The organism is Microbacterium sp. MYb64 (assembly GCF_002979495.1).
In the GTDB taxonomy this organism is placed as follows: Bacteria; Actinomycetota; Actinomycetes; order Actinomycetales; family Microbacteriaceae; genus Microbacterium; species Microbacterium azadirachtae_A.
Genome location: NZ_PCOW01000002.1, coordinates 113,930 through 169,938, shown reverse-complemented (window position 1 = coordinate 169,938; position 56,009 = coordinate 113,930). Strand labels below are relative to the sequence as shown.

At 70.6% G+C, this 56,009-nt stretch carries 54 protein-coding genes (2 of these 54 running past the window's edge); 14 read left to right on the top strand and 40 right to left on the bottom strand.

Features of this window, described 5'->3' with window-relative positions; translation table 11 throughout:
* From infB to nusA, 3 genes are all read right to left on the bottom strand, one after another.
* Window positions 1–1,259: the 5' end (the start) of a translation initiation factor IF-2 gene (infB, locus tag CQ044_RS02950; protein WP_235281839.1), read on the bottom strand. It extends 1,516 nt beyond the left edge of the window; only the first 1,259 of its 2,775 coding nucleotides appear in the window; its start codon is at window positions 1,257–1,259; its stop codon lies off the left edge, out of view.
* A 59-nt stretch (window positions 1,260–1,318) separates the two neighbouring features.
* Window positions 1,319–1,609, bottom strand: coding sequence for a YlxR family protein (locus CQ044_RS02945; RefSeq protein ID WP_082076906.1), 291 nt, complete (start codon window positions 1,607–1,609; stop codon window positions 1,319–1,321).
* A gap of 120 nt (window positions 1,610–1,729) precedes the next feature.
* On the bottom strand, window positions 1,730–2,716 hold the full coding sequence (nusA, locus tag CQ044_RS02940) for a transcription termination factor NusA (RefSeq protein ID WP_045273841.1): 987 nt from the start codon (window positions 2,714–2,716) through the stop codon (window positions 1,730–1,732).
* 144 nt (window positions 2,717–2,860) lie between these two features.
* Between nusA and CQ044_RS02935 the strand changes: the two genes are divergently transcribed.
* Together CQ044_RS02935 and CQ044_RS02930 are read left to right on the top strand one after the other, a co-directional pair.
* The gene (locus CQ044_RS02935; protein WP_105686727.1) at window positions 2,861–4,219 is read left to right on the top strand and encodes an FAD-dependent oxidoreductase; all 1,359 of its coding nucleotides are present in this window, start codon (window positions 2,861–2,863) and stop codon (window positions 4,217–4,219) included.
* 118 nt (window positions 4,220–4,337) lie between these two features.
* Complete coding sequence (locus tag CQ044_RS02930) at window positions 4,338–4,598, top strand: helix-turn-helix transcriptional regulator (RefSeq protein ID WP_258133140.1); 261 nt, start codon at window positions 4,338–4,340, stop codon at window positions 4,596–4,598.
* 100 nt (window positions 4,599–4,698) lie between these two features.
* Here CQ044_RS02930 and CQ044_RS02925 read toward each other — a convergent pair whose 3' ends face one another.
* From CQ044_RS02925 to CQ044_RS02910, 4 genes are all read right to left on the bottom strand, one after another.
* On the bottom strand, window positions 4,699–5,748 hold the full coding sequence (locus CQ044_RS02925; RefSeq protein WP_105686725.1) for a TIGR00730 family Rossman fold protein: 1,050 nt from the start codon (window positions 5,746–5,748) through the stop codon (window positions 4,699–4,701).
* Between the two features lie 68 nt (window positions 5,749–5,816).
* On the bottom strand, window positions 5,817–6,257 hold the full coding sequence (locus CQ044_RS02920) for a cupin domain-containing protein (protein ID WP_105686724.1): 441 nt from the start codon (window positions 6,255–6,257) through the stop codon (window positions 5,817–5,819).
* The gene (locus CQ044_RS02915; RefSeq protein WP_105686722.1) at window positions 6,254–6,850 is read right to left on the bottom strand and encodes a pyridoxal 5'-phosphate synthase; all 597 of its coding nucleotides are present in this window, start codon (window positions 6,848–6,850) and stop codon (window positions 6,254–6,256) included. Before CQ044_RS02915 ends, CQ044_RS02920 begins: the two co-directional genes overlap by 4 nt.
* Window positions 6,851–6,886: 36 nt before the next feature.
* Window positions 6,887–8,047, bottom strand: coding sequence for a P1 family peptidase (locus CQ044_RS02910; protein WP_105686721.1), 1,161 nt, complete (start codon window positions 8,045–8,047; stop codon window positions 6,887–6,889).
* Window positions 8,048–8,195: 148 nt separating this feature from the next.
* Between CQ044_RS02910 and CQ044_RS02905 the strand changes: the two genes are divergently transcribed.
* On the top strand, window positions 8,196–9,686 hold the full coding sequence (locus CQ044_RS02905; protein WP_105686719.1) for an APC family permease: 1,491 nt from the start codon (window positions 8,196–8,198) through the stop codon (window positions 9,684–9,686).
* 51 nt (window positions 9,687–9,737) lie between these two features.
* Entirely contained in the window at window positions 9,738–10,340 is a 603-nt protein-coding gene (locus CQ044_RS02900) for a TetR family transcriptional regulator (RefSeq protein ID WP_181158162.1), read from the top strand.
* Between the two features lie 69 nt (window positions 10,341–10,409).
* Here the strand turns inward: CQ044_RS02900 and CQ044_RS02895 are convergent, their stop codons facing one another.
* Window positions 10,410–12,167 (bottom strand): proline--tRNA ligase, encoded by a 1,758-nt coding sequence (locus CQ044_RS02895; RefSeq protein WP_105686716.1) that lies wholly within the window; start codon window positions 12,165–12,167, stop codon window positions 10,410–10,412.
* Window positions 12,168–12,237: 70 nt separating this feature from the next.
* Window positions 12,238–13,011 carry an isocitrate lyase/phosphoenolpyruvate mutase family protein gene (locus tag CQ044_RS02890; RefSeq protein WP_045273848.1) on the bottom strand — a complete coding sequence of 258 codons (774 nt, stop codon included), beginning with the start codon at window positions 13,009–13,011 and terminating at the stop codon, window positions 12,238–12,240.
* 53 nt (window positions 13,012–13,064) lie between these two features.
* Between CQ044_RS02890 and CQ044_RS02885 the strand changes: the two genes are divergently transcribed.
* The 3 genes from CQ044_RS02885 (at window position 13,065) to CQ044_RS02870 (ending at window position 17,743) form a co-directional block, all read left to right on the top strand.
* Window positions 13,065–14,483: an RNB domain-containing ribonuclease gene (locus tag CQ044_RS02885; protein WP_105686714.1), complete on the top strand. Its 1,419-nt coding sequence runs from the start codon at window positions 13,065–13,067 to the stop codon at window positions 14,481–14,483.
* Window positions 14,470–15,822, top strand: coding sequence for an erythromycin esterase family protein (locus CQ044_RS02880; RefSeq protein WP_105686713.1), 1,353 nt, complete (start codon window positions 14,470–14,472; stop codon window positions 15,820–15,822). Before CQ044_RS02885 ends, CQ044_RS02880 begins: the two co-directional genes overlap by 14 nt.
* Before the next feature lie 391 nt (window positions 15,823–16,213).
* On the top strand, window positions 16,214–17,743 hold the full coding sequence (locus tag CQ044_RS02870; RefSeq protein ID WP_105686709.1) for an HNH endonuclease signature motif containing protein: 1,530 nt from the start codon (window positions 16,214–16,216) through the stop codon (window positions 17,741–17,743).
* A gap of 18 nt (window positions 17,744–17,761) precedes the next feature.
* Here CQ044_RS02870 and CQ044_RS02865 read toward each other — a convergent pair whose 3' ends face one another.
* The 4 genes from CQ044_RS02865 to ispG all read right to left on the bottom strand — a co-directional run bounded on the left by CQ044_RS02865 (window position 17,762) and on the right by ispG (window position 20,800).
* A complete protein-coding gene (locus CQ044_RS02865; protein WP_105686708.1) occupies window positions 17,762–18,334 on the bottom strand; it encodes a nitroreductase family protein in 573 nt (190 codons plus the stop codon).
* Between the two features lie 19 nt (window positions 18,335–18,353).
* A complete protein-coding gene (locus CQ044_RS02860; protein ID WP_105686706.1) occupies window positions 18,354–19,214 on the bottom strand; it encodes a hypothetical protein in 861 nt (286 codons plus the stop codon).
* A 37-nt stretch (window positions 19,215–19,251) separates the two neighbouring features.
* Window positions 19,252–19,578 carry a nuclear transport factor 2 family protein gene (locus CQ044_RS02855; RefSeq protein ID WP_105686705.1) on the bottom strand — a complete coding sequence of 109 codons (327 nt, stop codon included), beginning with the start codon at window positions 19,576–19,578 and terminating at the stop codon, window positions 19,252–19,254.
* 70 nt (window positions 19,579–19,648) lie between these two features.
* Window positions 19,649–20,800: a flavodoxin-dependent (E)-4-hydroxy-3-methylbut-2-enyl-diphosphate synthase gene (ispG, locus tag CQ044_RS02850; protein ID WP_181158161.1), complete on the bottom strand. Its 1,152-nt coding sequence runs from the start codon at window positions 20,798–20,800 to the stop codon at window positions 19,649–19,651.
* Between the two features lie 182 nt (window positions 20,801–20,982).
* On the opposite strand from ispG, the gene CQ044_RS02845 reads away from it, so the two are divergent.
* Entirely contained in the window at window positions 20,983–22,881 is a 1,899-nt protein-coding gene (locus CQ044_RS02845) for a chorismate-binding protein (RefSeq protein WP_105686703.1), read from the top strand.
* A 4-nt stretch (window positions 22,882–22,885) separates the two neighbouring features.
* Here the strand turns inward: CQ044_RS02845 and CQ044_RS02840 are convergent, their stop codons facing one another.
* The 3 genes from CQ044_RS02840 to CQ044_RS02830 form a co-directional block, all read right to left on the bottom strand.
* Window positions 22,886–24,217 (bottom strand): RIP metalloprotease, encoded by a 1,332-nt coding sequence (locus CQ044_RS02840; RefSeq protein WP_105686702.1) that lies wholly within the window; start codon window positions 24,215–24,217, stop codon window positions 22,886–22,888.
* An 85-nt stretch (window positions 24,218–24,302) separates the two neighbouring features.
* Window positions 24,303–25,388, bottom strand: coding sequence for a 1-deoxy-D-xylulose-5-phosphate reductoisomerase (gene dxr / locus CQ044_RS02835; RefSeq protein ID WP_105686700.1), 1,086 nt, complete (start codon window positions 25,386–25,388; stop codon window positions 24,303–24,305).
* 87 nt (window positions 25,389–25,475) lie between these two features.
* The gene (locus tag CQ044_RS02830) at window positions 25,476–26,444 is read right to left on the bottom strand and encodes an FKBP-type peptidyl-prolyl cis-trans isomerase (protein WP_258133139.1); all 969 of its coding nucleotides are present in this window, start codon (window positions 26,442–26,444) and stop codon (window positions 25,476–25,478) included.
* 261 nt (window positions 26,445–26,705) lie between these two features.
* Here CQ044_RS02830 and CQ044_RS02825 point away from each other — a divergent pair, with 261 nt between their 5' ends.
* On the top strand, window positions 26,706–27,395 hold the full coding sequence (locus CQ044_RS02825; RefSeq protein ID WP_105686986.1) for a 1-acyl-sn-glycerol-3-phosphate acyltransferase: 690 nt from the start codon (window positions 26,706–26,708) through the stop codon (window positions 27,393–27,395).
* Between the two features lie 9 nt (window positions 27,396–27,404).
* Here the strand turns inward: CQ044_RS02825 and CQ044_RS02820 are convergent, their stop codons facing one another.
* Entirely contained in the window at window positions 27,405–27,899 is a 495-nt protein-coding gene (locus CQ044_RS02820) for an OsmC family protein (protein ID WP_105686697.1), read from the bottom strand.
* A gap of 38 nt (window positions 27,900–27,937) precedes the next feature.
* Between CQ044_RS02820 and CQ044_RS02815 the strand changes: the two genes are divergently transcribed.
* Entirely contained in the window at window positions 27,938–28,975 is a 1,038-nt protein-coding gene (locus CQ044_RS02815) for an asparaginase (RefSeq protein WP_105686696.1), read from the top strand.
* A gap of 49 nt (window positions 28,976–29,024) precedes the next feature.
* Complete coding sequence (ald, locus tag CQ044_RS02810) at window positions 29,025–30,140, top strand: alanine dehydrogenase (protein WP_105686695.1); 1,116 nt, start codon at window positions 29,025–29,027, stop codon at window positions 30,138–30,140.
* Here the strand turns inward: ald and CQ044_RS02805 are convergent.
* From CQ044_RS02805 to prmC, 17 genes are all read right to left on the bottom strand, one after another.
* Window positions 30,112–33,015 carry an FtsK/SpoIIIE domain-containing protein gene (locus tag CQ044_RS02805; RefSeq protein ID WP_105686693.1) on the bottom strand — a complete coding sequence of 968 codons (2,904 nt, stop codon included), beginning with the start codon at window positions 33,013–33,015 and terminating at the stop codon, window positions 30,112–30,114. The genes ald and CQ044_RS02805 overlap by 29 nt on opposite strands.
* Before the next feature lie 57 nt (window positions 33,016–33,072).
* The gene (locus CQ044_RS02800) at window positions 33,073–33,891 is read right to left on the bottom strand and encodes a PP2C family serine/threonine-protein phosphatase (protein ID WP_105686691.1); all 819 of its coding nucleotides are present in this window, start codon (window positions 33,889–33,891) and stop codon (window positions 33,073–33,075) included.
* 82 nt (window positions 33,892–33,973) lie between these two features.
* The gene (locus CQ044_RS02795; RefSeq protein WP_105686690.1) at window positions 33,974–34,945 is read right to left on the bottom strand and encodes an aldo/keto reductase; all 972 of its coding nucleotides are present in this window, start codon (window positions 34,943–34,945) and stop codon (window positions 33,974–33,976) included.
* Window positions 34,946–35,029: 84 nt separating this feature from the next.
* On the bottom strand, window positions 35,030–35,866 hold the full coding sequence (locus CQ044_RS02785; protein ID WP_181158160.1) for a DUF5684 domain-containing protein: 837 nt from the start codon (window positions 35,864–35,866) through the stop codon (window positions 35,030–35,032).
* Window positions 35,867–35,981: 115 nt separating this feature from the next.
* A complete protein-coding gene (locus CQ044_RS02780) occupies window positions 35,982–36,746 on the bottom strand; it encodes a YaaA family protein (RefSeq protein ID WP_105686689.1) in 765 nt (254 codons plus the stop codon).
* 79 nt (window positions 36,747–36,825) lie between these two features.
* The gene (locus CQ044_RS02775; protein WP_105686688.1) at window positions 36,826–37,101 is read right to left on the bottom strand and encodes a F0F1 ATP synthase subunit epsilon; all 276 of its coding nucleotides are present in this window, start codon (window positions 37,099–37,101) and stop codon (window positions 36,826–36,828) included.
* Window positions 37,102–37,103: 2 nt separating this feature from the next.
* Window positions 37,104–38,540 carry a F0F1 ATP synthase subunit beta gene (atpD, locus tag CQ044_RS02770; protein ID WP_045273866.1) on the bottom strand — a complete coding sequence of 479 codons (1,437 nt, stop codon included), beginning with the start codon at window positions 38,538–38,540 and terminating at the stop codon, window positions 37,104–37,106.
* Between the two features lie 23 nt (window positions 38,541–38,563).
* Window positions 38,564–39,463: a F0F1 ATP synthase subunit gamma gene (locus CQ044_RS02765; RefSeq protein WP_105686687.1), complete on the bottom strand. Its 900-nt coding sequence runs from the start codon at window positions 39,461–39,463 to the stop codon at window positions 38,564–38,566.
* Between the two features lie 21 nt (window positions 39,464–39,484).
* Window positions 39,485–41,125 (bottom strand): F0F1 ATP synthase subunit alpha, encoded by a 1,641-nt coding sequence (gene atpA / locus CQ044_RS02760; RefSeq protein WP_105686686.1) that lies wholly within the window; start codon window positions 41,123–41,125, stop codon window positions 39,485–39,487.
* Window positions 41,126–41,174: 49 nt separating this feature from the next.
* Window positions 41,175–41,963: a F0F1 ATP synthase subunit delta gene (locus CQ044_RS02755; protein ID WP_105686685.1), complete on the bottom strand. Its 789-nt coding sequence runs from the start codon at window positions 41,961–41,963 to the stop codon at window positions 41,175–41,177.
* Window positions 41,963–42,511, bottom strand: coding sequence for a F0F1 ATP synthase subunit B (locus tag CQ044_RS02750; RefSeq protein ID WP_105686684.1), 549 nt, complete (start codon window positions 42,509–42,511; stop codon window positions 41,963–41,965). The genes CQ044_RS02755 and CQ044_RS02750 overlap by 1 nt, the downstream gene beginning before the upstream one ends.
* 28 nt (window positions 42,512–42,539) lie before the next feature.
* Complete coding sequence (atpE, locus tag CQ044_RS02745; RefSeq protein ID WP_045251710.1) at window positions 42,540–42,776, bottom strand: ATP synthase F0 subunit C; 237 nt, start codon at window positions 42,774–42,776, stop codon at window positions 42,540–42,542.
* A 49-nt stretch (window positions 42,777–42,825) separates the two neighbouring features.
* Window positions 42,826–43,611, bottom strand: coding sequence for a F0F1 ATP synthase subunit A (atpB, locus tag CQ044_RS02740; RefSeq protein WP_105686683.1), 786 nt, complete (start codon window positions 43,609–43,611; stop codon window positions 42,826–42,828).
* Window positions 43,612–43,732: 121 nt separating this feature from the next.
* On the bottom strand, window positions 43,733–44,284 hold the full coding sequence (locus tag CQ044_RS02735) for a hypothetical protein (RefSeq protein ID WP_105686682.1): 552 nt from the start codon (window positions 44,282–44,284) through the stop codon (window positions 43,733–43,735).
* The gene (locus CQ044_RS02730) at window positions 44,281–45,426 is read right to left on the bottom strand and encodes an MraY family glycosyltransferase (RefSeq protein WP_105686681.1); all 1,146 of its coding nucleotides are present in this window, start codon (window positions 45,424–45,426) and stop codon (window positions 44,281–44,283) included. Before CQ044_RS02730 ends, CQ044_RS02735 begins: the two co-directional genes overlap by 4 nt.
* A 24-nt stretch (window positions 45,427–45,450) precedes the next feature.
* Entirely contained in the window at window positions 45,451–46,125 is a 675-nt protein-coding gene (locus tag CQ044_RS02725; protein WP_105686679.1) for an L-threonylcarbamoyladenylate synthase, read from the bottom strand.
* A gap of 101 nt (window positions 46,126–46,226) precedes the next feature.
* Window positions 46,227–47,084: a peptide chain release factor N(5)-glutamine methyltransferase gene (gene prmC / locus CQ044_RS02720; protein WP_105686678.1), complete on the bottom strand. Its 858-nt coding sequence runs from the start codon at window positions 47,082–47,084 to the stop codon at window positions 46,227–46,229.
* A gap of 138 nt (window positions 47,085–47,222) precedes the next feature.
* Between prmC and cysK the strand changes: the two genes are divergently transcribed.
* Window positions 47,223–48,161: a cysteine synthase A gene (cysK, locus tag CQ044_RS02715; RefSeq protein ID WP_105686676.1), complete on the top strand. Its 939-nt coding sequence runs from the start codon at window positions 47,223–47,225 to the stop codon at window positions 48,159–48,161.
* A complete protein-coding gene (epsC, locus tag CQ044_RS02710) occupies window positions 48,161–48,745 on the top strand; it encodes a serine O-acetyltransferase EpsC (RefSeq protein WP_258133137.1) in 585 nt (194 codons plus the stop codon). The genes cysK and epsC overlap by 1 nt, the downstream gene beginning before the upstream one ends.
* A gap of 7 nt (window positions 48,746–48,752) precedes the next feature.
* Here the strand turns inward: epsC and CQ044_RS02705 are convergent, their stop codons facing one another.
* Window positions 48,753–49,175, bottom strand: a complete 423-nt coding sequence (locus CQ044_RS02705; RefSeq protein ID WP_105686673.1) for a phage holin family protein — start codon at window positions 49,173–49,175, stop codon at window positions 48,753–48,755.
* A 59-nt stretch (window positions 49,176–49,234) separates the two neighbouring features.
* Here CQ044_RS02705 and CQ044_RS02700 point away from each other — a divergent pair, with 59 nt between their 5' ends.
* Window positions 49,235–50,299, top strand: a complete 1,065-nt coding sequence (locus CQ044_RS02700; RefSeq protein WP_181158159.1) for a DNA polymerase IV — start codon at window positions 49,235–49,237, stop codon at window positions 50,297–50,299.
* A gap of 27 nt (window positions 50,300–50,326) precedes the next feature.
* On the opposite strand, the gene prfA is transcribed toward CQ044_RS02700, so the two are convergent.
* The 5 genes from prfA to lysA form a co-directional block, all read right to left on the bottom strand.
* Window positions 50,327–51,406 carry a peptide chain release factor 1 gene (gene prfA, locus CQ044_RS02695; protein WP_045273879.1) on the bottom strand — a complete coding sequence of 360 codons (1,080 nt, stop codon included), beginning with the start codon at window positions 51,404–51,406 and terminating at the stop codon, window positions 50,327–50,329.
* Between the two features lie 32 nt (window positions 51,407–51,438).
* Window positions 51,439–53,376 carry a transcription termination factor Rho gene (rho, locus tag CQ044_RS02690; protein WP_219844905.1) on the bottom strand — a complete coding sequence of 646 codons (1,938 nt, stop codon included), beginning with the start codon at window positions 53,374–53,376 and terminating at the stop codon, window positions 51,439–51,441.
* Window positions 53,377–53,573: 197 nt separating this feature from the next.
* Entirely contained in the window at window positions 53,574–54,509 is a 936-nt protein-coding gene (gene thrB / locus CQ044_RS02685) for a homoserine kinase (RefSeq protein ID WP_105686672.1), read from the bottom strand.
* 46 nt (window positions 54,510–54,555) lie between these two features.
* Entirely contained in the window at window positions 54,556–55,875 is a 1,320-nt protein-coding gene (locus CQ044_RS02680) for a homoserine dehydrogenase (RefSeq protein ID WP_105686671.1), read from the bottom strand.
* Window positions 55,872–56,009, bottom strand: partial view of a diaminopimelate decarboxylase gene (lysA, locus tag CQ044_RS02675; RefSeq protein WP_105686669.1) — the end only. Its footprint extends 1,341 nt past the window's final position; the window shows 138 of its 1,479 coding nt (coding positions 1,342–1,479); its start codon lies off the right edge, out of view; the stop codon is at window positions 55,872–55,874. The genes CQ044_RS02680 and lysA overlap by 4 nt, the downstream gene beginning before the upstream one ends.

Below are 56,009 nucleotides of genomic sequence, written 5' to 3'. Positions count from 1 at the left end.
GGGGGACGGATCTCGAGGTCGTCCTCGCTCTCCGCCTCCAGCTCGGCCTCGAGGTCGAGACCGAAGCCCTCGAGGAGCTCCTTGTCCTCGTCCTCGGGCGAGACCATCTGGATGGTGTAGCCGAGCTCGGCGCCGAGAACCTCGAACGTCGCCTCGTCCAGCGACTCGGTGGCCGTGGCCATCTCGCCGAGGTTGAACAGGATCGTCACGAGCGTGCCGGGCTGCACGGTGTAGCCGCGCAGGGCCTCGAGCTTGTCCGCGAAGTCCGCGATCGATGCGCCACGGCGCAGGCGGATGATCTCGCCGTTGCCCTTGGAGACGTTGACCCCGCCGACGACCGGCGCCGACCGCATCTCGAACTCTTGCCGCTTCGCCCGCCGCGACTTGCGCTGCTTGCTCTTGCCGCCGCCCTTGCCGAATGCGCCGGCGGTGCCACCACCGGGGCCGCGGCCTCGGCCGCCACCACCGCCGGGACGACCGGCGAAGCCGCCGGCCGGAGCGCCACCGGGGCGCTGGAAGCCGCCGCCCGCGCCGGCACCGGCGCCGCCGGGACGACCGGGACCGCCGGTGCGCTGCTGGAACGGAGCGCCGGGACGACCGCCGCCGCCGGGACGACCGGGACCGCCGGCACGACCGCCGGGACCCGGGCGGGGTGCGCCGATACGCGGGGAACCGGGGCGCGGAGCCTGCGGACGCGGGATGTTGCCCGGCGTCGGGCGCGAGCCCATGCCCTGCTGCGAGGAGAAGGGGTTGTTGCCCGGGCGGGGACCCGCCGGACGCGATCCCATGCCCTGCTGCGAGGAGAACGGGTTGTTCCCCGGACGCGGCGCGCCGGGGCGCGGAGCGCCGGAGCCACCGGGCTTGGGTGCGGACGACTTCTCCGCGGAGGGCTCAGCCGGAGCGGCAGGCGCGGCCGGGGCAGCGGGCTGCTCCGCAACCGGCGCCGGAGCCGGCTCGGCAGGCTTGGCCGGACCCGGCTTGGGGCCGGGGGTCGGCGCCTTGGGGCCGGGCTTGGGCGCGCCGGAGGACGCCGCGGCAGGCGTGGCGCCGCCGGGCTTCGCGGCCGGGGCGCCCGCAGGCGCAGCACCGGTCGGCTTGCCGGCCTCGATGGCGGCGCGCAGTTTGCGCGCGACCGGAGGCTCGATCGTAGATGAGGGGGACTTCACGAACTCGCCGAGCTCCTTGAGCTTCGCGAGTGCGAACTTGCTGTCGACGCCGAGTTCAGCGGCGATCTCGTGCACGCGTGGTTTACCAGCCACAATTCTCCTGTCAGGGTCGGTCCGCCCTGGCAGGGCAGACCACTAGTCGCGGACGGGTCTCATTTCGAGCCGTTCACTTTGTTTCCATAGCCGTTCAGCCGTTTCTCGAGGGTCTGCGTGTTCTCTGCTTCCGGGAATTCCATTGCAGCGGACACACGGAGCGCACGGGCGAAGGCGCGTCTCCGCAGGGCGGTGACCACGCACTCCAGCGCCGGATGCACCCACGCACCCCGCCCCGGCAGCACGGCCTGCTCGTCGAAGACGAGCTCACCGTTCCGGATTGCCACCCTGAGCAGGGCGGTGCGAGATGCACGAGCGCGGCAACCGACACACGTTCGTACGGGTTCCATCTTACACCTCGGATCTCAGGCGCTTGTTCGCGAGCGAAGGGAGGCTTCTTCTCAGTCGCTTCACTTCCTCGCTCAGCCTTGACCCGTGACGCATCAACGCGACTGCGTCGCATCGCTCCGTCACGCGTCGAGAATCGAGTCCGGCTGGATGTCGATCTTGGCGCCGGTGAGCTTGGCGGCGAGGCGGGCGTTCTGGCCCTCCTTGCCGATCGCGAGCGACAGCTGGTAGTCGGGGACCAGGGCGCGGACGGCCTTGGTGCCGGAGTCGAGCACGAACGCGCTGGTCACCTTCGCGGGCGAAAGAGCGTGCGCGACGAACGTCGCGAGGTCCTGGTGGTAGTCGACGATGTCGATCTTCTCCCCCGCCAGCTCCTCGGTGACCGCGCGGACCCGTCGGCCCATCTCGCCGATGCATGCGCCCTTGGCGTTGATGGCCGGGTCGTTCGCCTTCACCGCGATCTTGCTGCGGTGCCCCGCCTCACGGGCCAGCGCGACGATCTCGACCAGGCCCGCGGCGATCTCCGGCACCTCGAGCGCGAACAGCTTGCGCACGAGTCCGGGGTGCGTGCGGGACACGGTGATCGCCGGACCCTTCATCCCCTTGGCGACGGAGGTCACGTACACGCGGATGCGCGTGCCGTGCGCGTACTCCTCGCCGGGGACCTGCTCCTCGGGCGGGAGGATGGCCTCGACGGATCCGAGATCGACGTGGATCATGCGCGGGTTCGGACCCTGCTGGATCACGCCGGCGACGATGTCGCCCTCCTTGCCGCGGAACTCTCCGAGCACGGCGTCGTCGGCGATGTCGCGCAGACGCTGGCCGATGACCTGCTTGGCGGCGAAGGCGGCGATGCGGCCGAAGTCGTCGGGCGTCGAGTCCTCCTCGCCGATGATCGCGCCCTCGTCGTCGCGCACGGGGACCATGACGGTCACATGACCGGTCTTGCGGTCGAGGTCGACGCGGGTGCCCTCGGTCAGCACGCCCTCTTGGGAGTCGTGCTTGGCGTAGGCGGTCAGGACGGCCTGCTCGATGATCGCGATCAGCTCGTCGAAGGGAATCTCCTTCTCCCGCTCGATCGTGCGCAGCAACCCGAGATCGATATCCATGACGGCCTCCCTGTTCAGCTCTCGTCGGCGCGCACCCGCACGCACGGCATCCGTACAACGATACCCTGGCCGGACCCCCCTCGGCGAAGTCCCCCGGTCGCCGGGTCGGGGACGACGACGGCGAGGACGCCCCGAGGAGGACATGTGCCCGAGTTCGACACGATCGTGATCGGTGCCGGCATGTCCGGCGCGACCGCAGCACGGCTGCTCGCCGACGCGGGACAGCGCGTGCTGGTGCTGGAGGCGCGGAACCGGATCGGCGGACGCATGCACACGGACCGCCAGGCGGGCTTCTCCGTGGACCTCGGCGCGTCCTGGATCCACGGGATCGAGGATTCCCGCCTGTGGGAGCTCGCACAGGCGCTCGACCTGCCGACGATCGAGTTCACCGTCGGCAGCTTCCAGGCGGGCGGGCGCCCCATCGCCGACTTCGACGGTTCGGGGAGCCGGATGTCCGCGGCGGAGAGCGCGCAGTGGGTCGCCGACGTCGAGACGGCCGATCGCGCCCTGGAGGCGGCGATCTCCCGATCGGCTCCCGGCGATACCTACCTCGACGTGACGGAGCGCGCGCTGGACGGGCTCGAGCGCCGCGAAGACGCCCTGGATCCCGAGCGCATCGACGAGATCCGGGAGTTCTTCCGGCACCGCGTCGAGGAGCAGTGCGGTGCCTGGATCGGCGACCTCGACGCCCACGGGCTCGACGAGGACACGATCGACGGCGACGAGGTGGTGTTCCCCCGGGGCTACGACGAGCTGCCGCAACGCATCGCGGCAGGACTGGACGTGCGGCTCGAGCACGTGGCGCGGCGGATCGCGCGCGTCGCGGACGGTGTGCGCGTCGAGACCGACCGCGGCGTGTTCACCGCGGCGCAGACGATCGTCACCGTGCCGCTCGGGGTGCTGAAGGCGGGCGCGATCGCCTTCGAGCCGCCCCTGCCCGCCGAGGTCGCGGATCCGATCACACGGCTCGGCATGGGCGTGTTCAACAAGGTGTTCCTGCAGTTCCCCGAACGCTTCTGGGAGGACGGCGCCTATGCGATCCGCGCTCTCGGCGAATCAGGCGAGCACTGGCACTCCTGGTACGACGTGTCCGCGATCAGCGGGCGGCCGACGCTCCTGACCTTCGCCGCGGGCCCCTTCGGGAGGCATGTGCAGACGCTCACCGACGACGACGCCGCGGCGGATGCGGTGGCGGCGCTGAGACGGCTCTACGGCGAGGCCGTCCCGGATCCGATCGCCCGCTGGATCACGCGCTGGGGCGAGGATCCCTTCTCGCACGGCTCCTATTCGCACGTCGCGACCGGATCCTCGCACCACGACCACGACGCGCTCGCGGGCCCGGTGGACGGCGTGCTGCACTTCGCCGGCGAGGCCACCTGGGGCGAGGAGCCCGCGACGGTCGGCGGCGCCTACGCGTCCGGCGCGCGCGCCGCGGAGCGGGTGCTGGGGCGACCCGCCGACCTCGCCGCCTTCGCCGAGGGGATCCTACGCGCCGAGGCGTGAGCAGGGCGGTACCGCTCGCGCTGCTTTGGTTCTACAGTGCTGTCATGGAGGCCGCGCTGGGGGCTCCGACTACCCGAGGGCCGTGGACGACCGGGACGATCGTCCACGCGGTGCTGACGTGCGCGCCGTGATCGCGCCGCTCGGCGCCGAGCCGTCGGGCCGTGCGCTGGACGCGCTCACCCCGCGCGAGCTCGAGGTGCTCGCGCTCATGTCCGAGGGCTGGTCGAACGCGGCGATCGGCGAGCACCTGTTCCTCTCCGAGCGCACCGTCGAGACGCACATCGGCGGCATCTTCGCCAAACTCGGCATCGAGGACTCCCCCGACGGCAACCGTCGCGTCCGCGCCATCCTCGCGTATCTGCAGGCCCCCGCCCGCTGAGCATCGCCCCTCCTGAGTTCCACTCCATCTCCGGGTCGTCCCCATGAGAGGACCCCATGGCGTCCTCTCATGGGGACGACCCGGAAGTGGAAGGGTGCGTTCAGGCGGAGGGGGCGGAGCGGGCGGAGCCGAACCGGTTGACCGCCCCGATGAGGCGGAAGAGGTTCCCGACCGAGCGCTGGTCGAGATGCAGCGACAGCCGCGGCAGCTCGACGCGATCCTTGTCGGCGAGTTCCGCGGGCTGCGGACCACAGGCCTCGATGCGGCCGGAGGACAGCATCGATCCGAACTGCTCGTTCAACTGCACGATCTCGTCTGCGGTCGGCTCCGCGCGCAGACGGAGGACGAGCAGGTCCCCCACCCACCGCAGCGAGTCGTAGTTGCGCCAGAACCCGGTGACGACCGCCGCCGCCTCGGTCACGGAGTCGGTGATCTGCACGCGGTCGAAGTCGCCGGGCGAGATCACGCCGGTCGGCGCGAGGTCCTCCTGGACGAAGCGCTCCAGACCCCGCCAGAACGTTCCGCCCGGTTCGTCGAGCAGCACGATCGGCATGGGCTCCGCCTTGCCGGTCTGCTGCAGCGTGAGCAGCTCGAACATCTCGTCCAGGGTGCCGAAGCCTCCGGGCAGGCAGATGAATCCGCCGGACTCCTTCATGAGCATGAGCTTGCGCGTGAAGAAGTACTTCATCGCCACGACGTGCTCCTGCTCGGCGACGATCGTGTTGGCCTTCTCCTCGAACGGGAGCCGGATCGACACCCCGAGGGAGCGCTCAGGGCCCGCTCCCTCCGCGGCGGCCTGCATGATCCCCGGCCCCGCGCCGGTCACCACCATCCAGCCCTCCGCGGCGAGCGCCGCCGCCACATCGCGCGCCTGCCGGTACAGGGGGTCGTCCTGCGCAGTGCGGGCGGATCCGAAGACCGTGACTTTCGGCACACCGTGGAACGGAGCGAACAGCCGGAAGGCGCTGCGCATCTCGGAGAGGGCGGCCGAGGCGATCTTCAGATCCAGCCGGTCCGTGCCGTCCTCGCCGAGCAGCACGGCGGTCTGCAGCATCCGGAGCACCAGGCGCCGATCGGCATGCACACCGGCGTCGTCGAGCACGGCGTTGATCTCGGCCCTGAGGGCGGGAGGCAGGATCTCGTCGGTCATGCCTCCAGCGTGTCATGCCCCCTGCGCCGGCGGACGCCGCCGCGCGGAGCAGCCCTCGCCCGCGGCCGTCAGTCCGCGGCAGGCCAGGGCATGGGGCGCTCCGGCAGGCGCGCGCTGTCGTCGGGGAGGTGCGGCAGCGACTCGCCGCCGGCGCGGATGCAGAGCCAGCGCAGCTCGCCCGGACTGTCCGGACGGGCGCGCCAGGTGCGCGGCACGCCCTGGCCGACGCGCACGACCGAGCCGGGCCCGACCTCGACGACGTCGTCGCCGACACCCATCTGACCGCGTCCGGCGAGGAACACGTAGAGCTCCTCGATCCGCGCATGCGTATGCCAGTAGCCCGCCTCCTCACCGGGGACCAGGGCGTTGGCGGTCATGCCGATGTACTGCATCGTGAGCTCGTGGTCGACGACGCGCCGTCCGTCGCGCGAGCGCGTCTCGTCGAACCCGCCGTGGAAGGCCCGCCACTCGTCGGGGCTCCCGATGCTCATCACCTGATAGTCGCTCATCCGCTCTCCTCCTCCGCGCCCTGGCGCGTACCCTCGCCACCGCTCCAGGACCGGAGCCAGCGATCTCCCTCCCGGGTGTACACGATGCGGGTGTGCCTGCGATCCGTCGCGCCCTGCCAGAACTCGATCCAGGTCGGAACGATCCGCCAGAGCACCCAGTCCCCCTCGGCGACACCGGCTCGCGCCTCCGCCGAACGCGCCGCGAGATCGGCGGCGATCTCCTCCGCGGAGGCCTCGATCACCGGCCCGCGCACCCGCACGGCGCGCAGCACCGGCTGCCACCAGAAGTTCAGCGCAGCCGCCGGGTTCGCCGCGAGCTGGCGGCCTTTGGCGGAGGACCGCGTGCCCGCGAACGCCCAGCCGCGCTCGTCCATGTCCTTGAGGATGAGGGTGCGCGCGTCCGGAACACCGTCGGCGTCGACCGTCGCCAGCGTCACCGCATGAGGCTCGGCGACGCCGGCCTCCGCCGCGTCCGTGATCCAGTTCAGGAACAGCGCGAGCGGATCGTCCGGCACTGCGTCGGGATGCAGCGCAGGCGCGGATCCGGTGAGCGAGGGGCGTGCTCGCAGCCAGGCGGCAGGAGTGGTGTCCATGCCCCCCATCCTGCAGGACGCGCGCCCGCCCAGGTCTCAGCGCCCCGCGAGCCGCGCCACGGCCGCGCGGATCTCGTCGTGCGGGAGCGCGACGCTCTCATGACCGTCGCGGCCGACCATGTCCTCCGCCGCGACGAGCGCGTTCCAGACCGCCTCGTCGACCGCCTGCACCGCCGCGGTGAGGAACGGATCCATCCGCCCCCACGGCACGAAGCGCAGCTGCTCGTACTCGGCGCGCTCGTCGGAGGGGAACACCGAGCTCAGCGCCCCGGGGTTCGCGGTCGACAGCGCCAGCACGATGTCTCCGGAGAAGTGGCTGCCCGCCGTTCCGCTCCGGCCGAGGCCCAGCGCCCCGCGGCGGGCGAGCGCCGCGCACTGCCCCGGCAGCAGCGGCGCGTTCGTGGCGATCACGACGATCGCGGATCCGGCCCCGCCCACCGCGCGTCCCGCGGCCCGGTCCTGGGCGAACCAGTCGGTGTCGCCCATCGGGTTCGGCGCCGCGGTCTGCCGCCCGAGCGGGATGCCGTCCAGGCGCAGCTCCGCGCGCGAGCCGAAGTTCGCCTGGATGAGCGCGGCGACCACGTACTCGTCCTCGCCGTGGTGCACGACCCGGGAGGCCGTGCCGGTGCCGCCCTTGAAGCCGTAGCAGTTCATGCCGGTGCCCCCGCCGACGTTGCCCTCCGCGACCGACCCCGCCGTCGCCGTATCCAGCGCCTGCACCGCGTGCTCCGGTCGCACGTGACCGCCGTTGATGTCGTTGAGGTAGCCGTCCCACGTCTCCCCCACGACCGGCAGCAGCCACTGCGCGGCCAGGTCCGGGCGGTTCGCGGCGAGCCAGGCGTCGACGCCGGCGTGCACCGGGCCGACGCCGTGCGAGTTCGTGATCGCGATCGGCAGCGCGACGGATCCGGACTCGTCGATCCAGCTGCGGCCGGTGAGTTCGCCGTTGCCGTTGAAGGAGTGCACGGCCGCCGCGCACGCATCGCCGACGCCGGCACGCCCGCGAGGCAGGATCGCGGTCACCCCGGAACGCACCGCGTGGGCGCCCTCCCCCGCGATGAGCGTCGTGAAGCCGACCTCGAGCCCTGGGACGTCCGTGATCGCATCCAGCGCACCAGGCTCGCCGTCGAACTCGATGCCGAGATCGCGGGCGCGCGGGCGCCCCTCCGGCTGCGGCGAGGTGGGATACGACGTCATGGAGTCTCCGATCGACTTTGAACGATTGTTCAGAATCTTACGACAGATCGTAGCCAATTGCTTGACAGGATCGACTTAACGCTCTTGAATCACTGTTCAAGCGCCGTTGCTGTCCCGATGCGACGGCGGATCGAACCAGGAGCCGATGATGTCTCGACCTTCCCCCGCCGATTCCGCGGTCGCCGCCCCGGCCGACGCCGCCCTCACCGGCGGCACCGCGCTCGCCCGACGCCGCCTGGGCATCTGGGCGATCGTCTTCTTCGTGATCTCCGCCGCGGCGCCGCTCACGGTGGTCGCCAGCGCCGCTCCCACCGACTTCCGTCTCGCGGGGATCGGCGGCCCAGGGGCCATGCTCGCCTCCGGCATCGTGCTGATGCTGTTCGCGGTGGGGTTCACCGCGATGTCCCGCTACGTCCGCAACGCCGGCGCTTTCTACATCTACGGCTCGAAGGGGCTCGGCAAGCCGATCGGGATCGGGATCGTGTTCGTCACGATCTTCTCCTACGCGGCCCTCTGCGTCTGCTTCTACGGCTTCGTGGGCTTCTTCGGCGAGATGACGTTCTCGGCGCTGTTCGGGATCGACCTGCCGTGGACCGTCTACGCGCTCATCGCCTTCCTCGCGGTCGGCATCCTCGGCTATCGCAAGATCGACGTGGGCGCGAAGGTCCTCGCCGTCCTGCTCACCGCGGAGGTCGCGATCCTGCTGATCCTCGCGATCGGCGTCCTCGCACAGGGCGGTCCGGAGCCGATCTCGTTCGCCGCCTTCGCTCCGCAGAACGTGTTCTTCGCCGCGGGCAGCGGTGCGCTGTTCGTGTTCGGCTTCGGCGCTTACCTCGGCTTCGAGAGCACCGCCATCTACACCGAAGAGGCGATCCGCCCCACCCGCACGGTCCCGATGGCGACCTACATCGCGATCGCGTTCCTCGGGATCTTCTACGCCTTCACGTTCTGGATCCTCACGGTCGCCTTCGGCGTGGACGGCGTGCTCAAGCTCGCGCAGGAGGACACCTTCCAGGACATGGTGTTCAACGCCGGCGACCAGTACCTGGGCCTCTGGGCGTCGATCACGATGCGCGTCCTCATCGTCACGAGCTTCTTCGCCTGTCTGCTCGCGTTCCACAACGCCTGCACCCGCTACCTGTTCTCGATCGGCCGCGAGCGGCTGCTGCCCGCCTGGCTCGCCCGCACGCAGATCAAGACTCAGGCCCCGCACCACGCGAGTCTCGTGATGAGCATCGTCTCGCTCGCCGCGATCGTGATCACGCTCGCCACCGGTGCGGATCCGTTCCTCGGCTTCGCCCTGCCGGTGTACTCGGTGGGCGTCGCCGGCCTCGTGTTCGCGCAGGCGGTCGCGGCGATCGCCGTCGTCGGCTTCTTCCTGCGCGACCGTCGAGGGCACAGCGTCTGGCGCGTGATCGTCGCGCCGGCGCTCGGTGCGATCGGCCTGATCGTGGGATGGATCCTCATCGCGACGAACTTCGGTCTCGTCTCCGGGGTCGAGGGTCCCATCAACATCGCTCTGCTGGCCCCGACCCCTGTCCTGTTCCTCGCCGGGATCGTGATCGGCTTCGTCCTCAAGGCCCGCAACCCGCGGCATTATGCTGAGCTGACCACGGTGGTCGTGGACGACGAGGGCTGAGCGCCGATATCCGGACGCGACGGCTCCGACAGTTCGCAGGAAGGGGTCGCCGTGCCGGCACCGCACAAGCACAGCGCACGTCGTGCCGAGCTCATCTCGGCCACCCGCCGGGTCGCCGGCCGGAGCGGGCTGAATGCGACGAACGTGCGCGCGGTCGCGGCCGAGGCGTCGGTGAGCGCCGGCAGCGTGCTCTACTACTTCTCCAGCTTCGACGACCTCATGTACGCGACCGTCGAGGGCGTGCTGGAGGAGATGTACGAGCACCGCAGGGTGATCGCGGAGCAGGAGCCGGATCCGATCCGTCGGCTCGCGAAGCTGGTCGAGGCTGGTGTGCCCGATGAGATCAGCGACCATCTGCGGATGGCGTACGAGAGCATCCCGCTGCTGCGCGAGCAGCCCCAGTACCGTCCGCTGCATCGCTCGATCGTGGAGCGCCAGGTGAGCCTCTACCGCTCCACGATCGAGATCGGGGCGGCGCTCGGCGTCTTCCGGCCCGCGGCGGAGCTCACCGTGATCGCGCGCAACATCGTCGCGCTCGAAGACGCGTACGACCTCTACCCGTTGATCGGCCTCGAGCACGGCGCCACGACCTACCGCGCGAACATCCTCTCCTACGCGTCGCTCGCGCTGGGCTGCGAGATCACGGCGGACTGACCCTCGCGCACGCGGAAGGCCCCGGGATCCGATTCGGATCCCCGGGGCCTTCGCAGTGCGGGAACGGGATCAGCGCGCGGTGAGCGCCTGCAGGGCCTCCGCGAGGGAGACGGTGTCGCGCTCGCCGCTGCGACGATCCCACAGCTCGACCTGGCCGTCGGCGGCGCCGCGGCCGACGACGAGCACGCGCGGCACGCCCACGAGCTCGGCGTCGCCGAACTTGACCCCGGGTGAGACCTTGGGGCGGTCGTCGTAGAGCACGTCGAGACCTGCGGCCTCGAGCTGAGCCGCGGCGTCCGCGGCCACCTCGAACGCGACCTGGTCGCGACCCGCGGCCACCACGTGCACGTCGAACGGTGCCACGGAGGCGGGCCAGATGAGCCCCTTGTCGTCGTTGTTGAGCTCCGCGATGATCGCGAGGATGCGGGTCACGCCGATGCCGTAGGAGCCCATCGTGACGGTCACGAGCTTGCCGTTCTCGTCGAGCACCTTGAGCCCGAGCGCGTCGGCGTACTTGCGGCCGAGCTGGAAGACGTGACCGATCTCCATGCCGCGCGCGAGATGCACGGGGCCGGATCCGTCGGGTGCGGGGTCGCCCTCGCGCACGTTGGCGATCTCCACGATGCCGTCCGCGGAGAAGTCGCGGCCCGCGATCACGGAGTGCGCGTGCTTCTGATCGATGTTCGCGCCCGTGATCCAGCTCGTGCCCTCGACGACGCGGGGGTCGAGGAGGTACCTGATCCCGGTCGCGGACTCCTCGCCGAGGATCGCGCCGGTGGGCGACCACGGGCCGATGTAGCCCTTGACCAGCAGCGGGTGCTTCTCGAAGTCGTCGGGGGTCGCCGGCTCGATCTCGGCGGGGGCGAAGGCGACCTCCGCGCGCTTCTCGTCGACCTCGCGGTCACCGGGGATGCCGATGACGACGAGTTCGCGGGTGCCGTCGAGGTGCGTGAGCGCGAGCACGACGTTCTTCAGCGTGTCGGCCGCCGTGAAGTCGCCTTCGAGGTTCGCGTTCGCATGCGTCACGAGCGTCTCGATCGTGGGCGTGTTCGGCGAGTCGAAGATCACGGGGGCGCTCGCCGCATCGAACGGGAGGGGCTCGGGGATCGCGGTCGTGTACGCCTCGACGTTGGCCGCGTAGCCGCCCTCAGAACGCACGAACGTGTCCTCGCCGACGGGCGTCGGGTGCAGGAACTCCTCGCTGCGGGATCCGCCCATGGCGCCGGCATCGGCCTGCACGATGACGTACTCCAGGCCCAGGCGCTGGAAGATGCGCTCGTAGGCGTCGCGCTGCGCCTGGTAGCTGACGTCGAGACCGGCATCGCTGGCGTCGAAGGAGTAGGCGTCCTTCATCGTGAACTCGCGGCCGCGCAGCAGGCCGGCGCGGGGCCGGGCCTCGTCGCGGTACTTGTCCTGGATCTGGAAGATCGTCAGCGGCAGGTCCTTGTACGAGGAGTACAGGTCCTTCACGAGCAGCGTGAACGCCTCCTCGTGCGTGGGCGCGAGCAGATAGTCGCCGCCCTTGCGGTCCTGCAGTCGGAACAGCAGGTCGCCGTACTCGTCCCAGCGGCCGGACGCCTCGTATGCCTCACGCGGCATGAGCGCCGGGAAGTGCACCTCCTGGGCGCCCGCGGCGGCCATCTCCTCGCGGACGACCTTCTCGATGCGCGCCTTGACGCGCAAGCCCAGCGGAAGCCAGGCGAAGATGCCGGATGCCTGCGGTCGGATGTATCCGGCGCGGATCAGCAGCTTGTGGCTCGCGACCTCGGCGCCGGCCGGGTCTTCGCGGAGCGTGCGGAGGAAGAAGTTCGAGAGACGTGTGACCACCGGACAAGTCTACTGACGACGATCGCCCCGCCTGTGCGGGTTGCAGAGGCGGGGCGATCGGCAGGTCGGATCAGTTCAGCGCGCGCGTGCTCGCCGGGATGACCCCGCCCGCGTAGAGCTCTGCCGCGTTGTCCTGCAGCGCGGTGAGGGCGACCCGCTGCGGCAGCGGGCCGAAGGAGATGCGGGCGGCGCCGAGCGCCTCGTACTCGGTGGAGGTGAGCGCGCCGGGCAGGCCGATCACGCTGACCTTGCCGTGACCGATCCCCTCGACGAGGGCGCGGGTGGTGTCGGCGTCGAGGATCCCCGGCACGAACACCGCGGTGGCACCGGCGTCCAGGTAGGCCCGGCCGCGCGCGATCGCGTCGGCGACGGACTCCTCGACGGGGCGGCCTCCGCCGCGGACGAAGGCGTCGGTGCGGGCGTTGAGCACGAACGGAACGCCCTCGGCCTCACCGGCACGGATCATCGCCTCGACATCGGCCGCGGCCTCGGCGAGGGGGCGCAGCCGGTCCTCGACGTTCGCACCCACGACGCCCGCGCCGATCGCGAGGCGCACGGTCTCCCCCGCGTCGCCGTAGCCGTCGTCGAGGTCGGCGGTCACCGGCAGCTCGACCGCGGCGGCGATGCGGCCGACCATGTCGAGCATGAGCTCGCGCGGGATCGCACCGTCGGCGTAGCCGTAGGAGGAGGCGATGGAGTGGCCCGCGGTGGCGATGGCCGTGGTCTCGGGCAGGGCGGCGATCGCCTTGGCGGAGACGACGTCCCACACGTTCACGACGCGGAGGATCTCGGGGGCCGCGTAGAGCGCGGCGAGGGTGCGGGCCTTGTCGGCAGAGGTGGTCATGGACACAACGCTAATACCCGGCTCGGACGCGGAGGGCGGCCTAGGCTGAACCCATGCCGCAGCGCCGATCGCACGTCGCCCCGTCCGCCGCACAGAGCGAGCTCGCCACCGCGCTCGCGGCGCTGCGCACCGAGATCGGTGCTCCTGCGGAATTCTCACCCGAGGCGCTCGCGGAGGCCGCGTCGGCCTCGGCGCCCTTGCCGGACCTGGACCTGCGCCACATCGCGTTCGCCACGTTGGACCCGGCCGGATCCATGGATCTCGATCAGGCCTTCCAGATCGAGCGGAGCGGATCCGGCTACACGGTCCGCTATGCGATCGCGGACGTCCCGTCGTTCGTGACGGCGGGCGGCGCGCTCGACGAGGCGGCCCGCGCCCGCGGCGAGACGCTGTACGCGGCCGACGGCACGATCCCGCTGCATCCGCCCGTGCTCAGCGAGGATCGCGCCTCGCTGTTGCCGGATCAGGACCGCCCCGCGCTCGTGTGGACGTTCGCCCTGGACGCGGCCGGAACCGTCACCGACACGCGGCTGGAACGTGCGCTGATCCGCTCCCGCGCGAAGCTGGACTACATCACGACCCAGGCGGACCTCGACGCAGGCAGGGACACCCCGGCCGCGCTCCTTCCTGAGGTCGGGCGCCTGCGTCTGGCGCAGGAGGCGCAGCGCGGCGGTGCGAGCCTGAACCTGCCCGACGATGAGGTCGTGCGCAAGGACGACGGCACCTACGCGATCGAGCGCCGCACGCCCCTGCCGATCGAGGACTGGAACGCGCAGCTGTCGCTCATGACCGGCATGGCCGCGGCGCAGCTCATGCTGCAGACGAAGGTCGGCATCCTGCGGACCATGCCGCAGCCCGACGACGCCGCATTCGACACGTTCCGCCGGCAGACCGAGGCGCTCGGCGTGCCGTGGACGGCGGGCCGGTACGGCGACTACCTGCGCGGCCTCGACCGGGACGATCCGCGCACCCTGCCGATCCTGGAGGCCGCATCCGCGCTGTTCCGCGGCGCCGGCTATGTCGCGTTCGACGGCGAGGTCCCGGCCGAGACGACGCAGGCCGCGATCGCCGCGCCCTATGCCCACGCCACCGCTCCGCTGCGGCGGCTCGTTGACCGCTGGTCCCTCGCGATCTCGCTCGCGGTGAGCCACGGCGAGGAGATCCCCGCGTGGGTGCACGAGAGCATGGCGCAGGTTCCGGATCTGATGCGCGCCGCGGCGCAGCGGTCGTCCACGCTGAACTCGCGCACGCTCGACCTCGTGGAGGCCGCCGTGCTCGCGCCGCACGTCGGCGAGACCTTCCCCGCGGTGGTGATCCGCCGCAACGGCGAGCGCGGCACCGTGCAGATCACGGAGCCGCCGGTGACCGCCTCGATGGCGCTGCCGGATTCGGCGGCCGCGGGCGCGACCATCCAGGTGGTGCTGAACTCCGTCGACGTCGCGAAGGGGCAGGCGGCCTTTGCGGTCGTCTGAGGGCTCCGCGGACGACCTGAGCGCGTGGCTCCGCAGTCACGCGCATCGCCTACGCACGGTCGATCCGGATGAGGACGACGACGCGGACCTCGAACCGCTTCTCGGCATCGTGGGCGATGCCCGCGTCGTCGCGATCGGCGAGTCGATGCACCGCGTCCACGAGTTCTTCGCGCTGCGCGACCGCGTGTTCCGGTTCCTGCACCGGCGCGCCGGGTTCACCGCCCTCGTGACGGAGAGCGGGCTCCCGGAGGGAGGACGCGTCGACGAGTGGATCCGCACCGGGCGCGCTGGCCTGCGGGACACCCTGCGCGAAGGCGTCTCCTACGGCTTCGGCGCCTGCCAGGAGATGCTCGACCAGCTCACCTGGATGCGCGAGCGCACCGCGACCGGGCGATCGGCCCCGCGCTGGTACGGGATGGATCTGCCCGATTCCTCAGCGAGCGCGCTGCCCGGGATCCTCGCCGCGCTCGGTCTCCTCGACGAGGCGGATCCGCACTACGCCGCGCACATCCGAGAGACCCTGCTGCCGCTGTTCGGGTATCTCCCCGACGACCGCACAGGCCTGGCACAGGCCGCGCCCTCCATCCGGGCGTATCTGGCGCTGCCCGCGCCGGATCGGGCGGTCATCACGGTCGGCATCGCCGATCTCACCGCACGCATCCGGGCACGTCGGCGCGAGCAGATCGCGGCGCTCGGCGGTGGCGCCGTGGCGGAGCAGCGGGTGGACTTCGCGATCCGCGCCGCCGAGAGCGCCAGGGCGGCCGATGCGTTCCTGCAGGCGATGACCGCGGGCCCCACCCGCACCTGGCCCGCCGCGAACATCCGCGACGAGTGGATGGCCGACACCGTGGAGTGGGTCCTGCAGCGGGAGCCCCGCATCGTGGTCTCGGCGGCCAACGGGCATGTGCAGCGGACCCCGTTCTCCGCTCCCCCGTTCGTCCCGGATCCGATGACGACCATGGGCGGGCACCTCTCGGACCGGCTCGGCGACGACCTCGTGGTGGTCGGGACCGCGTTCGGCGGCGGCGAGCAATGGCTGCATCGCCCCGATCCCACGGATCCCCCGGGGCATTCCCGCCCCTTCGTCGCGCCGCTCGCATCGCTCGATCCGTCCAGCCTGGACGCGGCGCTGGAGCGATCAGGCATCGACGATGCCGTCATCGACCTCCGCACCGCGCCGGAGGCGGCCGCCATCGCGCTCGATGCCACCACCGGATGGCACAACGGCGACGTGGTCCAGCCGGGCCGCGCACGCGACGCGTTCGACGCGGTGGCGTTCATCCGGTCGGTGACCCCCTGGCGGACCTGGATCGACGACCGCGGGCTCGATCGGCGCTGACCGTTCTGCGACGCCCGTCTCGCGGGCGGTCGCCGAGGCGGCGCGCGCTCTCGCCGCTGCCGCACGGCGCGACGGCCTCTCCCGCGGACGCCGAGCGCGTCCTGCGCGCGATGTGGTGATCGGGCGGACTTTCCATCCGCAGCTGCGCCGGGCGCGACACCGCCGCCTCCGCGACTTCGATCCGCATCGAGCGGCGCTGCTCTCCGCGCCACTGCTGATCGGCGACCACTCATCGTTCGCCGCGCAGATCGAACGAGAGCTCGATGTCGCCGGAGGTCGCGTCCACGAGGGCCACGTGCGCTGACGATCCGCACAGTCAGCCCTCGTTCGAAGTTCTTCCCCGATCTTGGATCGTCTCTCCGAATGTCGGTGGTGTTCGAGAGAATGGAGCATGGAACTCTTCACCGACATCGAGGCACAGGTTCAGGCCCTGCGCGCGCTGCTCGGTGATGCCCTCGAACCGATCGATCTCATCCCGCTCATCGAGCGGCTCGACGATGCGCAAGCAGTCGATGCGCTCACGGCGGCGACAGCGCTGGTCCAGAGCGGGGAGAGGATCCGGGCGGCGGTCACGGGCGTCATCGCGGCCCGTTCTTCCCGCGAAGCCGGGCAGAACGGACTCGCCCAGTCCCGCGGACACAGGAACGTCGCCTCCCTCGTGCAGGAGATCACGGGCTCGACGAGGGCCGAAGCCGGCCGGCAGGTGCGCATCGGCGAGTCGCTCCGCACCTCGGCAGTCGCGGCGGCTTCCTCGGTCCCGGCCGCCGGCGACCAGTTTTCGGACGACGAATCGACTCGCGCGGAGAAGCCGGTCACGCCCTGGCACACAGAGCTCGATCGTGCCCTGCTCGACGGGCGGATCACGTCGGCGCAGCACGACGCGATCCGTCAGGGGCTCGCAGATCCTCCGCTCTCCGACGAGACCGAGCACGAGTGCGAGCACGAGCCGGAGTGCGACGAGACCGAGCACGACGCGCTCCTGCGCGAGCTGTGGGAGGTGGCCGCCGACCAGCTCATGGCTGCCGCGGCCCACGACACTCCGGAGATGCTGGGCTCGGCGGCGCGCACGATCCGCGATCGGCTCGACCCCGAGGGTGCGGCCCGACGATTCCAGGAACGCTACTCGCGGCGCTCGTTCCGCGTGTGGACCACGGCCGACGGTCACAAGCGGGGCGCGATCGACTTCGATGACGAAGGCTACGCGTGGGCGACCACCATCATCGCCAACGCCATGCGCCCGCGGACCGGCGGCCCCCGCTTCGTCGACGCCGAGGAGAAGGCCCGCGCGCAGGCTCTGACCGACGATCCGCGCACGAACGACCAGCTGACCTACGACCTGCTCCTCGATCTGCTCCGCACCGGCGCTCTCGCCGACGCCCCGGCCGTGTTCGGTGCGCGACGTGCGGGAGTCCGCATCGTCCAGGTCGTGAACGGCGACGGCATCGCAGATCCGATCGCACATGCGGAGGACCACCTGCACTCATTCCCCTCGGCGGTCGCCCAGCAGCAGACGTGCGATGTCGGCGCTGTCAGGGTCACGGTCGATTCCCGTGGGAACCCGCTCGACGTCGGCCGCGAACACCGCCTCTTCACGCCCAAGCAGCGCGTCGCGCTCGCCATCCGAGACGGTGGATGCCGATGGACAGGCTGCGATCGCCCGGCGTCCTTCGGCGAAGCGCACCACATCGACGAGTGGGTCCGCGATGACGGGCGGACCGACATCGACCGCGGCATCCTGCTGTGCAGGTTCCATCACATGCAACTGCACCATGGCGGCTGGCGGATCACCCGCCGCGAGAAGGAAGACTTCGTCCTTCATCACCCTCGCGGGCAGACCTTCGCGCTCCCGTCCAGACCTGCCCTCCGATACGCCTGGGCGGGCGTCCGACCATGGCGGAAGCGGTTCCGCGCGGCGGCGTGACGGGATCGCGGAAAGCGATCAGTCGCGAGCCCAGGTGATCTCGTCACGGCCGGCCCGCTCACGGCTCGTGCCCGCGGACGAGACGTCCCCGGGGGCATGGGAGGCACGACCGAACGCGGTCATGGTGGTGGCCTCCCAATGAGGCGGGATCTGGAACTCGGCGGCGAGCGCGTCGCGATCGAAGGCCCGGAACTGGTGCGCGTCGAGTCCGAGATGAAGGCCCTGGACGGTCATGTGGGCGACGGCCTGACCGAGGTCGTAGCCGGCGAACTCCGAGTACGCCCAGTCCACGGTCCCCTCGACCAGCACCTGCGTGCAGTTCACCACCAGCAGCGACGCATCGGGCGCCCACATCGATGAGCTCCGCGCGAGATGCGGCACGAGCCGCCGGTGGATCGCATCGCCCCGGCGAGCGACGAGGAACATCCAGGGCTGGCCGTTCCCCGCCGACGGCGCCATCCGCGCCGCGTCCAGCAGCGAATCGACGTGCGCGGCGCCGATCTCGAACTCCGGGTCGAATCCGACCGGGCTGAATCTGCCGGCCAGCGCCGGGTGCACAGCGGGAGCGGCCGGGACCTCGCAGATCGTCATGCTCCCAGTCTGACGCGAACTACGCCGGCACAGCCGAGGTCTTCATGACCAGCAGCTGCGGATCCGTCAGATCCAGCGACACCCGGATCGACGCGAACTCCGCGAGCGACGACACGTGCGTGCCGCCGCAGAGGATCGATGCGGTGCCCTCTGGCAGCCCGCACACCCAGCGACGGCGATCCACGATCGTCTCGCCGTCGACCTCGATCCGGCTCGATGCGCCGGACGCCACCCAGGCGGCGAGCTGCGCGTTGATCCGATCCTCGCGCTCCGCCAGAGTCGCGGCGAACCCCTCGGTATCGAACCCCGCCTTGCGCAGGCTCTTGCCGAGCCGGTACTCGTCGACCGAGCCGCCCTCGTCGATGAAGCTCGTCTGGTTCGCGCGGCTCTCGAAATCGGGAGTGCCGAGCGCATCGGATCCGGGATCCTTGCGCCACAGATCCGCGACCGCGAGATCCAGCGCCAGCGACGCGAGGTGACAGGCGGTGTGCCCGCGGCTCAGCCCCGCACGACGCTCCGCATCGACCGTCGCCTCGGCCGAGGCGCCCGCCGCGAGCGCCGAAGGAACGGCCTCGACCCGGTGCCCGACGAGCCAGGTCCAGCCCTCGGCACCGCGCTTGACCGGGATGTCCGCACCGACCGCGACCTCGCCCTCGTCGCTCACCGCCGCCATGACCGCTTCGGTCACCGCGACCTCGACGTCATCCACGCGCAGCGCACCCCGATCGCCCGGCTGATCCGGCCAGGTGTGGTCGACGGGGTGGAACGGAGTACGGTCCAGCACGACCACCGCTCCGCCCTCCGCCGGATGCACGCCCACGACGCGCGCCGACTCGACGAGGGACCCCGAAGGGAAGGTGACGACGGTGCTGTGCGACACGGAGACTCCAGACAAGGTGACGGGGAACGCCGCGACGTCAGTGCGACGGCGGGATGGTGAAGCTGGCCAGGAGGCCGTCGGAGACCACGAAGATCCCGTCCGACTCGCCGTTGAAGACGCTGCTGCGCCAGCCGAAGCGGATCCGGGTCGTGTCGCCGTCGGTGTCCGCGGACAGAACGGTCATGCGGGCGCCGGCGCCGATCGCGTCGGACCCGGCCCAGGCGCGCACGCCCTCGGGGCCCGCCTTGACGGTGCCCCAATCGCTGACGAAGCCGTCCGGCGTGAAGGCGGCGACGAACGCCTCGGTGTCGGCATCGTTGATGGCGTCGACCATGCGCTGCACGGCAACAGGAAGCTGGCTCATGATTCCTCCTCGGAAAGGTCCCACTCTGTCACGCGGCCCTCCGCGGAGGCCTCGCGCTACGGGGTGCCCCTCAGCTGGTGACGACCTGCGCGGTGCCGAGCGGCGCGTTCGGCCCCATCTCGTCGGCGATGCGGTTCGCCTCCTCGATGAGGGTCGCGACGATGTCCTCCTCGGGCACGGTCTTGATGACCTCGCCCTTGACGAAGATCTGCCCCTTGCCGTTGCCGGAGGCGACGCCGAGATCGGCCTCGCGGGCCTCGCCAGGACCGTTCACGACGCAGCCCATGACGGCCACGCGCAGCGGCACGGTCATGTCCTTGAGGCCCTCGGTGACGTTCTCGGCGAGCGTGTAGACGTCGACCTGCGCCCGCCCGCAGGAGGGGCAGGACACGATCTCGAGCTTGCGCTCGCGCAGGTTCAGCGACTGCAGGATCTGGTGGCCGACCTTGACCTCCTCGGCGGGAGGTGCGGACAGGGAGACGCGGATCGTGTCGCCGATGCCCTCGCCGAGCAGGATCCCGAAGGCGGTCGCCGACTTGATCGTGCCCTGGAACGCCGGACCGGCCTCGGTCACGCCGAGGTGCAGCGGCCAGTCGCCCATCGCGGCGAGCAGACGGTAGGCCTTCACCATGACGACGGGGTCGTTGTGCTTGACCGAGATCTTGAAGTCGTGGAAGTCGTGCTCCTCGAACAGCGACGCCTCCCAGCGCGCGCTCTCGGCGAGCGCCTCGGGAGTGGCCTTGCCGTACTTCTCGAGCAGGCGCGGGTCGAGCGAGCCGGCGTTCACGCCGATGCGCAACGAGACGCCCGCATCCTTCGCCGCCTTCGCGATCGCGCCGACCTGATCGTCGAACTTGCGGATGTTGCCCGGGTTCACGCGCACCGCAGCACAGCCGGCATCGATCGCCTGGAACACGTACTTCGGCTGGAAGTGGATGTCCGCGATGACCGGGATCTGGCTCTTCTTCGCGATGATGTGCAGCACGTCCGCATCATCCTGCGACGGCACCGCGACGCGCACGATCTCGCAGCCGGAGGCCGTGAGCTCGGCGATCTGCTGCAGCGTCCCGTTGATATCGGTGGTCTTCGTGGTCGTCATCGACTGCACGCTGACGGGAGCACCGCCGCCGACGAGCACCTTGCCGACCTTGATCTGGCGGCTCTTGCGTCGCGGGGCGAGGACGTCGGGGATCCGGGGCATCCCCAGGTTCACAGCTGGCACGTCATCCAGGGTACCCGTGCGCAGCTGGACGGGATCCGTGTGGTAGTTTCGGCGCATGTCCGTGAACCGCTCTTGGTGGCCCGCCTCTTAGGCGGAGAGTTCGCGACCCACGATCCAGACCGCCTTCCGGGGCGGTCTTGTCGTTTCTGCCGCGTCGGATCCCTCTTTCAGGAGAACCCTCAATGACCACCGCCGACCGGATCCACGCCCTCGATTCGTCCTTCGTCCTGCTCGCCCGCGAGGGCTCCGACAGCGTCGAGCTGCTCACCGGCGAGATCGTCGACGTGACGAACCTCGCCGACATCCCCCTGGGCACCGGCGGCGAGCGCCGCGAGGTGTTCTCGCTCGTCCCCTATCGCCAGGTCCGCGAGCGCGGCTTCGAGGCGCAGGACGACGGCGCTCCGCTGCGCTGCCTGATCGTGGACGAGCACCTGCACCTGCCCGCGGACGAGGTGCGCGCGGCGCTGCCCGCGGATCCGATCCCGCTGCACGACGGCGGCTTCGACCTCAGCGACGAGGAGTACGCCACGATCGTCGAGCGCGTGATCGCCGACGAGATCGGGCGCGGCGAGGGTGCGAACTTCGTGATCCGTCGCGACTACACCGCCCGCATCGACACGACGGTCCCTGACGCGGAGCGCACGGCGGCGCTCACCTGGTTCCGAGCGCTGCTGGAGCACGAGCGCGGCGCGTACTGGACGTTCGCGGTCGTCACCCCCGGCGTGGTCGCGGTCGGCGCGAGCCCCGAGGCGCACGTCGTCGCCCAGGGCGGCGTCGTGACCATGAACCCCATCTCCGGCACGTTCCGACACCCTGCGGGCGGGTCGACCACGGCGGCGCTGAGCGAGTTCCTCTCCTCGACGAAGGAGACCGAGGAGCTGTTCATGGTGGTCGACGAGGAGCTCAAGATGATGAGCGCGGTCTGCTCCGACGGCGGGCGGATCACCGGCCCGCACCTCAAGCAGATGTCGCGACTCACGCACACCGAGTACATGCTGCGCGGCAGCAGCCGGCTGGATCCGCGCGACATCCTGCGCGAGACCATGTTCGCGCCGACCGTGACCGGATCCCCAATGCAGAACGCGTGCACGGTGATCCGCCGGCACGAGCGCAAGCCTCGTGGCTACTACTCCGGCGTGGCGGCGCTCTTCACGCCGAACGACGCGGGCGGCCACGACCTGGACGCGCCGATCCTCATCCGCACGGTGTACCTCAAGGACGGCGAGGTCAGCGTGCCGGTCGGCGCCACACTCGTGCGCCACTCCGATCCGGCCGGCGAGGTCGGCGAGACCCACGGCAAGGCCGCGGGCGTGCTGGGTGCGATCGGCGCCGTCGCGCGCGACACCGCCGCAGAGGCCCGTGAGGATGCCGATGCGCCCGGATCCGGGGCGACCCCGGCCGACGATCCCGCGATCCAGGCTCTGCTCGCCTCGCGCAACGCCCGCCTCGCCGAGTTCTGGATCAACCCGCAGGACGGCGGCACCGAGGCGTCGACGGCTTCGCCCTTCGCCGGGCGCACGGCCGTGGTCGTGGACGCCGAGGACCGCTTCACCACGATGCTCGCGCACCAGCTGCGCCACCTCGGACTCGAGGTGCGGATCCAGCCGTGGGCGGAGGCCGACGACGCCGAGATCGACGCCGCCGACCTGCTCATCGCAGGCCCCGGCCCCGGCGACCCGAGGGACGACTCCTCGCCGCGCATCGCCCGGATGCGCGCGCTCGTGGCACGCCGCCGCGAGACGGCGCGCCCGTTGCTCGCGGTGTGCCTCAGCCACCAGATCCTCGCGGACTCGCTCGGGATCGAGCTGGCGCCGCTCGCCAGTCCGCACCAGGGTCTGCAGAAGGCGGTGCCGGTGTTCGGCGAGGACGCCTCCATCGGCTTCTACAACACGTTCACGGCGCGCGTCGCGCCCGGCACGACGGAAGCCGGGGTCGCCGAAGTATCCGCCGATGCAGCTTCAGGCGACGTCTACGCGCTGCGCGGCCCGGCGTTCGCCTCCGTGCAGGGCCACCTGGAATCGATCCTGTCCCGCGACGGCATGACGACCCTGGAACGCCTGGTCGGACACGCCCTGAGCTGAAGAATCAGCCGATCGACACGGGGTTGAACAGGTCGGCGACGAGCAGCAGACCGCCCATGCCGACGAGCAGCGCGGCCACGACGATCGTCAACGGCACGAGCCGGGTGGCGTCGACGGGCTTGGGCTTCGGACGCCCGGCCACCTTGGCCCAGGCGCGCTTCAACCCGTCCCACAGCGCGACCACGATGTGCCCGCCGTCCAGGGGCAGCAGCGGGATCAGGTTGAACACGAACAGCGCGACGTTCAGCGAGCCCATGAGGCTCAGCAGCACGGCGAAGCGGTTCAGCAGCGGCGCATCGGCCGCGGCCACCTCGCCGGCGATGCGGCCGACGCCGATCACGCTGAGCGGTCCGTTCGGATCCCGTGGGGTGCCGGTGACGAGTGAGACGCCCACGTCCCACAGCCGCACGGGCAGGTTGCCGATGAGCTGCACGACGGATCCGGTGTTCGCCATCGCCTGATCGAAGCCGGCGGACAGCGGCTGCTGCACGTAGGCGAGCTGCGCGCCGACTCCGGCGTAGCCGACCGTGTGCATCACCGCATTGCCCTTGTCGTCCACGACCGCGCGCCCGTTGCCATCCGCTTCCTGCCGCTGGGCGGCGACAGGGGTCAGCTGCAGCGTGAGCCGGGATCCGTCGCGCTCGACGACGAGCGGGAGGGCCTTGCCTGGCGAGGCCTGGATGATCGCGCTGGCCTCGGCGAAGGTGCTGACGTCCTTCCCGTCGACCGAGACGATCCTGTCCCCCGGCTTCACGCCGGCCTGCGCCGCAGGGGCCACCGGATCCGATGCGGAGCACGAGGTCTGCGTGGATCCGGCGGGCAGCACGCACTCCGAGACCGAGGCGATCGTGGTCGTGCCCTGCTGCAGCCCGATGCCGCTCAGCAGCACCGTGAACGTGACGACCGCGAGGACCAGGTTCATGAACGGGCCGCCGAACATGACGATGACCCGTTTCCACACCGGCAGCAGGTAGAAGACGCGGCTCGCGCGCTCGGGGTCGATCGTCTCGTCGTTCGCGGCCCTCGCGTCCTGGATGAGGGTACGGAAGGCGCCGCGCGATCGGCTCCGCCCTCCGTCGTCGCCCTGATCGCCGGGTGAAGGCGGGTACATGCCGGACATGGAGATGAAGCCGCCGATCGGCAGCGCCTTGACGCCGTACTCGGTCTCGCCGATCTTCTTCGAGAACAGCCGCGGCCCGAACCCGATCATGTACTGACCGACGTGCACGCCGAACAGCTTGGCGGGAACGAGATGCCCGAGCTCGTGCAGGGCGATCGAGACACCGAGCCCGACCAGCACGAACAGCAGGCCGCCGATGTATAGCAGGATCTCCACCCCGCCACGTTACCGGTGCCGGGCTAGGAAACGGCCGTGCCGGAGCTGTGCACTCGCCAGGATCCAGCGGATCCGGTCCGGTGCCTCACGCCTGTGCGGCGATCATCCGGTCTGCGGTCGCTCGGGCCCACGCCTCGGCGGCGGCCAGGGACTCGACCGTGAGCTCGTCGGGCGGCTCGTGGGCGTCGACGACGCGCTGGATCGTGTCGACGATCGCGAGGAAGCTGAGCCGCCCCTCGTGGAACGCGTTCACGGCCTGCTCGTTCGCGGCGTTGTAGACGGCCGGGAAGGTGCGCCCGGCGCGGCCGACGTGCTTCGCCAGGGCGACCGACGGGAAGGCCCCGTTGTCGAGGGGTTCGAAGGTCCAGCTCGCGGCCTTGGTCCAGTCGATCGGCCGTCCGACGCCGCCCACACGATTCGGCCAATCGAGACCCAGTGAGATGGGCAGGCGCATGTCGGGCGGGGATGCCTGCGCGATCGTGGATCCGTCCACGAACTCCACCATCGAGTGCACGATCGACTGCGGATGCACGACGACCTCGATGCGCTCGTAGTCCACGTCGAACAGCAGGTGCGCCTCGATGACCTCGAGGCCCTTGTTCACGAGCGTCGCCGAGTTCGTGGTGACCATGCGCCCCATGTCCCAGGTGGGGTGCGCGAGCGCCTCCGCGGGGGTGACCGCGGCCATCTCCTCGCGGGACCGGCCGCGGAAAGGCCCTCCGGACGCGGTCACGACGAGCCTGCGGACCTCCTGCTTCGTCCCGGAACGCAGCGCCTGCGCGAGCGCGGAGTGCTCGGAGTCGACGGGCACGATCTGGCCGGGTGCGGCGAGCGCGGTCACGAGGGAGCCCCCGACGATCAGCGACTCCTTGTTGGCGAGCGCCAGAGTGCGGCCGGCCTTCAGCGCGGCGAGGGTCGACCCGAGCCCGATGGAGCCGGTGATCGCGTTGAGCACCACGTCGGCCTCGACGTCGCGGACCAGCTGTTCTGTCTCGGCGGCGCCGAGAGCCGTGTCCTCCACGCCGAACTCCTCGGCCTGCTGCTCCAGCAGCTCGGCCTGGGTGCCCGCGGCGAGCCCGACCAGTTCGAAACGATCCGGATTCGCCCTGATCACGTCGAGGGCCTGAGTGCCGATGGAGCCGGTGGAGCCGAGGACGAGGACGCGACGCATGGCCTCAGCCTAGGCCGTATGCCCTCGAACGGAACGGGGCCCGCCACGTCGCGCGACGTGGCGGGCCCCGATCAGGTCAGGAAGCGGTCACTGCGCCGGCGTCGCCGCCGGAACCGTGCCGAGGATGTCGATCACGAAGACGAGCGTCGAGTTGGCGGGGATCGATCCGGAGGCCTGGGCGCCGTAGCCGTCGGCCGGCGGGATCACGACCAGCACCTGCGAGCCCACCTTCTGCCCCTCGAGCGCCTTCTTGAAGCCCGCGACGACGCCGGTCGTCGGGAACTGCGCGGGGGTGCCGCGCTTCCAGCTGGAGTCGAACTCCTTGCCGTCGGCCCAGGTCACGCCGCGGTACTGCACGATGGCCTGGTCGCCGCTGGCCACGGTCGGCCCATCGCCCTGCTTCAGCTGGGCGATCTTCGTCTCGGTCGGCGGGTCGGCCTTCGGGATCGTGATCTCAGGCGCGCCGTCCTTGGCGAGCTTGACGCCGGGCATTCCGTCGACCGGAGCCACGTCCTTGCCCGTGGCGACCGTCGGCAGCTTCTTGATCGACTGGGCGTACACGACGACGGCCTTGCCGCCGTCGCCGAACATCTTGCCGGGGACCGCCATCACGACCGAGGAGCCGAGCGGCTGGCAGCCGAGCGCAACGACGAAGAGCGACTGCTGCTGCGGATCCAGGAGCACCGGCAGCTGGTCGTCCGCCTGACGCGCGCTGGAGTCGAGCACGGTGTTGTCGGCCGCGCTGACGATCCGGTACTGCGCGGAGACGAGGTCGCCGGACTTCACTTCCTCGCCGTCGCCCTTCTTCACGATCGTGCGCTCGACGGAGGCGGCGGCATCGACGTCCGTGCCGGACGGCACCGTGACCTTCAGGTCCTTGCCCTCGCCCTCGACCTTGACGGCGTCGGAGGTCTTGCCCGGCTTGGCGTCGAGCAGGCACGACGACGACGCGGACGGGGACGGCGAAGCGGAGGGGCTCCCGGCGCCGGCGCAGCCGGAGAGCAGGAGTGCCGTCGCTGCGACGGCGGAGAGAGCAGCGGCAAGGCGGATGCGCACGGAGGACCTCGAGACGTAGAGACGAACCCGCCTATCCTGCCCTATCGGGCTTTGCCGCCGCTGGGAGGCGGGGCGATCCGCCCCGCCGTTCCGCCACGCGAGCCCATTCCGATCGCGGAATGGATCCTGATCTAGCCTTGTCTGGTGACCCCGGAACCCGAACCCGCAGCGTCTGCGGCTCGCGACGAAGCCGTCGCGGATCAGCACCAGGCCGAAGACGAAGAACTGCATCGGGCCGGGGCGACCTACCTGCTCGGCCGGATGATCCTGATCCCGCTCACGCGGCTCATCTACCGCCCTCGTATCGAGGGCCGCGCGAACGTGCCGATGGACGGGCCGATCATCATCGCGTCGAACCACCTCTCCTTCATCGACTCGATCGCGATCCCCGTCGCGGCGCCCCGCCGCGTGCACTTCCTCGCGAAGTCGAGCTACTTCGAGGGCACGAGCCTCAAGGGCCGCTTCGTGGCGAACTTCATGCGCGCGGTCGGCGCGATCCCGGTGCGCCGGGGCGCGGGGCAGGCGGCGCTGGACGCGCTGGACGCGCAGCGGAAGCTGCTGGACCGGGGACTCGCGGTCGCCCTCTACCCCGAGGGCACGCGGTCGACCGACGGCCGCCTCTACAAGGGACGCACGGGAGTCGCGTTCCTCGCGCTGCAGACGGGGGCGAAGGTGGTGCCGGTCGGCGTGATCGGCACCGACAAGGCGATGCCCGTCGGCGCGAGCATGCCCAAGATCGGCTCGAAGGTCACGATCCGCTTCGGCGAGCCGCTCGACCTCTCGCATCACGGCGCCGCGAACTCCGGCCGTGCCCGCCGCGGCGCGACCGACGAGATCATGGCGGCGATCCACGCGCTGAGCGAGCAGGAGCTCGCCGGCGTCTACAACGAGGTGCCGGCGCAGGGCACGATCGAGAAGATCAAGCAGGCCCTGCCCCACGAGCGGCGCTGACCGCGCGGATCACGCCCTGTGCACGACGGGATCCGCGACCAGGATCGTCGCCTCGTGGTGCACCGGGAACGACACCGAGTTCGCGATGAAGCACCAGGCGTTGGCCTGCGCATGCGCGGCCTCGGCGGCCGCGCGCATCGACTCCTCGGCGATGGTCACCACCGGATGCAGCGTCACCTCGGTGAACGCGCCGCCTCCTCGCCCGTCCTCCTGCATCGTGCCGGCGGCCTCGTCGCGGTAGTCGACGACGACGACACCCGCCGTCACGCAGGCGTGCAGGTAGCTCAGCAGGTGGCACTCGCTGAGCGCCGCGAGCAGCATGTCCTCGGGGTTCCAGCGGGTGGGATCCCCCCGGAACGGCTTGTCGGAGGATGCCAGCAGATCCGGCTTGCCCTCGACGCTAACCGTGCTCGCGCGGTCGTAGTCGCGATAGCCCGAGGTGCCGGTGCCCCTGTTCCCGGTCCAGGTGGCGCGGAGGGCGTAGTGATGCGTGCCGAGGGTCATGGATCCATCGTGCCAGGATCCCGCCCGCCAGGGTCGAAATGCGCCTGTCGGCAGTGCGCGCGCCCACTAGGCTGGCACTCGTGGTGCAGACTCTGACCGTCCAGGATGCCGTGGAACTCGCCGTCGTCGAACGGAACGGATTCATCGAATCCCGCCACATCGGAGCAGCTGTCGTGCTCTCCCCGGAGGGCGAGGTCGTGGTCCGCCACGGCAACTCCGACGCGCTGGTGCTGCCCCGCTCCAGCCTGAAGCCGCTGCAGGCGATCGCGTGCCTCACCGCCGGCGCCCCGCTCGAGGGCGAGCAGCTCGGGCTCGCCACGGCGAGCCACAACGGCACCGACAGGCACGTCGCGGTGGTGCGCGAGATCCTCGCGGCGGGCGGACTCACCGAGGACGACCTTGGCTGCCCCGCGGACTGGCCCGGCGATTCGGCGACCAGGGACGAGCTCGTGCGCGATCACGCCGGCAAGGCGCGCATCCGGATGAACTGCTCCGGCAAGCACGCCACGATGCTGCGCGCCTGCATCGCGAACGGCTGGCCGACCGACGGCTACCTCGACCTGGATCATCCGCTGCAGGCGCACATCAAGGACGTCGTCGAGCGGCTCAGCGGCGAGCGCATCGCGGCCACGGCCATCGACGGCTGCGGCGCCCCCGTGCACGCCATCACGCTCACCGGTCTCGCCAGGGCCGTGCATCGCATCGGCACCGCCTCGGAGCGCTCTCCGTTCGCGCTGCACCGCGTCGCCGGCGCACTGGTGCGCACGGTGCGGGAGAACCCGTGGACGATCGAGGGTCCAGGCCGCCCCGACACCATCGCGATCGAGAAGCTCGGCGTGTTCGCGAAGCACGGCGCGGAGGGCGTGATGGTGATGGTGGCCCCGAACGGTGCCACGGTCGCCCTGAAGATGCTCGACGGCTCCGGCCGCGCGGCGACGATCGTCGCCGCCACCCTGCTCGCCCGTGCGGGCGCGCTGACCGACGCGCAGGTGGACAGCCTCGCCTCGGCCCTTCCACTTGCCGTCCTCGGAGGCGGCAGCGGCGTGGGGGCCATCCGCCCCGGCGCCGGAATCTGAGCGCCCCCAGAAGGGGCCGTACCCGTCATAGGGAAGGAAAGGAGCCACGATGAGGATCTCTGTCCCCAGCGAGGTGAAGAACAACGAGTTCCGCGTCGCCCTCACGCCCGCCGGCGTGCACGATCTCGTGCAGGCCGGTCATGAGGTCTTCGTGCAGTCCGGCGCCGGTGCCGGCTCCTCGATGTCGGACGCCGACTATGTGGAGGCGGGAGCGACGATGCTCGACGACGCCGACGAGGTCTGGGCCCGCGCCGAGCTGGTGCTGAAGGTGAAGGAGCCGATCGCCAGCGAGTACCACCGCTTCCGCAGCGACCTGGTGCTGTTCACGTATCTGCACCTCGCCGCCGACCGCCCGCTCACCGACAGACTCGCCGAGTCGGGCATGACCGCGATCGCCTACGAGACCGTGCAGCTGGCCTCGGGCGCGCTGCCGCTGCTCGCCCCGATGAGCGAGGTCGCGGGCCGTCTCGCGCCACTGGTCGGCGCGAACACCCTGATGCGCTCGCACGGCGGCCTCGGCCTGCTGATGTCGGGCGTCCCGGGCACCCGCCCCGCCACCGTGACGGTGATCGGCGGCGGCGTCGCGGGTGCGAACGCCGCCGTGATCGCGGCGGGCATGGGCGCGGATGTGACCATCTTCGACACCAACATCGCCCGGCTGCGCTACCTCGACGACTTCTTCGGCGGCCGGGTGAAGACGGCGGCGTCGAATCCGCTCGATCTGCGCCGTGCAGTCGTGAACTCGGACCTCGTCATCGGATCGGTGCTGATCCCTGGCGCGAAGGCGCCGAAGCTGGTCACGAACGACATGGTCGCTGAGATGCGTCCCGGCAGCGTGCTCGTGGACATCGCGGTGGACCAGGGCGGCTGCTTCGAGGACACGCATCCGACCACGCACGACGACCCCACGTTCCGCGTGCACGACACCGTGTTCTACTGCGTGGCGAACATGCCGGGCGCCGTACCGAACACGTCCACCTCGGCGCTCACCAACGCGACCCTGCCGTACGTGAGGCAGATCGCGGGACGCGGCTGGCAGGCGGCGCTCCGCGCAGATGCCGCTCTCGCCGGCGGTCTCAACGTGACCGGCGGCAAGATCGCCAGCGCCGGCGTGGCCACCGCGCACGACCTGCCCCTCACGCCGCTGGACGAGCTGCTGGGCTGAGTCCGCCCCGCGGGGTGGGCAGGATCACCCTGGACGGTCGGCCGTCCTGATCGATGGTCCACGCCCGCCCCGCATGCGGCGCCGCATAGGGCGGCAGTTCGCGGACGCCGGCGAGCAGGCGCAGATCCCGGGCGGCTTCGGCGAGCACCACGACCTCGCCGGTGCGGACGACCCGCTGCCAGAGCGCGAACTGCCGCTGCCAGGCATCTCCGTCGCCGACCAGCACGAGGAGACCCGCCGGCTCCCGTTCCCGATGTGCGGAGCGCCCTCTTCTTTCCTTCGTCCCGCCGGTCAGCTCCGCCTCATCCGGCAGCACGAGAGGGCCTCCCTCCCCGAGCACCCGCACCGCGGCGCGTCCGAATCGCGCGGCGAGCGCGTCCGCCGTGCGCGGCGGCACCGTGCACACCACACCGACGAGCGGCGCCCGCGGCTCCCATTGCGGGGTGCCGGCGCGCGCGGTCGCACTGCGGCGCCGCGGTGCCGGCGAAGTGGCCTCAGTGCTCACCGCTTCCGGCAGCACGAACTGCACCTCCGCGCCGCCCAGGCGAGCGCGCCCCGGTGGACGGTCGGGATCGTATGCTCCTGGCTCGCCTCCGGCGGTGAGGTGCTCTGTGCGGCTCGGGGCGCGCAGCAGGGCGCGCTCCGGCAGCAGATCCGCAAGGACGGCGACCTGACCTGTGCACCGTGAGGTGCTGATGAGCACCGTGCCCTGCCCCGCGGCGAGGTGGACGACGCGCTGCAACCGCTCCGCCCAGGCGGAGGCGTACTCGAGCGGGAAGGACGCGAGGCGCCGGTCCAGATCGTCGACCGCCAGCAGCGTCGGCACGGGGCGATGCCCTTCCGCGATCTCGTCGATCACCGACCACGCCTGCTCGGGGTCCGCGGACAACAGCACCCCGTCCGGCGCCTGCGCCACGGCCGCGCGCAGGACGCTGCTCTTCCCGCTCCCAGGCCCGCCGAACACCGTGAGCCCTCGATCCTCGCCGAGGCGGAGCGTGCGCGGCATCTGCCGCTGCTGCTCCGGCTCGTCTGCGAGCCCGAGCACGATCTCCCCGGGCTGTGCCGCTGGCAGGGCGTCCCGACCCAGCCGCCGCGGCAGGGCCGCCTGCCAGGGGCTCGGCACGCGCGGCGCGCTGCGCCAGCGGTTCGAGAGCTCCGCGAGATCCTCCGCGCCGGTCCGCGCGACGCGGAACGCCGACGGCTCCGCGTCCTGAGGACGGCGCAGGTACGCGAGTCCGCGCCCTCCGGCGTCGCCCTGCAGCCGGGTCGCCGCGTCGCTGCCGATCATCGCCCTGCTGTCCGCCGGATCCGTGACCCGCAAGGCGATCCGGAGCGGGCAGTTCGCCGCCAGCGCATCGCGGATCACTCCGGTGGCGCGCTGCGTGCCGAGGATCAGGTGCACGCCGAGCGCGCGCCCGCGGGCGGCGATGTCCGTGAACACGGCCGCCAGATCCGGATGCTCCTGCAGCAGCGCCGCGAACTCGTCGACGACGATCACCAGCCGGCCGAGCGCTCCCCCCGTCTCTGCGACGCTGTGCGCCCCGCGCTCGGCGAGGATGCCCTCCCTGCGCCGCAACTCGGCCCGCAGGCTCCGCACGCCGCGTTCGGCTCCCGCGGCGTCGAGGTCGGTGATCACGGCGGCGACGTGCGGCAGCACGCGCAGCCGTTCGAAGGCCGTGCCCCCCTTGAAATCAGCCAGCACGAAGCCCACCTGCTCCGGGGAGTGCGCGGCGGCCAGCGCCGCGACCCAGCTCACCAGGAGCTCGCTCTTGCCCGCTCCGGTGACGCCGGTCACGAGCGCATGCGGCCCGTCACCGACGAGGTCGAGTGCGACGAGCCCGGCGGCATCCCGCCCGATCGCCGTCCACAAGCCCTCCTGCACCGCGGGACGAGGACCGGCGATGCCGTCCGGCTCTCCGTCCGCCGTGAGCAACAGCAGGTCGCGCAGCGCCACCGCTGCGGGGATCGTCACCTCCTCCCCCTGTTCCCGCGCCAGGCGCTCGACGATCGCTTCCGCCTGTTCGCGCGAGACGCCCTCTGCACGACAACTGCGAGTCCCGTCCAGAGTGCTCAGCAGGGCGGAACCGGGCTCGGCGACGTCGAGCACCGCGTGATAGCCCGCCGGCGGCGGTGTCCCCGCGGCGATCAGGCAGAGCCTGGGTCCGAAGGGCGCACTTCGCTGCGCGCCGACGTGCACGGCGCCAGAGCCGTGCGGGCTGAGACGGGCCTGCGGCAGTGCGCCCAGGCCGAGCGCGGCGACGCCATCGCCTTCGAGACGGATCGCGCCGCTCGCGTGCCGAAGACACAGCTGCAGCACCAGCGCTCTCGCCACAGCCGCGGCGATCGGCGCCGGCCCTCGCACGCAGAGTCCGGCGGAGAGAGGCACCGTCACGGGCACTCCCGGCAGACGCCGATGTCGGCCGCGGAACGCATCGACCCGTTCTCCCCCGCCGCTGAACCGCAGCGGCGAGCCCCCCTCCCCTCGGCCCACCGCGATCTCGACGGTCTCCGCGAGGGCGACCGGGCGCGTCGGCGGATCCGCCAGGCAGGCGGCAAGATCCGGCGTCGCCCGCAGCCGACGCCCGCGCTCGGTCGCCTCGTGTTCGGCCACGACCCGTTCGACCTGCGCCCACGCCCTCGCCTCGTCGGCTCGCGCGACGCGGACGGCACGGCGCCGCTGGCGAACCCCGTCCAGGAACGAGGCGAGGATCATGACGGGTCCGAGCGCGGCGAAGCTCAAGGACAGCGGCGAGCCGGTGACGGCGAAGAGGACGACGCCGGAGACCACCGGGACGATCGCGGCCAGCAGAGGGAGCGGGCCGCGCGGCGGAGCCGCAGCGACGGCGGGGAGGACGATCGTCTCGGCAGGATCCATCCCGCCATCCCACCGCGAGCCGTCTCCCTGTGGGAGCGGCTCAGCGCAATCGGTGCGCTAAGGGACGGGGATCGGAGCGGTGGAGGAGGATCCGTCGTCGCTCGCACTGCGCCGCACATCCACCACGATGATCGTGACGTTGTCGCGCCCGCCGTTCTCCAGCGCGGCGGAGAGCATCGCGTCGACCGCGGCGTCCGGCGTCGCGTTGAGCCCGAGGAAGTGCTGGATCCCGTAGTCGGTGAGCTCCTTGGTGAGCCCGTCGGAGCAGATCACGAACCGGTCGCCGTCCCGCACGCTGAACTCGCGGTAATCGGGCGGCAGCGCCTCGCTGACGCCCACGGCACGGGTGATCACGTTGCTGTAGGGATGTCCCTCGGCCTCCTCGGGGCTGAGCCGGCCGGCCGTGATCAGTTCCTGGACGACGGAGTGATCCGTCGTGATCTGCTCGAGCGCGCCGTCGCGCAGCAGATACACCCGGGAGTCGCCGATGTTCAGCGACACCCAGCGGGCGTCGTCGTCGACGAGTGTGAAGAACACGCCCGTCAGAGTCGTCCCTGTGCCCTCGTCCGTGGTGTCGGGGTGCGCGGTGATGTCCTGTACCGCGGCGACCAGAGCCGTCTCGATCGTCTGCGTCGTGATCTCGCCCGCGGCGACGGCCTCTTCGAGGCGGGCGATCGTGCGCTGGCTCGCGATCTCGCCGCCCGCATGACCTCCCATGCCGTCCGCGACGACGAACAGGGGGAACTCCGCGAGGAGCGAGTCCTGGTTGTTCTCCCTGCGCCGGCCGGTGTCCGTCGCACCCGCCCAGGACAGCACGACCGTGTCGCCGGACGCCAGTGCGACCTCGCGCGCGTGTGCCGTGGAACCCTGGCTCATCGCGGTCCTCCCCATCCTCGGGCGATCGGAACGACCGCTGAAATCTCACACATCGTATTGGATTCCTGCGTCGACACGCGCCTCAGACCGCCGGATCCGCTGGGAGCGGGAACAGCGCGTCGATCGCGGCGACGTCCGCCGCGGTCGGCGTCCATGCTGCGCCGGCGCGCGCGTTCGCCTCGATCTGCTCGGCGGACGTGGCCCCGGCGATCACGGAAGCCACGCCGGGCTGCGCGAGCAGCCAGCCGAACGTTGCCTCGAGCATGCTGATGCCGCGCTCTTCGCAGAACTCGCGATACGCGTCCAGCGCATCCCAGGGAGCGTCCTCCCAGAGATACGCCCTGGTGCGCATGATGCGGCTCTGGGCGGGTCCGCCGTCCCGCGTGAACTTGCCCGTGAGCAGGCCGTTGTGCAGCGGGAAGAACGGGAAGAACCCGAGACCGAACCGGTTGACGGCCGGCAGCACCTCGCGCTCCGCCGCACGAGACAGCAGCGAGTACTGGTTCTGGGACGAGATGAAATGAGCGCTGCGCTCCGCTCGCAGCTCCGCCTCGGCGATCTGCCAGCCGCTGAAGTTGGAGTGGCCGAAGTAGCGGATCTTGCCCTCGCGGACGAGATCGTCCAGGGCGTCGAGCGTCTCCTCGATCGGGGTGAGCGGATCCGGCCAATGCAGCTGGTAGAGATCGATCCAGTCCGTGCGCAGCCGCCGCAGCGACTCCTCGACGGCCTTGCGGATGTAACGGCGCGAGCCGAACCCGGCCGGGAAGTCGTAGCCCATGTCCGCAGTCGGGTAGCCGAACTTCGTGGCCAGCACCACGCGGTCCCGCCGGCCGTCGAGGGCCTCCCCCATCAGCGTCTCGCTGAGGCCGGGGTCCTTGCCGTACATGTCCGCGGTGTCGAGGAACGTCACGCCATGGTCGATCGCGGCGTCCAGCACCTGAACGGTGCCCTGCAGCGTCTCGGTGGCCGTCCCTGCGCGTCCGAAGTTGTTGCATCCGAGTCCCACGGCGGAGACCAGGAGCCCGGACGATCCGACACGACGTTCAGCGCTCATACTTCCAAACTACAGGCCGCTCCGGGGTGCGGACGCCGGGCATGCGGGAAGCCCCGGTCGAAAGACCGGGGCTTCCCTGTGTCATCACGCCGGGGGCTGCTCGCCGTTGTCCGGAGCGGCGTCCGGCGCGGCGGCCGGCGGGGCCGGCGGAGCGGGCGGCGCAGGGGGAGCCGGCGGCGTCACCGGGGCTTCGGGAGCTGCGGCGGGCGGGGCGGCCGGCGGCTGGAACGTCGGCTGCGGGGCTTGCGGTGCTGCCGGCGGGAAGCCCTGCGGCGGCTGACCGGGCTGACCGGGCTGGCCGGGCTGACCGAACTGCGGAGCCTGGGGGGCCTGCGGAGCAGCCGGCGGGGCATAGCCCTGGGCGGCCGGCGGCTGGTATCCCTGCGGGGCGCCGTAGCCGGGAGCTGCCGTGGCCGACGGCTGCACCGGGATGCCCTGCCACACCGTGCGGTCTGCGAAGAAGCCGTTGCCGGCCCACGAGGCGGGAGCGATGTTCGGGTTCCAACGGGACTTGTCGAAGGCGTTGATGCCGTACCAGACGATGCTCAGGAAGATGTAGAGCACCACCCAGCCCGCGCTCTTCTGCAGCTTGAGGCCGACACGCCACGCGGCGAGGACCCAGAGCACAGCCGTCGCCGCGATGAGCAGCCACCCGATGACCGGGATCCAGCCGAGCACGATCGAGGCGCCCATCGCGATGAGCACCAGCCAGGGGCTCAGGTCACCGAGCTTGAGGAACACCATCCCGCTGTAGATCGGCACCCATGCGCGCCACCGGCCCTGCACGCCGGCCTTGTCGAAGATCTTCATGAGGAAGATGGAGGCCAGGACGTAGAAGCCGATCGCGAAGATCAGGTAGACCAGCGTGCCGATCAGGAGTGCGGCGATGCTCACCCCTGAGTCGTATCCGTAGTCGTTCATGCGTTCCTCCCGGGAACAGGTTGAGATGCCAAGGCATCGAGGAGCGCGCACCTGAGAATCAGCTGAGCGCTTCGACGCGAAACACCCTACCCTGTCCCGGTGCCGCACTCACGAACTATTTGCGGGCAGTCGGCTGATCCGTGACGAGTTCCAGGATCCCCGCATCCTCGGTGGTGCGGAGTTCGACGCCGGACCTGCCCGCCCAGTTCAGCAGCGTTCGACGCGACCCGATCTTCGGCCGCTCGGTCGAGAGACGCCGCACCAGCTCGCCCTTGGCATGCTTGTTGAAGTGATTCAGAGCCTTGCCCTGCGCCGTCACCACGCGCACGTACGCCGAGGACAGCTCCGCCGGGACGGGCCCGAGGTCCGCATAGGCCTCGGAGCGCAGATCCAGCACGAAGTCCGGCGCGGCCGCCGAGAACGCGGCGGACACGGCATCGGCCCACAATCGCCGCAGAGCGGGCAGCCCCGGCACCGACGCGCCGGCGCCGAGACGGTACGAGGGGATCGGATCCAGCGCGCCGACCGGTCCGTAGGGTGCGCTGTGCACGAGCACATGCGCCCCCAGCCAGCGCCGCGCGTAGCCGTCGAGGGTCGCCGCATCCAGCGCGTCGTAGAGCACGCCGGTGTAGCGGTCCACGGTCGGCATCACCGCGGCGGTCCGCAGCCCGGCGTTGTCGCGCAGGGCCTCGGCGAGCTGCTTGTCGCTGAGCTTGAGCACCCGGCGTGTCGCTTCCGCGTCCGAGGCCAGCGCGACGAGCGCGTCGATCACCTGCTCGCGCTGGGGCGCGAGGTCCGGCAGCGCCCATCCCGTGGGATCCACCGGTGAGCGTGTGCCCCCGGGACGCTTGGTCTCGCTCGGCGGCAGCAGGATCATCATGCGCAGGACTCCTCAGACGGATGGAGACGCGCAAGCGCCGGACCCCCGAGGGGATCCGGCGCTTGCGTGAATGGTTCGATCAGGCGACGAGCGCCGCGTTGCCCGCGACGATCGTCAGGGAGTTGCCCTCCATCGAGACGAAGCCGTCCCGAGCGCTGGCGAGCACCTTGGTGCCGTCCAGCTGGGTGATGCGGACCTGACCCTCGGCGAGGATGGCCAGCACGGGCTCGTGCCCCGCCATGAAGCCCAGCTCGCCCTCGACGGTCTTCGCGACGACGAGGCTGGCCTCACCGGTCCAGACCTCGGCATCGGCGGAGACGAGGCTGACATGCAGTGATGCAGCACCGGGCGCCATGATCAGGCGTTCTCCTTCTGGATCCGAGCCCAGTTTTCCTCGACGTCCGAGAGGCCGCCGACGTTGAAGAAGGCCTGCTCGGCGACATGATCCATGTCTCCGCGGCAGATCGCGTCGAACGACTCGATGGTCTCCTTGAGCGGAACCGTGGAGCCCTCGACACCGGTGAACTTCTTCGCCATGTAGGTGTTCTGGGACAGGAACTGCTGGATGCGGCGCGCACGGGCGACGACGATCTTGTCCTCTTCGGAGAGCTCGTCGACACCGAGGATCGCGATGATCTCCTGGAGCTCCTTGTTCTTCTGGAGGATCTGCTTGACCGTGGTGGCCACGCGGTAGTGGTCCTCGCCCAGGTAGCGGGGGTCCATGATCCGCGAGGTCGAGGTCAGCGGGTCGATCGCCGGGTACAGACCCTTCGACGCGATCTCACGCGAGAGCTCGGTCGTTGCGTCGAGGTGCGCGAACGTCGTGGCAGGGGCCGGGTCGGTGTAGTCATCGGCCGGCACGTAGATCGCCTGCAGCGAGGTGATCGAGTGGCCACGGGTCGAGGTGATGCGCTCCTGGAGCACACCCATCTCGTCCGCCAGGTTCGGCTGGTAACCGACGGCGGACGGCATGCGGCCGAGCAGCGTGGAGACCTCGGAACCGGCCTGCGTGAAGCGGAAGATGTTGTCGATGAAGAGCAGCACGTCCTGCTTCTGCACATCGCGGAAGTACTCCGCCATGGTCAGGGCCGACAGGGCGACGCGCAGACGGGTTCCCGGCGGCTCGTCCATCTGGCCGAAGACGAGGGCGGTCTTGTCGAAGACGCCCGCCTCCTCCATCTCGGCGATGAGGTCGTTGCCCTCACGGGTGCGCTCGCCGACACCGGCGAACACCGACACACCGCCGTGGTCCTGCGCGACGCGCTGGATCATCTCCTGGATGAGGACGGTCTTGCCGACGCCCGCGCCGCCGAACAGGCCGATCTTTCCACCCTGCACGTACGGCGTGAGGAGGTCGATCGACTTGATGCCGGTCTCGAACATCGTGGTCTTCGACTCGAGCTGGTCGAAGTTCGGGGCCTTGCGGTGGATCGGCCAGCGCTCGGTGATCTCGATCTGCTCGCCGGGCTCGGCGTTCAGGACCTCACCGATCACGTTGAAGACCTTGCCCTTGGTGACGTCGCCGACGGGGACCGAGATGGCCTCGCCGGTGTCGCGCACTTCCTGGCCGCGGACCATGCCGTCGGTGGGCTTGAGCGAGATCGCGCGGACGAGGTCGTCCCCGAGGTGCTGAGCGACCTCGAGCGTGATCTCCGTCGACTCCTCGCCGATGGTGATCGTCGTCTTGAGTGCGTTGTAGATGTCGGGGATCGAGTCGTGCGGGAACTCGATGTCGACGACCGGGCCGGTGACGCGAGCAACGCGGCCGACGACCGTCGTAGCGGTGGCAGTCATATTTCGTCTCTCTCCTGAGGGTCTTACTTGCTCGACGCCAGCGCGTCGGCGCCGCCGACGATCTCGGCGATCTGCTGCGTGATCTCCGCCTGGCGCGCGTTGTTGCGCAGGCGGGTGTAGTCGGTGATGAGCTTGTCGGCGTTGTCGCTGGCCGACTTCATCGCCTTCTGCGTCGCGGCCTGCTTGGCGGCGGACGACTGCAGGAGGGCGTTGAAGACGCGGCTCTGGATGTACACCGGCAGGATCGCGTCGAGCACCGTCGCCGCATCCGGCTCGAACTCGTACAGCGGGTAGACGGCACCAGAGGTGTCGGCCTCGTCCGCCTCCGCGATCTCCAGCGGAAGCAGGCGCACCGTTTCGGGCGACTGCGTCATCATGCTGACGAAGCGGTTGTACACGAGGTGGATCTCATCGACGCCGCCCTGCTCGCCACCGCGCTCGAACGCCTCCAGCAGCGCGGCGGAGATGGCCTCCGCCGTGTGGAAGGAGGGCGTGTCGGTGTCACCGGTCCACTCCGCGGCCGCCTCGAGGCGCCGGAACTGGAAGTAGCCGACGGCCTTGCGGCCGACGAGGTAGAACACCGGCTCGCGCCCCTCGGAGCGCAGGAGCTCTGCGAGCTCCATGCCCTCGCGCAGGATCTGCGAGTTGAACGCGCCGGCCAGACCCCGGTCGCTCGAGAAGATCACGACCGCGGAACGGCGGATCGTCTCGGGCTCACGGGTGAGCGGGTGGTCGACGTTGGAGTGCGTCGCGACGGCGGATACGGCCCTCGTCACGGCCCGCGCGAAGGGCGAGGACGCGTTGACGCGCGCCATCGCCTTCTGGATGCGCGAAGCCGCGATGAGTTCCATCGCCTTCGTGATCTTCTTGGTCGTCTGAGCAGAAGAGATCTTCTGCTTGTAGACCCTGAGTTGTGCGCCCATAGCTCTGAGAATCCCCCGCGATTACGCGCGGCGGCCCTTGACGATCTTCTCCTGGTTCACGTCGTCGACGTCCGCGGCGCTGTGCTCCTCGTGACCGGGAGCGCTGATGCCGTGGCCCTTGCCGCCCTGGAACTCGAGGAGGAAGGCGTCGGTGGCCTTCTCCAGCTCCGCGACCGTGTCGTCATCGAGGACGTTCGTCTCGCGGAGGGTGTCGAGCACCTTGGTGTTGCGACGCAGGTGATCCAGCAGCTCGCGCTCGAAGCGCAGCACGTCCTCGACCTCGAGCGTGTCGAGCTTGCCCTTGGTTCCGGCCCAGATCGAGACGACCTGCTCCTCGACGGGGTACGGCGAGTACTGCGGCTGCTTGAGCAGCTCGGTCAGACGCGCACCGCGAGCCAGCTGACGGCGCGAGGCCTGGTCGAGGTCGGACGCGAACATCGCGAAGGCCTCGAGCGAGCGGTACTGCGCGAGCTCGAGCTTCAGCGTTCCGGAGACCTTCTTGATCGACTTGACCTGGGCGTCACCGCCGACGCGGGACACCGAGATGCCCACGTCGACAGCCGGACGCTGGTTCGCGTTGAACAGGTCGGACTGCAGGAAGATCTGGCCGTCGGTGATCGAGATCACGTTGGTCGGGATGTACGCCGAGACGTCGTTCGCCTTGGTCTCGATGATGGGCAGGCCCGTCATCGAACCGGCGCCGAGCTCGTCGGACAGCTTCGCGCAGCGCTCCAGCAGACGGGAGTGCAGGTAGAAGACGTCGCCCGGGTAGGCCTCGCGGCCCGGCGGACGGCGCAGCAGCAGCGACACGGCGCGGTAGGCCTCGGCCTGCTTCGACAGGTCGTCGAAGATGATCAGGACGTGCTTGCCGCCGTACATCCAGTGCTGGCCGATGGCCGAACCGGTGTAGGGCGCGAGGTACTTGAAGCCGGCCGGGTCGGACGCCGGGGCGGCGACGATGGTCGTGTACTCCAGGGCGCCGGCCTCTTCCAGCGCGCCCTTGACGGAGGCGATGGTCGAGCCCTTCTGGCCGATCGCGACGTAGATGCAGCGGACCTGCTTGTTGACGTCGCCCGACTCCCAGTTGGACTTCTGGTTGATGATCGTGTCGATCGCGATCGCGGTCTTGCCGGTCTGGCGGTCACCGATGATCAGCTGGCGCTGGCCGCGGCCGACCGGGATCATCGCGTCGATGGCCTTGATGCCGGTCTGCATCGGCTCGTGCACGCTCTTGCGCTGCATGACGCCGGGCGCCTGCAGCTCGAGCTCGCGGACGCCCTCCGAGGCGATCTCGCCGAGACCGTCGATGGGGTTGCCGAGCGGGTCGACCACGCGGCCGAGGTAGCCGTCGCCGACCGGGACGGAGAGCACCTCACCGGTGCGGGTGACCTCCTGGCCGGCCTCGACACCGGCGAAGTCGCCGAGGACGACGACACCGATCTCGTGCTCGTCCAGGTTCAGCGCGAGTCCCTTGGTGCCGTCGGCGAAGGTCACGAGCTCGTTCGCCATGACGCCGGGCAGGCCCTCGACGTGCGCGATGCCATCCGCTGCGTCGATGACGGTGCCGACCTCGGTCGCCGTGCCGGACGTCGGCTCGTACGCGGCGACGAAGTCCTTCAGCGCGTCACGGATGACGTCGGGGCTGATCGAAAGTTCTGCCATTGTCTTCCCTTTGTGTATGGGTGCGCGGCTTCCCGCGCGAAGTCGTGTTTCAGCCCGCGAGCTTGTGCCGGAGATCGGCGAGGCGGGCGGCGATGCTGCCGTCGATGACGTCGTCCGCGACCTGCACGCGCAGGCCTCCGACGACGGAGGAGTCGAGCACCTCGTTCAGCGCGATCTGGCGGCCGTAGCGGCCGGCCAGCACTGCGCGGAGGCGGTCGCGCTGCGGCGCACTCAGCGGGGTGGCGGTGTGCACGGTCGCGACGATCCGGTCGCGCTGCGTGGACACGATGCGCATCGCCCTGCTCAGCAGCCGGCGCACGCGACGACCGCGCTGCTGGCGCACCAGCGAGGTGAGGATCAGCGACGTGGCCGGGTGCAGGCTCGCACCGACCAGCTTCTGCACGAGCGCGGCCTTGCCCTCGCCGCCGCCCAGGCGGCTGCCCAGGGCGAGTTCGAGGTCGGCGTTGTCGGCCACCAGGCGCGACACCGAGAACAGCTCGCCCTCGATGTCGGCATCGGGTGCGGCGATCGCGGCGGCACGCACGGCCAGCTCTTCCACGCCATCGACCAGATCGGCGGCGGAGGACCAGCGCTGCGAGACCGCGACGGTCAGCACCTGCTGCGCAGGCGCCGACGCGCCGGCGAAGACGCGCGACACGAGTGCCGCGCGCGCCTCGACCGGAGCGGACGGATCGGCGAGCGCGCCGCTCAGCGCGGAGGACTCACCGATCAGGCGCGTGGCGGAGAACAGGTCTCCGGCGACGTCGAGGGTGATCCCCTGCGCGGCGGTCAGAGCACTGCTCGACGCCTCGAGGGCCTGAGCGGTCGCGCTGCCCATTACTTCGCCGCCTCGGAGGCTTCGAGGTCCGCCAGGAAGCGGTCCACGACAGCCGTCGCGCGTGCGTCGTCGGAGAGGGTCTCGCCCACCACGCCACCGGCGAGGTCGAGGGCGAGGCCGCCCACCTCGTTGCGGAGCGAGACGAACGCGGTCTGGCGCTCTGCCTCGATCTGCGCGTGTGCGGCTGCGGTCGTCCGTGCGGCCTCCGCGGCAGCGGTCTCCTTGGCCTCGGCGACGATCTTCTTGCCGTCCTCACGGGCGGTCTCGCGGATCGTGCCGGCCTCGGTGCGGGCCTCGGCGAGCTGGCGGGTGTACTCCTCCAGCGCGGCCTCGGCCTGCTTCTGAGCCTCGTCAGCCTTCGCGATGTTGCCCTCGATGGCGGCGGAGCGCTCGTCGAGCATCTTCGTGAAGCGGGGAAGGGCGACCTTCCACACCACGATGAGGATCACGACGAACCACAGCGCCGACCAGACCAGGTCGTACCATGCGGGCAGAAGCGGGTTCGCACTCGACTCGGCCGCGAGGTTCGTGACAAGAGCGTTCAGCATCCTGTCTCCTTCGGGATTCGAGTGCGGATTACGGGAAGGGGATGAAGCCGACGGCGATGCCGACGAACGCGAGCGCCTCGGTGAAGGCGATACCGATCCACATCAGAACCTGCAGGCGACCGGCCAGCTCGGGCTGACGGGCGACACCCTCGATCGTCTTTCCGACGACGATGCCCACGCCGATGGCCGGGCCGATGGCGGCGAGGCCGTAGCCGATTGCCGCGAGGTTGCCGTTGACTGCTGCGAGAACCGTAGTAGCGTCCACGGGTTTTTCCTTTCGTTGTGGGCGGCAGGTTCGCCGCCCGCAGGGGTTGTCAGTGCTCTTCTGCGACCGCGAGCTGGATGTAGACCGCGGTGAGGACGGTGAAGACGTAGGCCTGGAGGACGGCGACCAGGATCTCGAAGATCGAGAAGGCGCCGCCGAAGGCGAGGGTTCCCACGCCGAGCGCGGCCCATCCGCCGCCCGCCGTGAAGAAGAAGAACGCGGTGGCCGAGTAGCACAGCACCAGCAGCATGTGGCCGACGACCATGTTCATCAGAAGACGCAGGGTGAGGGTCACCGGGCGGATGATGAAGGTCGAGATGAACTCGATCGGCGTGACGATGATGTACACCGGCCACGGCACGCCCGCAGGGAACAGGGCGTTCTTGAAGAAGTTCTTCGGGCTCTTCTTGACACCGGCGTAGATGAACGCCACGTAACTGATCACGGCCAGCAGCAGCGGCACGCCGATGATGCTCGTGCCGGCGATGTTCAGGCCGGGGATGATGCCGGTGATGTTCATGAACAGCGTCATGAAGAAGATCGTGGTCAGCAGCGGCAGGAACCGGTCGCCGTCCTTGCGGCCGAGCAGGTCGTGCGCGATGCCGCCGCGGACGAAGCCGAGACCCATCTCGACGACGCTCTGGAAGCGGCCGGGGACGACCTTCATCCGGCGGGTGCCGAGGACGAGGATCAGCACGACGGCGACGACCGAAACGAACTGGACCAGGTGGATCCGGTGGATCGGAACGCCGAAGACGTTGAAGAGGATCTCGGGGAAGAACTCGTCCATCGACGGGCCGTGGAAACCGCTGTCGTTGGCCAGTCGAGGGATCATGGTCGCAGCAAGATTAAACAGCGCGGGCTCCAGCTTCGGGGCACCGGGGGCTACCGGGGCGTCGGTCGATGTGCTTCACAGCGCAGCGCTCGCGTAACGAGCGGGCTCGGGTTCCAGCCTATCAGACCCGTGAGTTGCCTGAATCCCCGTCCGGAGCTTGCTGGGAGGCGGTTCCGGAGCCCGGGGCCACGTCTTCGGGAGCGACGGTCGGCAGAGATGCGTCGCTGACCACCGGGAGACGCATCTTCAGGAATACGACGGCGTCGATCGCGAGCGAGACCACCACCCCCGCCAGCAGCGCCCAGAAGAAGATGATCGGCTCCAGCCAGGGCTGCCCGCGCAGCACGAGGATGAGCACGAAGAACAGTCCGAGCTTGAGGAACCAGCCGCCCATCACGATCGCGAAGAACAGCTGCACATACAGCTCCTGCCCGAACCAGCGGTTCGCGATGAGGATGCTGGCGGCGGTGATCGCGCCGAAGAGCACGGCGATGAGCGCGCCGATCAGGCCGCTCCACACTCCGGGGGCGCCCTTGAGCACTCCCCCGATGATCCCGGCGACGACCCCGAGCACGATGGCCGCGGCACCGGACGCGATGAGTGCGGTGCGCAGGATCGGCGTGCTGGTGACGGGATTCGATCCGGAGGAGGGCTGGTGGCTCGCGGAGCTCATTTCGATTCCTTCTGGGTGGCGCGCGGGCGCGACGGGATGAGGGTGACGACGAGGCAGGCCGCGGCCCCGACGATGCCGAAGACCACGCCGGCCGCGTACTCGCCGTACCAGCCCTCTCGGGAGCCGATGTACATCAGCAGCACGGCGAACGAGATGATCGCGGTCCAGGCGTAGAAGATGAGGACGGCGTCTCGTCCGCGGTGCCCCAGGTCCAGCATGCGGTGGTGCAGGTGCTTGCGGTCAGGGGAGAACGGCGACTTGCCCGCGCCCATGCGGCGCAGCACGGCGAGGCCGAAGTCGAGCAGCGGCAGCAGCACGACCACGACGGGCAGCAGGATCGGGATGAACGCGCCGAGCAGCTGGGAGCGCCCGATCTGCGCGTTCGGCAGCGCGGCGGGGTTCAGCTGACCGGTGATCGCCACGGCGCTCGTTGCCATGAGCAGCCCGAGCACCAGCGCGCCGGAGTCGCCCATGAACAGCTTCGCGGGGCTCCAGTTCATCGGCAGGAAGCCGATGCAGGCGCCGATCAGCACCGTTGCGATGAAGGGGGCGAGGCTGAAGTAGCTGGACTGCCCGATGTCGTGGGCGATGATGTACGAGTACGCGAAGAACACGCCGTTCGCGATCAGGCAGACGCCGGCGACGAGGCCGTCGAGGCCGTCGATGAAGTTCACGGCGTTCATGACGATGACGATCGCGAACATCGTGATCACGATGCTCAGCCAGCTGGATCCGATCACGGGCTCCGCGAGAGGCAGCGAGGCGATCTGCAGGCCGCCGACGATCGTGACCAGGCCGGCCGCCAGGAACTGCGCGCCGAGCTTGATCATCCAGTCCAGATCCCACAGGTCATCGATCACGCCGACGATCGCGATGAGCAGGACCGCGCCGAGCACCGACCACATCGTCTGCGGCTGCGCCCAGATGATCTGGAAGAACGGGCTCGCCGCACTCGCGGCGAACGCGGCGAGGATGCCGAGCAGCATCGCCACTCCCCCGAGCCGCGGCGTCGGCGTGGTGTGCACGTCGCGCTCGCGGATGCCGGGGTAAAGCTTGAACCGCAGGCTCAGCTGCCACACGGCCCACGAGCACGCCAGGGTCACGGCTGCCGTGAGGATCACGGTGAACAGGTACTGCTTCACGTCGTCGCTCTCCTCCGCCCTGGATCAGGACTGCTCGTCGAGCAGATCCCCGAGCACGCGGGCGAGCTCGTCGCGGGAGATCGCCCCCTCGCGGAGCACGCGCACCTTGGCGTCCTCGCCCCCGGGACGGACCAGAGAGGTGGCGTCGATGATCGTGGAGGCGACGCCGCGGGTCGAGGGTCCTGCGTCCAGGTAGACCTCGATGCTGTCGCCGAGCATGCTCCTGGCCGCCTCGAGCTCGATAGCGGCGGGCTCCCCGGTGAGGTTCGCGCTGGAGACCGCGAGCGGCCCCGTCTCCTCGAGCAGGGCGAGCGCGACCCGGTGGTCGGGCATGCGCACCGCGACGGTGCCGTGGGTCTCGCCGAGATCCCAGACCAGGGACGGCTGCGACGGCAGCACGATCGTGAGGCCCCCTGGCCAGAACTCGTCGACCAGGCGCTGCACGGGCTCCGGCACCGTCTCCACGAGGGCGGCGAGGGTGGCGGTGCTGCCGACCAGGACGGGGGGCGGCTGCTGGCGCCCCCGCCCCTTCGCGTCGAGCAGGCGCTGCACGGCGGCGGGACTGAAGGCGTCGGCGCCCACGCCGTAGACGGTGTCGGTGGGGAGCACGACCAGCTCACCGCGGCCGATGGCCAGACGGGCCTGGCGCATACCGGTGAGGATCTGATCCGCGTCGCGGCTATCGAAGACTGAGGACATGACCGGCCCAGTCTACGGGGCGCGACGCGGTACGCCCTGAGCGGGGCCCGCCAATCACCGCAGGCCGGTCCCGGAGGGGCGCCCCGCCGCGGCGGATCGGGCTACGGGCGGAGGGCAGTGGTGGCGCGGTCCCGGTGGGTGAGGTCCCGGTGCGTCGCGGCGGCGCGCCAGCCGTCCTGCGCCAGGAGCTCCCTGATCGCGGCGCCCTGCACCTCCGCGTGCTCGAGCACGAGCGTGCCGCCGGGGTGCAGCAGCGCCCACGCGCGACGGCTGATCGCCCGCACCACGTCGAGCCCGTCCTCGCCGCCGTACAGCGCGAGCGCCGGGTCGTGCAGACGCACCTCCGGGTCGCGCGGGATGGCGTCGTCCGGCACGTACGGCGGATTGGAGATGACCACGTCCACGGTCCCGTCGAGATCCGCGAGTGCGTCGGCGAGGTCGCCGAGGACGAGGGAGAGGTTCTCCTGCCCCGCCGTGTTCCGCACCGCCCAGGCGTGCGCCTCGGGCGAGAGCTCGACCGCGTGCACCTGCGCGTGCGGCACCTCGGTCGCCAGTGCGAGGGCGATCGCCCCCGACCCCGTGCAGAGGTCGACGCCGATCGGGGCGGGCGAGGCGGCGGCCAAGAGCGCGTCGATCGCGAACTGCGCGACGATCTCGGTCTCGGGCCGCGGTACGAACACGCCGGGGCCCACTGCCAGCTCGAGGTGGCGGAAGGGGGCGGTGCCGGTGAGATGCTGCAGCGGCTCCCTGGCGGCCCGGCGGGCGACGAGCCCGGCGAGAGCCGTCTCGTCCTCCTCGGTCAGCACGTCACCGCGGATCGTCGCGGCCTGCACACCGCCGCGGCCGAGTCCCAGCACGTGTCCGATGAGGAGTTCGGCGTCGACGGCGGGATCCGGAACACCGGCGTCGCCGAGGGTCGTCGCGGCATGGCGGAGGGCATCGGCAAGAGGCACGGACATAGACCTCCAGCGTAATGCGGGCGTCACATTCACCGGGCGCACACACCCTCGCCTTAGGCTGTGCTCGATCGGGTCCTCCTCCGAAGCGGGACGGGGCCGTCGCATCCGCGAAGAAGTGCGCCCATCGAAAGGTCAGTCATGGCAGGCATCCACTCCGACATCACCAGCACGTTCGGCAACACCCCGCTCGTCAAGCTGAACCACGTCACCGAGGGCCTCGACGCCACGGTGCTGGTCAAGCTCGAGTCCTTCAACCCGGCCTCGAGCGTCAAGGACCGCATCGGCATCGCGATCGTCGACGCCGCGGAGGCGTCCGGCGAGCTCGAGCCCGGCGGCACGATCGTCGAGGCGACCAGCGGCAACACCGGCATCGCTCTCGCGATGGTCGGCGCGGCGCGCGGTTACCGCGTGATCCTGACGATGCCCGCATCGATGTCGAAGGAGCGCCGCGTGCTGCTGAAGGCGTTCGGCGCGGAGCTCGTGCTGACCGACCCCGCGCTGGGCATGAAGGGCGCGATCGAGAAGCTGCAGGAGATCATCGCAGAGACCCCCGGTGCCGTCTGGGCCCGCCAGTTCGAGAACGCCGCGAACCCGCAGATCCACCGCGAGACCACGGCGCAGGAGATCCTGCGCGACACCGACGGCGACGTCGACGTCTTCGTCGCAGGAATCGGCACCGGCGGCACCATCACGGGCACCGGGCAGGCTCTCAAGGCCGCCAACCCCGAGGTCAAGGTCATCGCTGTCGAGCCGACCGACTCCCCGCTGCTCAGCCAGGGGCACCCGGGACCCGCGAAGATCCAGGGCATCGGCCCGAACTTCGTCCCCGCGATCCTGGACCGCGAGGTCATCGACGAGATCATCACCGCGGGCTTCGAGGAGTCCCTCTCCACTGCCCGCGACCTCGCCGCGAAGGAGGGCCTGCTGGTCGGCATCTCCGCCGGCGCCGCCGTCGCCCAGGCGCTGAAGGTCGCCGCGCGCCCCGAGAGCGCCGGCAAGACCATCGTCGTGATCGCGCCGGACACCGGCGAGCGCTACCTGTCCACCGCCCTGTTCGAGGACCTGCGCGAGGACTGATGCCGCACTCTGGCATGTCGTGGGCCGGGCGGATGCGCGAGGACGTCGCATCCGCCCGGCTTCGCGACCCCGCCGCGCGCGGCGGACTCGAGATCGCACTGCTCTACCCCGGTCTGCACGCCATCTGGGCGCATCGGCTGGACCACGCCCTCTGGGCGCGCGGCTGGCGCTTCCCCGCCCGCATGGGCTCGCAGGTCGCGCGCTGGCTCACCGGCGTCGAGATCCACCCCGGCGCCACGATCGGGCGCCGCTTCTTCATCGATCACGGCATGGGCGTCGTGATCGGGGAGACCGCGGAGATCGGCGACGATGTGATGCTCTACCACGGCGTCACGCTCGGCGGCCGCACCCGTGATGCGGGCAAGCGTCACCCGACCCTGCAGGACGGCGTCGTGGTCGGCGCCGGCGCGAAGATCCTCGGCCCCGTCGTGATCGGAGCGCGCTCCGCGGTGGGCGCGAACGCCGTGGTCACGAAGGACGCGCCCGCCGACTCCGTGCTGACCGGGGTGCCGGCCAGGGCCAGGCCCCGTGTCGAGGGCGAGAGCACGGCGAGGATCCTGTCGGTCCCCGACTACTCGATCTGAGCCGCGATCAGCGCTTCTTGGCCGCGGCCTTGAGCGCAGCTGCCTCGCGCACCTCGCGCTTGATCAGCAGCAGCGGCAGCACGACGGTGCACAGCGCGGTGATGACCCAGACGACGACGGGTCCGAGGATCCAGCCCAGCGGATCGGTGATCCGCAGGCCGCCGATCGGCAGCAGGATGACGATGAGCAGCGCCGCGAAGGTGGAGATGATGCCGATCCCGCCCAGCAGCGCCGGCGCATAGCGTGTGGCCATGGACGCGATCCACGGTGCGAGCAGACTCTGCAGCACGGTGAAGATCAGCACGCACAGCACGAAGCCCCACCACTTGCTCCACTCGATCGTGAAGCCCGTCAGCAGCAGATCGGCCACGATCAGGCCGAGCGCCGACGACGCCAGGAAGATCAGGGTGCGCATGAAGAAGTGGCCCATAGCCGGAGCATAGCGCGGGACGGGTGCGCACCTGGCGCGCGCCGCGTACTGTCGGGATCATGCGCTGGGTGCTCCACGTGGACCTCGACCAGTTCATCGCGGCCGTCGAGGTGCTGCGCCGGCCCGAACTGGCCGGCCTCCCCGTCATCGTGGGCGGCCGCGGAGATCCCACCGAGCGCGCCGTGGTGTCCACCGCCTCCTACGAGGCCCGCGCGTTCGGCGTGGGATCGGGGATGCCGTTGCGGATCGCCGCCCGCAAGGTGCCGGACGCGGTGATCCTGCCCGTGGACGCCCCGGCGTATCTGGCCGCCTCCGCCGAGGTCATGTCGGTGCTGCGCGCGCTGCCCGCCGCCGTGGTGCAGGTTCTGGGATGGGACGAGGCCTTCGTGGGCGTCGACACGGAGGATCCGGAGGCTTACGCACGACGCCTGCAGCAGGCGGTTCTGGACCGCACCCGGCTGCTTTGCAGCGTGGGGATCGGCGACACCCTCGTGCGCGCAAAGATCGCGACCGGCTTCGGCAAGCCGCAGGGCGTGTTCCGCCTCACCGCCGAGAACTGGGACGAGGTGATGGGCGCGCGAGCGGTGATCGAGCTGTGGGGCGTCGGCACGAAGGTCTCGAAGCGGCTCCTCGCCCTCGGCATCCGCACGGTCGCAGAGCTCGCCGTGGCGCCCGAACCCGCGCTCACCGCCGAGTTCGGCCCGCGGATGGGTCTCTGGTACCGGGAGCTCGGCCGCGGCGGCGGCTCGGCCGTCGTCGACGACACGCCGTGGGTCCCGCGCGGACACAGCCGGGAGACCACGTACCAGACCGACCTCGCCGACCGTGCGGAGATCGAGCGGGCCGCGCTGACGCTGCTCGCGCAGGTCCTGGACGACGTGAAGGAGGACGGACGGCCCGTCATCGGCCTCGGACTGAAGGTGCGCTACGCGCCGTTCACGACGAAGACGTTCACGAAGCGCATCCCGGAGACCGCGGACCGCGACGTGGTCCTCGCGAAGGCGAAGGAGCTCATCGCCCGGATCGCCCCCGACCGCGCGGTGCGCCTGCTGGGGATGCGCGCGGAGATGGCACTGCCGGAGGATGCGCGCGACGGTCGCACGCCCACCCGCGGAGCATGGTGACGCGCGGTCCGTGACCGCGCGTCGCGTTCAGCCCTCGGTGCCGAGGGCGGCGAGCTGGGCCTCTTCATCCGCGTGGATCGCGGACTCGATGATCGGCTCGAGGGCCCCGTCCATCACCTGGTCGAGGTTGTAGGCCTTGAACCCGGTGCGGTGATCCGCGATCCGGTTCTCCGGGAAGTTGTAGGTGCGGATCCGCTCGGAGCGGTCCATCCCGCGGATCTGCGAGCGGCGGGCGTCGGAGGCCGCCGCATCGAGCTCCTCCTGCTGCTTCGCGAGCAGCCGGGCGCGCAGCACGCGCATGGCCGCCTCGCGGTTCTGCAGCTGCGACTTCTCGTTCTGCATCGAGACGACGATGCCGGTCGGCACGTGCGTGATGCGGACCGCGGAGTCGGTCGTGTTCACCGACTGTCCTCCGGGACCGGAGGAGCGGAACACGTCGATCTTCAGGTCGTTCTGGTTGATGGCGACCTCGTCGGGCTCATCCACCTCGGGGAACACCAGCACGCCCGTCGTGGACGTGTGGATGCGCCCCTGCGACTCGGTCGCGGGAACGCGCTGCACCCGGTGCACGCCGCCCTCGTACTTGAGGTGCGCCCAGACGCCCTGCGAGGGGTCGGTCGAGGATCCCTTGATCGCGACCTGCACGTCCTTGTAGCCGCCGAGATCGGACTCGGTGCGCTCCAGGAGCTCGGTCTTCCACCCCTTCGACGCGGCGTACTGCACGTACATGCGCAGCAGATCGGCGGCGAAGAGGGCGGATTCAGCTCCGCCCTCCCCCGCCTTGATCTCCATGATCACGTCGCGCGCGTCATCCGGATCCCGAGGGATCAGCAGGCGCCGGAGCTTCTCCTGGGCGCCCTGCAGCCCCTCCTCCATGCCGGGGATCTCCGCCGCGATGGACTCGTCCTCGCGGGCGAACTCCCGCGCGGTCTGGAGGTCCTCGCCCGCGGCGATCCAGTCGTCATGCGCCTTGACGATGCGGCTGAGCTCGGCGTAGCGGCGGTTGACGCGCTTCGCCCGCGCGGCGTCGGCGTGCACCTCGGGGTCGGAGAGCTCCCTCTCCACCCTGCGGTGCTCGTCGCGCAGCGACTCGACCTGCTCGAACATGACGACCGGATCCCTGGTTCAGGCGGCGCGGATCAGCGGATGCTGTTCTCGGACGCGTGGCTGTGGCCGGTGCCGGAAGCCGGCTTGCCCAGCTGCGCGTTCTGCATCTGCAGCAGGAACTCGACGTTCGACTCGGTCTCCTTGAGCTTGCCGAGGACGACCTCGAGGGCCTGCTGCGGGTCGAGCCCTGCCAAGGCGCGGCGCAGCTTCCACGTGATCTTGACCTCGTCGGGGCTCAGCAGCATCTCCTCGCGGCGGGTCGAGGACGCGTTGACGTCCACGGCCGGGAAGATCCGCTTGTCGGCCAGCGCGCGGCTGAGGCGCAGCTCGCTGTTGCCGGTGCCCTTGAACTCCTCGAAGATGACCTCGTCCATCTTGGATCCGGTCTCCACCAGCGCGGTCGCGAGGATCGTGAGCGATCCGCCGTTCTCGATGTTGCGCGCAGCGCCGAAGAAGCGCTTCGGCGGGTAGAGCGCGGAAGCGTCCACGCCACCCGTGAGCACGCGGCCGGAGGCCGGAGCCGCGATGTTGTACGCGCGGCCGAGGCGGGTGATCGAGTCCAGCAGCACGACCACGTCGCGGCCCAGCTCGACGAGGCGCTTGGCGCGCTCGATCGCGAGCTCCGCGACCGTCGTGTGGTCCTCCGCGGGGCGGTCGAAGGTCGAGGCGATGACCTCGCCCTTGACCGTGCGCTGCATGTCGGTGACCTCTTCGGGGCGCTCGTCGACGAGCACGACCATGAGGTGCACCTCGGGGTTGTTCTGCGCGATCGCGTTCGCGATCTGCTGCAGCACGATCGTCTTGCCCGCCTTCGGGGGCGCGACGATGAGTCCGCGCTGGCCCTTGCCGATCGGGGCGACGAGGTCGATGATGCGCTGCGTGAGCTTCTCCGGCGCCGTCTCCAGGCGCAGGCGCTCCTGCGGGTAGAGCGGGGTGAGCGCGGAGAACTCGACGCGGTTCGCGGCGTCGTCCGTGCTCAGGCCGTTGATCGAGTCGACCTTGACCAGCGCGTTGTACTTCTGGCGCCCCTGCTGCTCGCCCTCGCGAGGCTGCTTGATCGCACCGACGACGGCATCGCCCTTGCGCAGGTTGTACTTCTTGACCTGGCCGAGCGAGACGTACACGTCGCTGGGGCCGGACAGGTAGCCGCTGGTGCGCACGAAGGCGTAGTTGTCCAGCACGTCGAGGATGCCGGCGATCGGGATGAGGACGTCGTCCTCGCCGATCTCGGTCTCGAACTCGTCGATGTTCTGGTTCGTGCCGCTGCGGCGCTTGTTGCGCTGACGTCCGCGGGCGCTGCCGCCGTCTTCGTCGGCGTCCTGGGCGCCGCCACGGCCGCCCTGGTTGCTGTTCTGGTTGCCCTGGTTGCCGTTCTGGTTACCCTGACCACCGCTGCTCTGGCCGTCCTGACCGCCATTGCGGTTGCGGCTGCGGCTGCGGGACCGGCTGCGGCTGCGGCCGCTCGTCTCGTCGCCGCCCTCGGCGGGGTTGTCCGCCGGCTGCGCGTCGGCGGCGGCGGACTCGGCGGGTGCCTCCTTCACTGCAGGCTCGGACGCGGCCTCGACCGGAGCGTCTGCCGCGGCCTCCGCCGGAGCGTCCTCGGCCTTCTTGGCCCGGCTGCGGCGCGGAGCCTTCGCCTTCGGAGCAGCCTCGGCCGGAGCGTCGGCCGCGGGAGCCTCCGCGGCGGGAGCCGCCTCGGCCGGAGCGTCGGCGGGCGCGTCCTCGGTCTTCTTGGCCCGGCTGCGGCGCGGAGCCTTCGCCTTCGGAGCGGCCTCGGCCGGAGCCTCGGCAGCGGGTGCGACCTCGGCGGCGGCGGGCGCGGCCTCAGCGGCTTCGGCGGCCTTCGCCGCAGCCGTCGCCGTGTTCGCGCGACGCGGGGCGCGCTTGCGCGGCGCCTTGGGCGCGTCCTCAGCGGACGCCTGATCGGCCGGAGCCGAAGTGTCGATCTGGGTCTCGGAGATAGTCTCCACGAGTACTCCTCTTGTAAGTCGTGGGTATTTCGGCGCGCACACGGCAGATGCCGAGGCGCGACCGCACGATCATGCCGAGAACAGGCTGTCCCCTGCATGCCACCCGGAGAACACGCTGACATAGAGCTCGGTGACCGGCTCGTCCTGCGGTTTCGGGTGCTGTGCGGCTGACGCGGGAAGTGCGTCGCGGGTCGGGATCACGATTGTGACGAAGAACCCTCCGCTCGTTCCCTCACTGTACCACCTCGCACATCGACGGCGACCATCTGCGGGATCCACGGAGTGTCCGTGACGGCGTCGGCGATCCGCACCGCGTCGAGGCGGCTGCCCGGCCCGTCGCACAGCACCAGCACGCTGGGTCCGGCGCCGGAGACGACCGCCGCGAATCCCTCCGCGCGCAGGGCGCGCACGAGGCGGTTCGTCTCCGGCATCGCGGGCGCGCGGTAATCCTGGTGCAGCCGGTCATCGGTCGCGTCCAGCAGCACGTCGGGGCTCTGGGTGAGCGCGGCGATGAGCAGCGCGGAGCGGGAGACGTTGAACACCGCGTCCTCGCTCGGCACCTGCTCCGGCTGCAGGCTGCGCGCCGCCTTGGTCGACATCGTGTAACCGGGGACGAGCACGAGCGGCGAGACGCCCCGGTGCACGAGCAGCTTCTTGTGCTGCGGACCGCGCGCGGCCGTCCAGGCGATCGTCAGACCGCCGAACAGTGCGGGGGCGACGTTGTCGGGATGTCCCTCGAGCTCCGTCGCGAGGCGCAGCAGCGCCGCGTCGTCGAGTTCGACGATCCCCGCCAGAAGACCCTGCGCGGCCAGCACGCCGGCGGCGACCGCGGCACCGGAGGAGCCGAGACCTCGCCCGTGCGGAACGCCGTTGCGCGCCACGAGCCGGATCCCCGGCATCGCGACGCCCACGTCGGCGAAGACGTGCGCGATCGAGCGGATCACGAGGTTGGACGCGTCGCGGGCGATCTCCTCCGCGCCGGATCCGGAGACCTCGACTTCGAGCAGGCCGGGCTCGAGAGCCGTGACCTCGAGCTCGTCGTACATGCTGAGCGCGAGGCCAAGGGTGTCGAACCCCGGACCGAGGTTGGCGCTCGTGGCGGGGACGCGCACCTCGACGGTGCGCCCCGGCATCGGCCCTTCGGCGGGCTCGGGGACCGGGTGAAGCGTGGAATTCACGTCACTCCCCCTCGACGCGCAGCACCGACAGCACCCGTGTGACGGCGTCGCTGTCGGCGAGCCGGGCGACGGTGTCGCTGAGCGCCTGCTCGGTGGCGCGGTGGGTGCCGATCACGATGCGGGCGGTGCTGCTCTCCTCGCCCCGCTCGATCGTCTGCAGTGCGGTCGCGATGGAGACGCCGTGATCGCTGAGGATCCCGGCCACGGTCGCGAGCACGCCGGTGACGTCCGCGACCTCGATCGTGATCTGGTAGCGCGTGGTGATGTGGCCGAACGGCGCCATCGGCAGGCTCTGCCTGGCGGACTCCCCCACGCCCACGCCCCCGGCGATGTGCCGGCGCGCGGCGGAGACGACGTCGCCGAGCACGGCCGACGCGGTCTGCACGCCGCCCGCGCCCGCCCCGTAGAACATGAGCGGGCCGGCCGCCTCGGCCTCGACGAACACGGCGTTGTTGCCGCCGTGCACGCTCGCCATCGGGTGCTCGCGGTCGATCAGCGCGGGATACACGCGCACGGAGACGGCGTCTCCGTCGTCCTCGGACAGGCGCTCGCACACCGCGAGCAGCTTGATCACGTAGCCCGCCCTGCGGGCATCGGCGATCATGTCGGCCGTGACGGACTCGATGCCCTGGCGGTGCACGTCTTCGAGCGAGACCTGCGTGTGGAACGCGAGACTGGCCAGGATCGCGGCCTTCTGCGCCGCGTCGTAACCCTCGAGATCGAGCGAGGGATCCGCCTCGAGATAGCCGAGCTCGGTGGCGATCCGCTGCGCCTCCTGAGCGCTCAGGCCCTGGCGGTCCATGGAGTCGAGGATGTAGTTCGTGCTGCCGTTGACGATGCCGAAGATCCGCTTGATCCGGTCGCCGGCGAGGGAGTCGCGCAGCGGGCGGATGATCGGGATCGCCGCGGCGACGGCCGCCTCGTACGACACGGAGGCGCCGACCTGATCCGCGGCCTCGAAGATCTCCGCGCCGTGCGTGGCGAGCAGCGCCTTGTTGCCCGTGACGACGTCGGCCCCGCTGCGCAGCGCCTGCAGCACGTAGCCGCGCGCCGGCTCGATCCCGCCCATGAGCTCGATCACGATGTCCGCGCTCTGGATCAGCGCCTCCGCGTCGGTCGTGAGCAGCTCGCGCGGCAGCTCGGCGTCGCGCGGCGCATCGATGTCGCGGACCAGGATCCCCGCGAGCTCGAGCCGGGCGCCGCTGCGCTCGGCGAGGTCGCTCTGGTGCTCGAGGAGCAGGCGCGCGACCTGGGATCCCACGGATCCCGCCCCGAGCAGGGCGACGCGGAGGGTGCGGCGGAGGCCGTCGATTTCCGTCATGCTTCTCCTTCTCCGGCGCGGGCGCCGGTGGCTTCCTTCGTCCGGCGGGCGGCGATGCCGGCGTCGCGGGAGAGGAGGTCGTCGAGGGTCTCCCCCCGCACGATCACCCGCGCCTGGCCGTCGCGCACGGCGAC

What these genes read in the sequence shown, in the direction of transcription:
- CQ044_RS02910 (WP_105686721.1), bottom strand. Translation starts at nt 8,047, where the DNA reads ATGACGTCGTATCCCACCTCGCCGCAGCCGGAGGGGCGCCCGCGCGCC.
- cysK (WP_105686676.1), top strand. Translation starts at nt 47,223, where the DNA reads ATGGCAGGCATCCACTCCGACATCACCAGCACGTTCGGCAACACCCCG.
- ald (WP_105686695.1), top strand. Translation starts at nt 29,025, where the DNA reads ATGAGGATCTCTGTCCCCAGCGAGGTGAAGAACAACGAGTTCCGCGTC.
- CQ044_RS02705 (WP_105686673.1), bottom strand. Translation starts at nt 49,175, where the DNA reads ATGGGCCACTTCTTCATGCGCACCCTGATCTTCCTGGCGTCGTCGGCG.
- CQ044_RS02765 (WP_105686687.1), bottom strand. Translation starts at nt 39,463, where the DNA reads ATGGGCGCACAACTCAGGGTCTACAAGCAGAAGATCTCTTCTGCTCAG.
- CQ044_RS02845 (WP_105686703.1), top strand. Translation starts at nt 20,983, where the DNA reads ATGACCACCGCCGACCGGATCCACGCCCTCGATTCGTCCTTCGTCCTG.
- CQ044_RS02915 (WP_105686722.1), bottom strand. Translation starts at nt 6,850, where the DNA reads ATGGACACCACTCCTGCCGCCTGGCTGCGAGCACGCCCCTCGCTCACC.
- CQ044_RS02870 (WP_105686709.1), top strand. Translation starts at nt 16,214, where the DNA reads ATGGAACTCTTCACCGACATCGAGGCACAGGTTCAGGCCCTGCGCGCG.
- CQ044_RS02735 (WP_105686682.1), bottom strand. Translation starts at nt 44,284, where the DNA reads ATGAGCTCCGCGAGCCACCAGCCCTCCTCCGGATCGAATCCCGTCACC.
- CQ044_RS02785 (WP_181158160.1), bottom strand. Translation starts at nt 35,866, where the DNA reads ATGAACGACTACGGATACGACTCAGGGGTGAGCATCGCCGCACTCCTG.
- CQ044_RS02885 (WP_105686714.1), top strand. Translation starts at nt 13,065, where the DNA reads ATGCCGCAGCGCCGATCGCACGTCGCCCCGTCCGCCGCACAGAGCGAG.
- nusA (WP_045273841.1), bottom strand. Translation starts at nt 2,716, where the DNA reads ATGGATATCGATCTCGGGTTGCTGCGCACGATCGAGCGGGAGAAGGAG.
- CQ044_RS02680 (WP_105686671.1), bottom strand. Translation starts at nt 55,875, where the DNA reads ATGACGGAAATCGACGGCCTCCGCCGCACCCTCCGCGTCGCCCTGCTC.
- CQ044_RS02775 (WP_105686688.1), bottom strand. Translation starts at nt 37,101, where the DNA reads ATGGCGCCCGGTGCTGCATCACTGCATGTCAGCCTCGTCTCCGCCGAT.
- CQ044_RS02890 (WP_045273848.1), bottom strand. Translation starts at nt 13,011, where the DNA reads ATGACCACCTCTGCCGACAAGGCCCGCACCCTCGCCGCGCTCTACGCG.
- CQ044_RS02820 (WP_105686697.1), bottom strand. Translation starts at nt 27,899, where the DNA reads ATGACCCTCGGCACGCATCACTACGCCCTCCGCGCCACCTGGACCGGG.
- CQ044_RS02795 (WP_105686690.1), bottom strand. Translation starts at nt 34,945, where the DNA reads ATGAGCGCTGAACGTCGTGTCGGATCGTCCGGGCTCCTGGTCTCCGCC.
- atpA (WP_105686686.1), bottom strand. Translation starts at nt 41,125, where the DNA reads ATGGCAGAACTTTCGATCAGCCCCGACGTCATCCGTGACGCGCTGAAG.
- CQ044_RS02780 (WP_105686689.1), bottom strand. Translation starts at nt 36,746, where the DNA reads ATGATGATCCTGCTGCCGCCGAGCGAGACCAAGCGTCCCGGGGGCACA.
- CQ044_RS02945 (WP_082076906.1), bottom strand. Translation starts at nt 1,609, where the DNA reads ATGGAACCCGTACGAACGTGTGTCGGTTGCCGCGCTCGTGCATCTCGC.
- CQ044_RS02825 (WP_105686986.1), top strand. Translation starts at nt 26,706, where the DNA reads ATGATCCTGATCCCGCTCACGCGGCTCATCTACCGCCCTCGTATCGAG.
- atpD (WP_045273866.1), bottom strand. Translation starts at nt 38,540, where the DNA reads ATGACTGCCACCGCTACGACGGTCGTCGGCCGCGTTGCTCGCGTCACC.
- atpB (WP_105686683.1), bottom strand. Translation starts at nt 43,611, where the DNA reads ATGATCCCTCGACTGGCCAACGACAGCGGTTTCCACGGCCCGTCGATG.
- CQ044_RS02865 (WP_105686708.1), bottom strand. Translation starts at nt 18,334, where the DNA reads ATGACGATCTGCGAGGTCCCGGCCGCTCCCGCTGTGCACCCGGCGCTG.
- CQ044_RS02755 (WP_105686685.1), bottom strand. Translation starts at nt 41,963, where the DNA reads ATGGGCAGCGCGACCGCTCAGGCCCTCGAGGCGTCGAGCAGTGCTCTG.
- CQ044_RS02920 (WP_105686724.1), bottom strand. Translation starts at nt 6,257, where the DNA reads ATGAGCGACTATCAGGTGATGAGCATCGGGAGCCCCGACGAGTGGCGG.
- prmC (WP_105686678.1), bottom strand. Translation starts at nt 47,084, where the DNA reads ATGTCCGTGCCTCTTGCCGATGCCCTCCGCCATGCCGCGACGACCCTC.
- CQ044_RS02925 (WP_105686725.1), bottom strand. Translation starts at nt 5,748, where the DNA reads ATGACCGACGAGATCCTGCCTCCCGCCCTCAGGGCCGAGATCAACGCC.
- epsC (WP_258133137.1), top strand. Translation starts at nt 48,161, where the DNA reads ATGCCGCACTCTGGCATGTCGTGGGCCGGGCGGATGCGCGAGGACGTC.
- thrB (WP_105686672.1), bottom strand. Translation starts at nt 54,509, where the DNA reads ATGCCGGGGCGCACCGTCGAGGTGCGCGTCCCCGCCACGAGCGCCAAC.
- CQ044_RS02800 (WP_105686691.1), bottom strand. Translation starts at nt 33,891, where the DNA reads ATGAGCCAGGGTTCCACGGCACACGCGCGCGAGGTCGCACTGGCGTCC.
- CQ044_RS02750 (WP_105686684.1), bottom strand. Translation starts at nt 42,511, where the DNA reads ATGCTGAACGCTCTTGTCACGAACCTCGCGGCCGAGTCGAGTGCGAAC.
- CQ044_RS02725 (WP_105686679.1), bottom strand. Translation starts at nt 46,125, where the DNA reads ATGTCCTCAGTCTTCGATAGCCGCGACGCGGATCAGATCCTCACCGGT.
- dxr (WP_105686700.1), bottom strand. Translation starts at nt 25,388, where the DNA reads ATGCGTCGCGTCCTCGTCCTCGGCTCCACCGGCTCCATCGGCACTCAG.
- prfA (WP_045273879.1), bottom strand. Translation starts at nt 51,406, where the DNA reads ATGTTCGAGCAGGTCGAGTCGCTGCGCGACGAGCACCGCAGGGTGGAG.
- CQ044_RS02855 (WP_105686705.1), bottom strand. Translation starts at nt 19,578, where the DNA reads ATGAGCCAGCTTCCTGTTGCCGTGCAGCGCATGGTCGACGCCATCAAC.
- CQ044_RS02815 (WP_105686696.1), top strand. Translation starts at nt 27,938, where the DNA reads ATGCGCCTGTCGGCAGTGCGCGCGCCCACTAGGCTGGCACTCGTGGTG.
- CQ044_RS02805 (WP_105686693.1), bottom strand. Translation starts at nt 33,015, where the DNA reads ATGGATCCTGCCGAGACGATCGTCCTCCCCGCCGTCGCTGCGGCTCCG.
- CQ044_RS02905 (WP_105686719.1), top strand. Translation starts at nt 8,196, where the DNA reads ATGTCTCGACCTTCCCCCGCCGATTCCGCGGTCGCCGCCCCGGCCGAC.
- CQ044_RS02700 (WP_181158159.1), top strand. Translation starts at nt 49,235, where the DNA reads ATGCGCTGGGTGCTCCACGTGGACCTCGACCAGTTCATCGCGGCCGTC.